The sequence below is a fragment of the Microbacterium sp. F2 genome, assembly GCF_052274505.1.
Taxonomy (GTDB): Bacteria; Actinomycetota; Actinomycetes; order Actinomycetales; family Microbacteriaceae; genus Microbacterium.
On record NZ_JBNVBV010000003.1, the window covers coordinates 111,997 to 168,562 of the forward strand.

Consider the following 56,566-nt stretch of genomic DNA (forward strand, 5'->3'; position numbering starts at 1 on the left):
GAGTGTCCGTGATTCGACGTCGAAGACGCGCACCCGCCGCCCGGGCGTGAACGGCTCCCATCCCGGGTTGCCGTCGCGGATCATCCGCACCCACGCCTCATGCATCTCGTGCGCGAGACCCTGCGGGGGAGCATCTCCGGCCATCCGGATGCTGTCGGGGTTGTCGAGGCCGTCGAAGACGAAGCCGAGTTCGAGCGCGTGTCCGGCACCGAGGCCGTCCACCGGGCTCTGCCAGGCGAACTCGTACACGAAGGTGGGGGGTGTGCGGCGATCGGCCACCTGCGTCATCGGCGCGCGCAGCATCGAGTCGGTGAGGGCCTGTCCGAGTCGGTCCCCGGCGCCGGCATCCGGGAAGGCGGCCCGGTACGCGCGCACGGCGCCGCGTGGGACTTTGAGCGCGAGGTAGCCGATCCTCGCCTGCCAGGTGGAGATCTTCGCGAGCGCGTCCGGGGTGAACCAGAGCCGGTACTCGTCGGTATTGGTGCCGATCAGAATGGGTGCCGCGACCGTGGCTAGCGCCGTGCGCGGGGACTCGGGGAGACTGCCGGGGTCGCGCGCAAGCAGGAATCCAGGTGCGCCCCGCAGCGGCGAGCTGCCGGCAGCCTGCGCCGTGCGGGCGGCGAGAAGCTCGGCCGGAGACAGGGCGGCGAATGCCTCGCGCGTCGCTGGTATGCCGAGCCGTTTGGCGAGTGCGCGGGAGACGCGTCCGGCTCGCTTCGGTTCGGCCGCATCCAGGGGGCCGGATTCGATGATCGCGCCGGCGATCAGCGGCGCGGTGTCGGGGCGCGAGAGGAGCGCCGCCACCAGCGCCCCGCCGGCCGACTCGCCCATGATCGTGATGCGTGACGGATCGCCGCCGAAGGCGGCGATCTCGACGTGGGTCCAGCGCAGCGCCGCTGCGACGTCTTCGAGGCCGAGATTGCGCGGGGCATCCTCGAGCACCGAGAAGCCCTCGGATCCGAGGCGATAGTTCGCCGAGACGAACACGACGCCGCTGCGGGCGAAGCTCGTGCCGTCATAACCGGCGAGGGAGCTGCCACCGCGCTCGAACGCGCCGCCGTGGATCCACAGCACGACCGGCAGCGGCTCGGATGCAGGCTCCGTCGCGCTCGCCGGGGTCCACACGTTGACGGTCAGGATGTCGTCGTCGGCGCCGTCGCTGTTCAGGCTCGGCAGGAGCTCGCCGATCCTGCCGCGGTAGGGGGTTTGCGGCGCTGCAGGACCGAACTGCGTCGCATCCCGCACTCCGGTCCAGCTATCGGGTGCTGACGGCAGCTGAAAGCGCCGCGAGCCGAACGGAGGCGCCGCGTACGGGATGCCGAGGAAGCGACGGATGCCTTCACTCACGCTCCCGCGCAGTGCTCCGGTGCTGATCGTCGCTTCGGGTGTTTCGGTACTCACGCCTTCAGGGTAGGCCTGGCTCACGACGCGCCGGCCCGCACGCTGCGGCGCGGCGATAGCGTGGAGCAATGGTCAACTATCGCTACCTCGGCAACAGTGGTTTCAAAGTCACGGAGATCACGTACGGCAACTGGATCACCCACGGCTCACAGGTCGAGAACGACGCGGCCATCGCGACGGTTCACCGGGCGCTGGATCTCGGCATCACGAGCTTCGACACCGCCGACGTGTACGCGAACACCGTCGCCGAGCAGGTGCTGGGCGAGGCGCTGAAGGGCCAGCGTCGGGAGTCGCTCGAGATCTTCACCAAGGTCTACTGGCCCGTCGGGCCGGGTGGCGCCAACGATTCGGGTCTGTCGCGCAAGCACATCATGGACGGCATCCACGGCTCGCTGCAGCGCCTGGGGACGGACTACGTCGACCTGTACCAGGCGCACCGGTACGACTACGAGACCCCGCTTGAGGAGACGATGCAGGCCTTTGCCGACATCGTCCGCCAGGGCAAGGCTCTCTACATCGGTGTGAGCGAGTGGACGGCCGAGCAGCTGCGCGCCGGGCACGCGCTGGCCAAGGATCTCGGCATCCAGCTCGTCTCGAACCAGCCGCAGTATTCCGCGCTCTGGCGCGTCATCGAGGGGAAGGTGATTCCGACCTCCGAGGAGCTCGGCATCTCGCAGATCGTCTGGTCGCCGATGGCGCAGGGCGTGCTCAGCGGCAAGTACCTGCCCGGTCAGCCGGCTCCCGCCGGTTCGCGGGCGACCGACGAGAAGAGCGGCGCCGGCTTCATCAAGCGGTTCATGACGGATGACGTGCTGAGCGCTGTGCAGAAGCTGCATCCCGTCGCCGAGCAGGCGGGGCTGACCTTGCCGCAGCTCGCTATCGCGTGGGTGCTGCAGAACCCGAACGTGTCGGCAGCGCTCGTCGGCGCCTCGCGTCCTGAGCAGCTCGATGACACCGTGAAGGCGTCGGGGATCACGCTGGATGCCGACACGATGGCGGCTATCGACGCCACCCTCGGATCGGTCGCCGAGACCGATCCGGCACTCACCGAAGAGTCATCGCCGCTGCGTCGTCCTTAGTCCTTCGGCTCAGGGGAAGGCGAGCACCTCGTCTCCCCAGCCGGTGCGCAGCTCGTGATCGAGGTCGGGGACCACGCGGTCCTCGGTCTCGATCACGAGCGTTGCGCGCGTGTCGGTGTCGAAAGCCGGCCAGTCCACCGCGGCCGCGGCGTTCGGGTCCTCGCCCTTGGCGAAGGCCGTCCACCGCTGCTGCATTCGCGCTGAGATCCGTTCGGCCTCGTGGCGGCCACCGAGCCGGAAGCTGATGTCGTGCGCTCGGGTCCCGAACGTGCCCCACACGTAGGGAAGCTCGGTGGCGTGGGTCGCCCCGATGCGCAGAAGATGCAGCATCGGAGTGGCGTGATCGAACCGGTAGAGCCACACCGGTGCAACCCGGGAGTGCCCCTCGACGGCCCAGAGTGTCGGCATCCGGAATCCGATGTCGCGGGCGATCCCAAGCCCCACCGCGTGGTGGCGCACCCCCTCGTATGCCGAGAGTACCTGGGCCATCGAGGGGAGGTCGATGCCGGGGCGCTCGGTGCCGAGCTCGGCGAGCATCTGCTCGATCTGCTCCTCACGGATCGGCATGAGCGGCGACTTCATCATGCGGAACAGGGAAGCTTCGTCCTTGTTTGTGCCGATCAGCAGCGGTACCGGCAGGCCACGCCCCTCGGCGAGGACTGTCGCCGGCGCCTCTGGCAGCAGGTCGCCGTCGATGACGGGACCGAACGCGATGGTTCCCGGATGCTGCGCCGGGACCTCCGCGAACACCGTCATCCCGGCCTCGACGATCGTGTCGACCGGCAGTGCGCGCAGGTCCGCGGGGGCGGGGTTGCCCACTGCCGCCAGGAACAGCCCGGTGACGGTCTCGGCACGCGCCGCGTCGTAGACGCTCGAGACGGGTGAGGACTCGGCGATCGCGCGGGAGAAGAGCCCCGCGGCGCTGGGGACTGCGAGCAGCGTCGTCACGAGGCCCGCGCCGGCCGATTCGCCGAAGACCGTCACGCGGTCGGGGTCGCCACCGAAGGCGGCGATGTTGTGCTGCACCCATCGCAGCGCGAGCAGCACGTCTTTGAGCGCGAGGTTTCCGTCGAACTGCTGCTCCGGGCCGGACAGACTCGACAGATCGAGGAAGCCGAGCGCGCCGATCCGGTAGTTGATCGTCACCACGACGACGTCGTGCCGCGCGAGGGCTTCACCGTCGTAGACCGGCTGGCTGCTGGAGCCGAACGTGTAAGCCCCGCCGTGCAGCCACACCATGACCGGCGCCGGGGTGTCAGCATCGGCCCCGCTCCAGACGTTCAAGAAGAGGCAGTCCTCGTCGAAGATCGGGTCCGGCCCGAGGTCCATCGCGGGGTTTGCCTTCTGCGGTGCAGCCGGGCCAAAGCTCGTAACCGTGGCGATGACCTCGGCATCGAGCGGCTCGGCAGGCATGGGGTCGCGCCAGCGGGAGTCGTCAGTGGGGGCCTGCGCGTACCGGATGCCGCGCCACACGCGGATGCCGCCTGACAGTTCCTCTCCGGCAAAGCGCCCGACGGGTGCAGCGGCAACGGGGGTCTGGTCCATGGGGGGCCTTCCAGTTCGGGTGAAGGGCGGCGTCGCGAGACAGCGTAGACGGTGAGCATATGCGGTCGGCTTTCGACGGAGCCCGTGCGTCGGATTCGTGCGGCTGACACAATCGGGTCATGCCGATCTGGCTTGCGGTCCTTCTGCTCACAGTCGCCTTCGCGGTGGTTTCCGCGTGGATCAGCCGGCGGCTCCTGGATGCGCAGATCGGATGGGTGCGCGCGCTCCTGACCTCTGCCGTGGTGTTTCTCGGCTCACTTCCGTTGACGGTGTGGGTGTTCGAACAGGCCGACATCGTCGACGGTGATCGTGTCGTCGTCGGAAGCCCGATCGTGCTGGCGTTCGTCGCCCTCGTGCTCGGCTGGATGTTCGCGGTCGTCGTCATCATCCTCGTCACCCTCGAGTTCCTCTGGCCGAGCCGCCCGCTCGGCAACCCTGTGACGATCGTGCGCGAGGCCTTCCGTCGCCGGGATCGAGCCCGCCGGTACGCGCAGATCGTCGCGATCGCCTCCCGTCATGGCCTGGGGATGTATCGCGGGCGATCGGATGCTGCGCGCGAGGCGTTGCCGCAGGCGCTCGTGGCTGCCCTCGCCGAGGCCGGCGTCACCTTCGTCAAGCTCGGCCAGGTGCTCTCCACGCGCGAAGACGTGCTCCCGCGAGACCTCATCGAAGCGCTGTCGACGCTCCAGATGGACTCGACCCCGATTCCCTGGCCGGAAGCCGAAGCGGCGATCCACGCAGAGCTCGGGCGGCCGATCGCCGACGTGTTCGCCGTGATTGAGCCGGAACCCATGGCTGCGGCATCCGTCGCCCAAGTGCACGCCGCGACGCTCGTGTCGGGCGAGAGCGTCGTCGTGAAGATCCAACGGCCATCTGCCCGCGCGCAGGTCACCACGGATCTCGACATCCTCGAGCGGCTCGCCCGGGATGCCGAGCGGCGCACCGCGTGGGCAGCCGACTACGGAGCGGTGGCGCTGGTTGCCGAGTTTTCTCGCGCGCTCACCGAAGAGCTCGACTACCGCGTCGAGGTGGCAAACGCCGAGATGCTGCGCGGTGCCATTGCCAAGACGCACGCGATGCCGTTGCGGGTTCCTCAGGTCTATCGCGATCTGTGCACGCAGCGGATGATCGTGCAGGAGCGGATCGAGGGGGTGCCCTTCGGCAAGCTTCCCGAGGGCGCGGTGGAACCGGATGCCGCGCGGGAACTCGCCGACGGCGTCCTGGATGCTGTGTTCGAGCAGATCGCGGTGCGCGGGGTGTTCCACGCCGACCTGCATCCGGGAAACCTGATCCTCTGTGAGGGCGGAGAGGTCGCGCTGATCGATTTCGGCGCTGTCGGGGTGTTGGAGGCCAGCATGCGGCGCCTTCTCGTACCGCTGTTGACGGCGATGGAGGCAGACGACGATCAAGCGGCGACGGACATCGTGCTGCTGCTGTGCGAGCCCGACCCCGACGGTGTCGACCAGGCCTCCCTCCAGCGTGATGTCGGCGCGATCATCACCCGGGTTCGAAACGCGCCCGCGGGGGAGGACGTGTTCCGGCTTCTGCTCGACACCCTTCGTCATCATCGGTTGGCGATGCCGCCGTCTCTGCTGCTGGTGTTCCGCACCCTCGGTTCACTCGAGGGGAGCCTGCGGCGGGTGTCGCCGGGCTATGACATGGTCGGTCAGGCACTCAGCCGGGCGCCGCACTTCGCCCGCAGCATGCTGTCGCTGCGCACCGCAGCTCTCTCGGCTCAAACCCAGCTCGTTCTGGCTCTCGAACAGGTACGTCGGGCGCCCCGGCGCCTGGAGAACATTTCGCGATCCCTCGAGCAGGGCACCTTCTCGGTGCGGCTCCGCTCGTTCGAGAGCACGGGAGAGCGGCGATGGATCGAGGGAATGCTCGGCCAACTCACGAGCACGCTCGTCGGGGTCACCCTTCTGGCCACGGGCATCGCCCTCGCGATCTCATCGGGCGGCCCGCAACTGACCGAGGATGTTCCGCTGTTCCCGTTCCTCGGCAGTGTCGTCGGCCTCGGCGGTCTCCTGCTGCTCGTGCGGAGCCTGCGCGCTGCGCTGCGTCGACGGGACGGCTCTACCTGATGTCAGTATTGAGCGCCGGGCTGCTGGCGTATCGCCCCGTCGTCTCGTCGTCGGATGGCTCGAGTGGTCTCGAGGTGCTCATCGCTCACATGGGCGGGCCGTTCTGGCAGCGCAAGGATGCCGGAGCGTGGACGATCCCCAAGGGCGAGTACGACCCGGCCGGGGAGTCACCACTGGAGGCAGCGCGGCGGGAGTTCCGCGAGGAGCTGGGGATCGATCCGCCGGGCGGCACCGTGATCGACCTCGGCTCGTTCGCCGCATCGCGCAAGTCGATCACTGTCTTTGCGGTCGACGGATCAGGCCTCGACATCTCGCATCCGGTGTTCGGGGAGTTCGAGCTTGAGTGGCCGCCACGGTCGGGGAAGGTGGCGAGCTTTCCCGAGATCGACCGCGTCGAGTGGATGCATCTGGCCTTCGCTGCTGAGAAGCTCACCGCGTCGCAGCGGCCCGCGCTCACCGCGCTTGCTGCCGCACTCGGCACCCGCGGCGTCAGTTGACCGGGTCCTCGGGTGCGGAGTCGACGAAGACGCCGACGCGGTCGCCCTCCAAGACGAACTGCAGCGCGGCACCGTCCCCGAAGCGTTCGAGAGCCGCTGCCGGCGAACCTGCATGGATCTGCACTGACGCGGTCGGCGGGAAAGCCCCGGCGCCGCATCCGTAGTACGTCGGCCCGTTCGGGAAGCCCGACTCGTCGTCAACGTCCTCAGTTCTGAAAACGACCAGGCACTCGCTGTCGACGCCGTCGCTCGAGTTGATGGCGGTTATCAGCGTGTAGCCCGCGAACTGAAACCCCACCGGGGGTGTATCTGTGCTCCCGAACGACGGGCTCGTGGTCGATGGATCCAGCTCGAGGGCCGCAATCTGGCGCGCTCCCGAGCCCTCGGAGATCACCGGAATCGAGGCGAGGCCCCAGGTGACGGATGCGGCAAGCGTCGCTACCGCCAACACCGAAACGAGCCAGAAGGCGCGCGCCAGGGGGGGAACCCTGGTGAGGGGCGACCAAGCCGCGCGGGCACCGGACTCGCTCGCCCGGTCGTCGCTGCTGGCGGCTGCCGCACTCGCGGATTCGGGGTCTTGGGTGCTGGCAGCCGCGGGCGCGTCCGGCGACGGCTGCTCAGTCCGCAGCTGCTCCTCAAGCTCGTGCAACCGGTCGTATGCCACCGGGTCGCGCAGGATGTCGGCGTCGGGGCCATAGGCCCGCTCGCGAAGCGCCTGCAACTCAGCAGCGGCATCCTCGTTCATCGCTTCATGGTTGCATGACGCCACTCTTCCGGCGGTAGTGAACGACGGGCGGATCTAGGCCGGGATTGCGCCGCCGTCCCAGAAGACGCCGATCCGGTCACCCTGCAGAACGAACTGCAGTGCACCGCCCTCCGGGAACTGCGCGCGTAAGCGCTCCGGCGCTGTGTCATCCAAGGGAACCTCGATCGCCGCGGGGAAAGCGCCGGCCCGGCATCCGTAGTAGAACGGCCCGTTCACGCCCTGACCATCGGCGGTCAGGTCGTCTTCGTCCAGCCCGATCAGACACTCGCTCTCCCCGTTCGGGCTCATGGCCGACGATTGCGCCATCAGAAGCCCGTAGTACTCGTAGGCAATGGCCTGCTCCGAGGTCGTGCCGAAGAATCCCTCGGGAATCGCAACGTCGTCGTTGATCTCGAGAGTGGCTACCTGCCGGCTCGCGGTTGTCTGCGAGATCACCGGAAGAGACGCGAGCCCCCAGACGATGGATGCCGTGAGCGCGACCGCCGCCGCGATCGCTACCGCAACCATCGCGGTAGCGACCGGCGGCAGCCGCGAGGTCAGCATGCGCAAAAGCGCCCAGACGCGGGACGCCGCCGCATCCTCTTCGTCTTCGGCTCCCACGTCTGTGGCGGAAGGGTCTCCCCCTGGCGTGACGGAGCGGGCACCGACACTGTCCGCTGGCGGCTCGGATGCCCGGCTCACCGCCGCGACCGAGGGGCGCTGTGCCTCGCGCTCTGCCCGCAGTTGCGCTTCGAGTTCCTCCAAGCGCGAGCGTGCCGCGGCGTCGTCGGCGAGGTCGGCGTCGGGGCCGTAGGCCCGGGCGCGGAGCCGACTGAGTTCGGCGGCCGATGTGTCGTCCACCGCCTCATCGTCGCACGGTCAGCTCCGAAGGCCCGGTGTGACCAACACCCTTGTCAGTGCCCCGCACGAAGATCAGACTTGCACCGCCGCGTTGGTGGGCGGTGATCAGTGACCCCGACGGAAACGTCATCGGTCTCTACGAACAGACGTCGAGCGACTGATCTGCTCTCGCGGCGCTTCTTTGTATACCTAGAGCCGCCCTCAATGCCCGTATTGATACATTCAGTGCTTTTGTGTATACATGAAGGGCGGCGAAGGGAGGACGGATGCGAGCGAGTGATCGCGCATACCGGGCGCTCCTGGGCGAGATCCAGGACGGGCAGCTCCCCGCCGGCGCTGTGCTCGGGGAGGTCGAGCAGGCAGCGCGTCTCGGTGTGAGCCGTACCCCGCTGCGTGAGGCGCTCGCGCGCCTGGCCGCCGACGGTCTGGTCGTTCAGCAATCGCCTCGCGTCACCGTGGTGTCGGATGTCGATGCCGACGACATCCGTGCGCTCTTCGAATTCCGCCGTGCTCTCGAAGAAGCTGCTGCGCGCCTCGCGGCGACCCGGGCCGACCCGGCCGAGTTCGCGGAACTCGCCGCGGAGTTCGACAGGACGTCGCTGCGCGGCGAGGGCCGCGAGCACTACTACGACCTGATCGCGCGGTTCGATGCCGCCCTCGACGACGCCGTCGACAACACCTACCTGAGTTCGGCGCTTCGCACGATCCGCACTCACCTCGTGCGCGTGCGTCGCCTTGCCCGCGAGAATCCCCAGCGACTGTCGGCCTCGGTCGGAGAGCACGCGCTGATCGCCCATGCGATAGCCGCGCAGGATGCCGACCTTGCCGCGCACGCGACCCACGTGCACCTGCACAACGCTTTGACCAGCATCCTCGCCTCCCTGGCCGAGGCCCGCACCGAACCCGGAGCAGCATGACCATCACGCACCACGTCCGTGTCCACCGCAGCGACGAGAACCTTGCCCGCGAGGGTCAGCTCGCCTGGCACATTGCCGAGGTCGCCGCCGACCCGATAGCGGTCGAGTCCGAGGTCGTCGACATGATCATCAACCGTGTCATCGACAATGCGTCAGTCGCTGCCGCATCCCTCACCCGGCGGCCGGTGAGCGCCGCCCGGCAGCAGGCGCTCGACCACGCCGTCTCGGTCAGCGGTGCCGGAGCGACAGTCTTCGGCTGCGCAAACGAGCGGCGGACGAGCCCCGAATGGGCGGCGTGGGCCAACGGTGTTGCGGTGCGCGAGCTCGACTACCACGACACGTTCCTGGCCGCCGAGTACTCGCACCCGGGCGACAACATTCCGCCGATCCTCGCCGTGGCCCAGCACGTCGGTGCCGACGGCGCGGCGCTCGTGCGAGGGATCGCGACCGGTTACGAGATCCAGATGGACCTCGTGCGCGCGATCTCCCTGCACAAGCACAAGATCGACCACGTCGCCCACCTCGGCCCGTCGGCAGCAGCCGGCATCGGGACGCTCCTGGGCCTGCCCGTCGAGACGATCTATCAGGCAGTCGGCCAGGCGCTGCACACGACCACCGCGACCCGCCAATCCCGCAAGGGTGAGATCTCGACGTGGAAAGCTCACGCCCCCGCCTTCGCCGGCAAGATGGCAGTCGAAGCCGTCGACCGGGCGATGCGCGGCGAGACGAGCCCCAGCCCGATCTACGAGGGTGAAGACGGCGTGATCGCGTGGATGCTCGACGGTAAGGATGCTGCCTACGACGTGCCGCTTCCCGCTCCAGGCGAACCCAAGCGGGCGATCCTCGACTCCTATACGAAGGAGCACTCTGCTGAGTACCAGGCGCAGGCCTGGATCGACCTTGCCCGCAAGCTCGGTACCGAGCGCCCTGAGCTGCGCGACCCCGCGAACATCGCGAGCATCGTGCTGCACACGAGCCACCACACGCATTATGTGATCGGGTCGGGTGCGAACGACCCGCAGAAGTACGACCCGCAGGCATCTCGTGAGACCCTTGATCACTCGATCCCCTACATCTTCGCGGTCGCGCTGCAAGACGGGGCCTGGCATCACGTCGACTCGTACCTCCCTGAGCGTGCTGCCCGGCCCGACACCGTGGAACTCTGGCGCAAGATCACCACGGCCGAAGATGCGGAGTGGACGCGCCGCTATCACTCCGAAGACCCCGACGAGAAGGCCTTCGGGGGGCGCGTGGAGATCGTCCTGACCGACGGGACCACGGTGGTCGACGAGATCGCCGTGGCCGACGCGCATCCGTTGGGGGCACGGCCGTTCGCTCGTGAGGACTACGTTCGCAAGTTCCGGTTGCTCGCCGAGCCCGTGCTCGCTCCCGAAGAGATCGAGCGGTTCCTCGACCTCGCGCAGCGCCTCCCGGAGCTCTCGGCAGGCGAGGTCGGGCAGCTCAACATCGTCGCTCGGATCGGCATCCTCGCGTCAGCTCCGGCCCCCAAGGGTCTGTTCTGATGCTCTATAGCCAGACATCCGCGGCCGAGAAGCGCAGGCTGTTTCGGGAGCGCCTTGCCTCGGGGGAGCTCCTGCGATTCCCGGGCGCCTTCAACCCGCTGTCGGCGCGCCTGATCGAGCGCAAAGGTTTCGAGGGCGTCTACATCTCTGGTGCGGTGCTGGCTGCCGACCTCGGGCTCCCCGACATCGGCCTGACAACCCTGACCGAGGTCGCCGGTCGCGGGCAGCAGATCGCGCGCATGACCGAGCTTCCGGCCATCATCGACGCCGACACGGGGTTCGGTGAGCCGATGAACGTAGCCCGCACCATCCAGACCCTCGAAGATGCGGGGCTGGCGGGCACCCACATCGAGGATCAGATCAACCCCAAGCGGTGCGGTCACCTCGACGGGAAAGCCGTCGTCGATGGGGACACGGCAGTCAAGCGCATCCGTGCCGCCGTCGATGCGCGCCGTGACGAGAACTTTCTCATCATGGCTCGCACCGACATCCGTGCCATCGAGGGGCTGGATGCCGCGATCGACCGGGCCAAAGCGCTCGTGGATGCCGGCGCCGACGCGATCTTCCCCGAGGCGATGCGTGATCTCGGCGAGTTCGAGAAGATGCGTGCGGCGCTGGATGTTCCGGTGCTCGCGAACATGACCGAGTTCGGCAAGAGCGAGCTGTTCTCAACCGAGCAGCTGCGCTCCGCCGGCATCAACATCGTCATCTGGCCGGTATCGCTGCTGCGGATCGCGATGGGTTCGGCGGGGCGCGCACTCGACGACCTGGATGCGAAGGGGCACCTCCGCGACAAGCTCGGGGAGATGCAGCACCGTTCAGACCTCTACGACCTGATCGACTACGAGCAGTACAACCACTTCGACACGAGCATCTTCAACTTCACGGTCGAAGCACCCATCACGAAGGAGTGAGCATGACCGACACCGACATCAAGAAGGGGCTTGCTGGCGTCGTCGTCGACTACACCGGTGTCAGCAAGGTCAACCCCGATACCAACAGCCTGCTCTATCGCGGCTATCCGGTGCAGGAACTCGCTGCCACCCAGTCGTGTGAAGCCGTCGCCCACCTGCTGTGGACGGGGGAGCTGCCCACAGACGAGCAGCTTGCGACCCTGCGCGAGACGGAGCGCGAGAACCGCGCGCTGCAGCCCGACGTCAAGGCCGCTATCGACCTCATCCCGCTGGACGCTCACCCGATGGATGAGGTGCGCACGGCCGTCAGCGTCATCGGGGCCCGCGAGACGCGCGGGACCCTCAACGTCATGGATGCTGTCGGCACGTCGCAGCAGAACCTCGAGCGCAGCATCCGTCTGTTCGGGGAACTGCCCGCGATCGTGGCCTACGGTCAGCGGCGCCGTCGCGGGCTCGAGCCGGTCGATGCGCGCGACGACCTCGACTATGCAGCGAACTTCCTCTGGCTGACCTTCGGTGAAGAAGCCGACGAGGTCGTCGTGGATGCGTTCAATCGCTCGATGATCCTCTACGCCGAGCACTCGTTCAACGCATCGACGTTCACGGCCCGTGTCATCACCTCGACCCTCAGCGACCTCTACTCCGCCGTGGTCGGTGCAATCGGCGCGTTGAAGGGACCCCTGCACGGCGGCGCGAACGAGGCAGTGCTGCACATCTTCGACGAGATCGGCTCGGCCGAGAACGTGTCAGCGTGGCTCGACACGGCTCTCGCCGAGAAGCGCAAGATCATGGGCTTCGGGCATCGCGTGTACAAGCGCGGTGACTCGCGCGTTCCCACGATGAAAGCGGCGCTCGACACCCTCGTCGCCCACTACGACCGCCCGGATGTCGCGGCGCTCTACGACGCGCTCGAATCGGAGTTCGTGGCACGCAAGGGCATCTACCCGAACCTCGACTACCCGTCGGGGCCGGCCTACAACCTCATCGGCTTCGACACGCTCACGTTCACGCCGCTGTTCGTCGCGGCGCGCGTCGTCGGCTGGACAGCGCACATCATGGAGCAGCAGGCCTCGAACGCGCTCATCAGGCCTCTCTCGGCCTATAACGGGGCCGACGAGCGCCACATCGAGGGCTACGTGCCCGACACCTCCGCGATCACCGTGCAAGAGCGCCCCGAGGAGGCCGCCGAGTGACCACTGCCGTCATCGTCGACGTCGTCCGGACGCCCTCCGGGCGGGGCAAGCCCGGAGGAGCGCTGTCGGGCGTGCATCCTGTCGACCTTGCCGCCACGACGCTGACGGCGCTCCTGGAGCGCAACGGACTCGAGTCGCGCCAGATCGATGACGTCCTGATGGGGTGTGTGAGTCAGATCGGCGATCAGGCCACCAACATCGCTCGTCAGGCAGTGCTCGCAGCGGGGTTCGACGAGTCGGTGCCCGCCACGACGATCGATCGGCAGTGCGGCTCTAGTCAGCAGGCCGTGCACTTCGCTGCGCAGGGAGTCATCGCCGGTGCGTACGACATCGTGATCGCGGCGGGCGTCGAGTCCATGAGCCGCGTTCCGCTGGGCTCGGCGGGCGAGGGTGGGGCGGATGCCGACGGCATCCGTCGCCGCTACCCCGAGGGCTTGGTGAATCAGGGTGTTTCGGCCGAGCTGATCGCCGCGCGCTGGGGATTCGAGCGCGACGAACTGGATGCCTACGCTGCGCAGTCCCACCAGCGGGCAGCTCACGCGGCGGCAGCGGGCCGGTTCGCGGACGCGATGCTCCCGGTCGCGACGCCGGATGGGGTCGTGGACACCGACGAGACGATTCGCCCAGCCACAACAGCCGAGCAGCTGGCTGGCCTTGCGCCGGCCTTCCGCACTCCGGAACTCACCGAACGCTTCCCGGGCCTGGAGTGGCGGATCACCGCGGGCACCTCGTCGCCGCTGACGGATGCCGCCTCCGCGGCGCTGATCATGAGTGAAGAGCGGGCCAACGCGCTGGGTCTCACACCTCGCGCCCGTTTCCACGCCTTCGCCGTCGTCGGTGACGACCCGATCATGATGCTGACCGCGCCGATCCCGGCAACGCGCCGCATCCTGGATCGCGCAGGGTTGTCGATCGATGACCTCGACGCCTATGAGGTCAACGAGGCCTTCGCGTCAGTACCGCTGGCGTGGCAGCAGGAGCTCGGCGCCGATCCCGACAAGCTCAACCCGTGGGGTGGTGCGATCGCGCTCGGGCACGCCGTCGGCGCATCCGGAACGCGGCTGCTCGGCACTCTCCTGGGCTATCTCGAACACACCGGCGGGCGCTACGGACTGCAGACGATGTGTGAGGGCGGCGGGATGGCTAACGCCACCATCATCGAGCGGCTGTAGGCCACCTACAACCGGTTGGCAGGAGCGCCGGTGCATTCGACAGGATCGACGCGGGTGTGGCTGCCTCCCAGCGGCGTGAGAGGAAAACGAGCATGACGGAATCAACCTCGTTCCAGACCATCGTGGTCGAGACCCGGGGGCGCGTCGGCTGGATCCAGCTGAACCGCCCCGAGGCGCTCAACGCGCTGAACTCGACACTCGCGACCGAGCTCGGTGCCGCCGTTGTCGCGTTCGATGCCGATGAGCAGATCGGATGCATCGTGCTGACCGGCTCGGAGCGGGCCTTCGCCGCGGGCGCGGACATCAAGGAGATGGCCGACAAATCAGTGCGGGACATGACCGTCGACAGCCCCTTTGCCGGACTCGAAGCCCTCGGCCGAGCCCGCACGCCGATCGTCGCCGCTGTCGCGGGCTTCGCGCTCGGTGGCGGATGCGAACTCGCGATGAGCTGCGACATCATCCTGGCCGCCGACACCGCGACGTTCGGGCAACCCGAGATCAACCTCGGCGTCATTCCGGGACTCGGTGGGACGCAGCGGCTCACGCGCGCTATCGGGTATTACAAGGCTGCCGAGCTCGTCCTGACAGGCCGCATGATGGATGCCGTCGAGGCCGAGCGCGCGGGCCTGGTGTCCCGGGTGGTTCCGGCAGCTGACCTCACCACCGAGGCGATGGCGGTGGCCGAGTCGATCGCTGCGAAGTCCCTGCCCGTCGCTTACGCGGCCAAGGACGCTTTGCGAGCGTCGCAGGAAAGCGGACTGGCCGAGGGCCTGCGGTTCGAACGGCAGGCGTTCGCCGCTCTGTTCGCCCTGGATGACCAGAAAGAAGGGATGGCGGCTTTCCGTGAGAAGCGTGCCCCCCGATTCAGCGGTCGGTGACCGAAATCGCGGTGAGCCGGCGACCATAGACTCGATGCAAGAAGGAGGAGCGCGATGAGGATTCTCGTCCTGGTGAAAGAAGTCCCCGACACGTGGGGGGATCGAGTGCTCAATCTCGAGACGGGACTGGCCGACCGAGGTGCCAGCGAAGCTGTCATCGACGAGATCGGTGAGCGCTCTCTCGAGGTCGCGCTGTCGTACGCGGATGCCAACCCGGGCACCGAGGTCGTCGTGGTGACGATGGCGCCGGAGTCGGCATCCGGATCGGTGCGCAAGGCCCTCGCGATGGGGGCGGCATCCGCTGTGCACGTCGTCGATGACGCGCTGTTGGGCGCCGATCTGGGGCTCAGCGCCCAGGCGCTGTCGGCCGCGATCTCCCGCGCCGGCTTCGACCTCGTCATCACGGGAAACCAGTCCACGGACGGCTCTGGCGGTGTCATGGCGTCGATGATCGCGGAGCTGCTCGATGTCCCGAGCATCACGAGCATGAACTCCGTGACGATCACCGAGTCCGAGGTCTCGGGTGAGCGGTCGGTCGATGGCGGATCGATGACGGCATCCGCTGCTCTTCCGGCGGTGATCTCGATCACCGAACGGCTTCCTGACGCGCGGTTCCCCAACTTCAAGGGCATCATGGCGGCCAAGAAGAAGCCGGTCGACACGGTGTCGCTCGCGGACCTCGGGGTCGTCGCCGATGACCCGGATGCGGCGCGCTCGATCATGATCGCAGTGGCGCAGAAGCCGCCGCGCGCGGCAGGTGTGAAGGTTGTCGACGAGGGCGACGCTGGCGTACAGCTTGCGGAGTTCCTGATCTCGAACCGGTTGGTCTAAGGGGCAGATGATGGTGGATATCGCAGCTGATGCTGTTCTTGTCGTACTCGATGTCACCCCCGGTGGCGCGCTCGCGCCGAGCGCCGCTGGCCTGTTGGGGGCTGCGGCAGGCGTCGGAACCCCGGTCGCGCTGATCGTCGGAGACAGCGCCGAGGCCCTCGCACCCGCGGCGGCGGAGCTCGGGGCGGCGCTCGTGCTCACCGCGACGCCCGCGGGGCTCGGCGAGGCACTGGGCGTACCAGCAACGGATGCCGTTGCCGCAGCTGCCGCGCTCGTGAACCCGGATGCCGTGCTGCTGTCGCACTCGATCGAGTCGCGTGAGACCGCAGGTCGGTACGCTGCGCGGTCGCGTTCGGCGCTGTGCGTGGATGCCGTCGGCGTGACGCGTGACGACGAAGGAATCGTGGCGCACCACTCCGTCTACGGCGGTGCCTACAACGTCGAGGCTGCCGCCACATTCGGTGCTCCCGTGATCACGGTTCGCCAGGGGTCGATCGATTCGCGTGCGCAGGCTCAGCCTCTTGTCGCAGAGAAGCTCGACGTTGCCACGTCCGGCCGCAAGGCGGCGACCATCGGGTCGGTCGACGAGGTCGTCGTGACCTCCGCCCGCCCTGAGCTGCGCGGCGCGGCGAAGGTCGTCTCGGGTGGCCGTGGCCTGGGCTCGGAGGAGAAGTTCGCGCTGGTCGGTGAGCTCGCCGATGTGCTCGGCGCCGCCGTTGGCGCGTCGCGGGCCGCCGTGGACGCCGGCTACATTGCGCAGTCTGCTCAGGTCGGGCAGACCGGCGTGTCGGTTGCGCCGCAGTTGTATGTGGCACTGGGCATCTCCGGCGCGATCCAGCACAAGGCCGGAATGCAGACTGCCAAGACGATTGTCGCGATCAACAAGGATGCCGACGCTCCGATTTTCGAGATCGCGGACTTCGGTGTCGTCGGGGACCTCTTCACCGTCGTGCCGCAGCTGATCGAGACGCTGCAGGCGAAGAAGGCCTGACGCGATGGCGACCTACGCGCGCACCCTGCGTCGCGGCCTTCCCCGCACGCCCGGCGGCGACCCCTGGCCGCCAGCCGGTGAGATCCCCGGTGCGCTGAGTTCGGCATCCGTACCGCCGGCCGAGGCGCCGGTTGCGGCATCCGTGTCTGCCGGCGTCGCCTCACACGAGAGCGGCAGTTCTGCGCAGGAGCTGCGGGAAGATGCGCCGCAGTCGCACCAAACTGCCGCACCCGCGGGAGTGGCCGCGGTGACGGCTGCCGCCACAGTCGCGCTGGCTGCGCGGGCTGTGCGCCGGGGGTTGCCCCGCGTCCCCGGCGGCGAGCCGTGGCCGCCGGCATCCGTGGTCGCCGTCGCCGGCGTCCCCACCCCCGCGACCGCACCGTCGCCCGACAGCGGCACGTCTGTGCAGGAGCTGCGGGAAGATACGCAGCCGTCGCATGAAACTGCAGCACACGCGGGAGTGGTCGTCTCCACCGAAGCCTCCTTGCGCGCAGTGCGTCGGGGGCTACCTCGCGTTCCCGGCGGAGAGCCGTGGCCGACGTCCGAGATGGTCGCCGCGATCTCGACATCCGGCGCCGCGGTTCGTTTGCCCCAAAGCGTCGGCTCCGACGACGATGCACGGCGTGTTGCGGCGCACGAAGCGCAGACGGATGCCGGTTCCGTGGTTTCCACCGCAGCGGTCGCCGAGCGCCCGGCGTTCGACGTAAGCGTGCCGCTGCCGTTCACGCGGACGGTGTGGGAGGGTGCGTCAGCCCGCATGCGCCCCGCGCCGCGGCCAGAGCCCACCCGCGTCGGCCCGTTCACGCGGGCGCAGTGGGCAGGCACCGTCATCGTGGGCGGCCTCGGGCTGCTCTTCGCTGCAGGCATGGCAGTGCTGGCCGTGCGTTGGCTGCTCTCCCTCGACGGGATGCAGGACTTCCTCGCGACCTACCCCGGCGAATACCACCTGCCCGAGGGTGCGCCGGTGGGCTTCCCGGCGTGGCTCGGCTGGCAGCACTTCTTCAACGTGTTCCTGATGGTGCTGATCATCCGGTCCGGCCTCACCATCCGCACCGAGAAGCGCCCGAGCGTGTTCTGGGCGCCGCGGAACAAGCCCAAGGGCAAGGTCAGCCTGACGATCTGGTTCCACCAAGCCCTCGACATCCTCTGGATCGTCAACGGCCTCATCTTCGTGGTGCTGCTGTTCGTCACGGGGCAGTGGATGCGGATCGTGCCGACGTCGTGGGAGGTCTTCCCGAACGCCCTGTCGGCGGCGCTGCAGTACGTGTCACTGGACTGGCCGACCGAGAACGGCTGGGTCAACTACAACTCCCTGCAGCAGCTCGCCTACTTCACGACGGTGTTCGTTGCTGCACCGCTGGCGATCATCACCGGCGTGCGGATGAGCGGCATCTGGCCCAAGAACGCCAAGGCGTTGAACAAGGCGTATCCGGTCGAGTGGGCACGCAAGGTCCACTTCCCGGTGATGCTGTACTTCGTGGTGTTCATCGTCATCCACGTCATCTTGGTGTTCGCGACCGGGGCCCTGCGCAACCTCAACCACATGTACGCGGCGACCGACGCCGACAACTGGGTCGGGTTCTGGCTGTTCGTGCTGTCGCTGGTCGTGATCGCGGCAGCGTGGGTCGCTGCCCGTCCCCTCGTGCTGGCACCGATCGCGCGTCTGTTTGGGACGGTCTCGAGCCGCTGACACCGTGCGTTCGCCGAGGCATCCGTGACGGGGCTTCGGCGAACCCGGCCGGATGCCGGGGGTTATCCCCCCGGGATTCGACCGGCTGGCAGGGACGCGCAAAGCGGATGCCGGAACCTACCGTGGAGGCATGACGACAACGTATTCGCCGCCTCGGCCGGTCGCGACACCTGCGCGCGTGGCGGGAGCGATCGCTCAGCTCGCGGCCCTCGGTGTGATCGGCCCCGGGGTCTTCGCGATTCTCATGACACTTCTGGGGCTCGGCCTCGGGCTTCTGCCCGTGATCGGGATCGGACTCCTCTTCCTGCTCGCCTTCGTCTATGTTCTGTTCGCGCTGAGCTGGCTCGAGAACGCGCGCATCGACGGGCTCTACCGGTTCGGGCTTCCCGCCCGTCGCCCGCGGCGCAGCGCCAAGCCCGGATTCGGCGGCTTCCTCCACACCATCTGGCTGCAGTTCATCGACCCGGGCATGTGGCGCGCGGTAGCAAATGGTGCGATCGCGACGATCCTCGGCTGGATCGTGCTGAGTCTGGTCGGCGTCACAGCATCCGGTGTCGCGCTCGCCTTCTCACCGCTGTACGCGGGAACCGCGGATGCCGTGCGCCTGGGCAGCACGTGGATCGACGTGTCCACAGCCTGGGCAGTCCCGGTCGGCATCGTCGTGTCTCTGCTGGCGCTGGCAACCATCGTCGGTCTCGCCATCTTGCACGGCGTTCTCGCCCGCGCGATCGTGATCCCCTCACAAGAGGCAGTCCTGGCAGAGCAGGCCCGGCAATCGCAGGCTCAGCGTGCCGGCGCGGTGCGCGCGGCAGACGTCGAGCGCACCCGGATCGAACGTGACCTGCATGACGGTGTGCAACCGCGGCTCGTCTCAGTAGGGATGACGCTGGGTCTCGCGCAGCAGAAGATCGACTCCGATCCCGCAGCCGCGAAGGAGCTCATCGCCGAGGCACACACCTCGACGAAGGCGGCGATCACCGAGCTGCGGCAGCTGGCGCGCGGCATCCACACATCGGTGCTCGACGACCGGGGGCTGGATGCGGCCCTGTCGGCCCTGGCGGCGCGATCGCCCGTGCCCGTCGTGCTCGATGTTCGGATCACGGAGCGCTGCGCACCGACAGCGGAGGCCGCCGCGTACTTCGTCATCGCCGAAGCTCTCACCAACGCGGCAAAGCACTCGCGCGCGACCGAAGCGCGGGTGCTGGTGCGCCAGCGCGAGGGTGGCGTGCTCTGGGCCCGCATCGAAGACAACGGCATCGGCGGTGCTCAGATCATTCCCGGCGGGGGACTGGACGGCATCTCGAACCGAGCGATCGGCGCGGGCGGCACCTTCTCCGTCGACAGTCCCGTCGGCGGTCCGACGACAGTGGAAGTGAGCCTGCCATGCGCATCGTGATCTGCGAAGACTCGGTCCTGTTGCGGGAGGGCCTGGTTCGCCTGCTCGAGGATGCCGGCCACGAGGTGGTCGCGGCCCTCGGCGACACCGACGGCCTGACCGATGCTGTCGCCGACCTCGACCCTCAGCTGTGCATCCTGGATGTTCGCCTACCCCCGACCCGCACCGACGAAGGCATCCGCGCTGCCGTCAGTCTGCGCGCCTCGCGGCCCGAGCTTCCCGTGCTGGTGCTGTCGCAGTACGTGGAGGAGCGCTACGCGAGTGAGCTCATCGCCGGACGCGGCGGGGCCCTCGGCTACCTGCTGAAGGACCGGGTGGCCGACGTCGCCGAGTTCCTCGAGTCCGTCGATGCCATCGCGGCCGGCGGCACGGTCTTCGACCCCGAGGTCGTGGCGCAGCTGCTCGGCAGACGAGCACGCGACGAACGGATGCGGCGACTCACCGACCGGGAAGCCACGGTGCTCGCGCTGATCGCAGAAGGCAAGTCGAATCAGGCCATCGGGCGGACCCTCCACATCAGTGAGGGCAGCGTCGAAAAACACATCACCGCGGTCTTCCAGAAGCTCGACCTCGAGCAGGACGACTCCGGCAACCGGCGGGTGCTCGCCGCCCTCGCCCACATCGCTCACGGCGGGATGCCGCCCCAGACGGGAGAACTCTCATGACCACGAATCTCACTCCGCCAGCCGCTCCCGTATCGCCGGCCGGGCCGGATCTGCCAGCGGCTGACCCCGGACCCACCCCTTCGGGGCCGCGCGGATCGTCCACCGTCGTCGCCATCCTGATCATCGTCCTCGGTGCCCTGATCGTGCTCGGCACCATCGTCGGGGCGGTCTTCAGCACAATCCGGGCGGCCGCCGTGTCGACAGCATCATCGACGGTGGCGGTGCCCGGTGTCGATGCGCTCGCGATCGAACTGAACGCCGGGTCACTGGCCGTGGAGTATGCCGATGTCGACGAGGCAGAGCTCGAGGTCACCGCGCCCTTCGGTGGGGATCGGTGGACTCTCGAGCGCAACGGTGACACCCTCACCGTTGCTTCCCCCAGCTGGGAATGGGGGATGGGATGGATCTTCGGGGGCAGCGGCCGGGCTGTGCTCACGCTGCCCGAAGACCTCGAAGGCCTGGATGCCGAGCTTCAGATGGGCGCGGGGTCGTTCCACGCCGAGGGCGAGTTCGGTGTCGTCGACCTCACTGTCGGTGCGGGGGAGCTCACGCTCGACGGATCCGCCGAGGACGTGTCGGTCGACCTGTCTGCGGGGCGCGCAGTGCTCAACCTCGCGGATGTTGACACCGCGGACCTGACGGTCAGCGCCGGGTCGATGGATGCCGCGTTCAGTGGGGCTCAGCCCAGCGACATCCGTGCCGGAGTGAGCGCTGGTTCGCTCACCCTCGTCGTTCCCGACGGGGCGTACGACGTCACCTCTGATGTCTCAGCCGGCAACTTCCGCAATCAGCTCGGCAGCGACCCGGGCGCTGACAGCACGATCTCAGTGGAGGTCTCGGCCGGACAAGTGATGCTGCGCGCCGCACGCTGATGCGAAAAGCGACGGAGGGGGAAGCTCAGAGCTTCGCGCCTCCGTCGCCGCCGCTGGCCTCCCGAGCCGCAACGAGCCCCGCGGCGCGGCCGGCGGCGTAGGACTCGGCGGCGCCGGTGTGGAACATGTCGTGCTCGCGTGCTCGGATGATCGAATGGGCACCGGGCAGCTCGAGCGAACCCACGAGGTCGCTTCGTCCCCGAATGACCGCAACCGGCGTGCGTCCGGTCTTTCCCTTCACAAGGTCGGCAGCTGCAGCGAGCTCGTCGGCCACACACGGCATCGTCACCACGAGCGGCCGCCCCTCGGCGTCCGTCGCCCCGCGGAGGTCATCGAACACCCGGATGCCGGCCGCGCCGATCGCGGTGTCGGTCTGGCCCTCGCGCCATGCTCGCCCGAGGGTGTCGCTGATGATGACGCCGACTTCGGCGCCCGTTGCTTCGCGCACCCCCGCGGCGAGGGCGCGGGCTGAGGCATCCGGATCAACGGGAAGGAGCAGCACCGTGCCGTCGGGTGTGTTGGACGCGTCGACTCCCGCAGCCGCGGCGATGATTCCGAGGCGATTCTCGACGATCCGGGTGGTGTGCCCGGATGCCGCCATCCGCGTCGCGACGACGCGCACGGTCTCGGCGGTGATGGCATCCTCACGGTCGGCTGCGGCGACGAAACGCCCCTCTGCCTTCGAGACGATCTTGGAGGTGACCACCAGGATGTCGCCGTCGGCGAGCGAGCCGCCGACCGCACTCGCGATCACGGTGACGAGGTCGTCACCGGTGACGATCTCGGGGATGCCGTCGAGTGCCCAGATCTGCAGCGATGTCACCGACGGTCCGTTCGAGCAGACCCGTCACGCCCCGCTGTCACCGGACGAAACGGACCTCGGTGAGCGTCTCGCCGAGGAAGGCCTCGTCGTGCGTGGCGCCATCGAGGGCGAAGCCGTTGCGCGCATAGAACCGATGAGCCCGCGGGTTGTCGGCGGCTACCCAGAGGTACAGGCCCTCGCCCTCATCGACCGCGGCATCGAAGAGCTGCTGTCCGACACCGGTGCCGTGGAAGCGGTGCAGCAGGTAGATGAAATAGAGCTCGCGCTCACGCGGAGCATCGTCGTCTCGGGCAGGTCCCGACCCGACGAATCCGACGATCTCGCCGTCAACGAGCGCCGCGCTCATGCGGTACTCATCGCCCTGGGCGGCCCAGTGCGTCCACAGCTCGGCGAGTCTCTTCGGCGAGACGTTCTCGAGTGCTGCCTTGCTGATGAGGTGGTCGTAGGTCTCGTGCCAGCACGTCGCGTGGACGCGACCGAGTTCCTGTGCGTCGACATCACGCACGGGCCTAACGACGACATCCGTCTGCGTTTCGGCGTTCATGGCCAGACTCTACGCGGGCGATCACGGGGAGAGAAATCGGCGCAAAAGACGAGCGGATGCGGCGGGCCCGCGCTGTGGGAATCCCACAACCGCGTGCCCCCGCGACGCGTTCTCCCCTAGCATCGCCCCTCGTGAACGTGATGTGGCGAACGATGCTCGTGATGTGGCGAGCGCGGCGGCGAAAGCGCCGCGAGGGGCTAGCGTCGCCCACCGGCGTCGCGCGGATTCGGCTCACGACGCTGCCGACTGACATCGACATCCTGCGGCACATGAACAATGGTCGATACCTGTCGCTGTTCGATCTCGGGCGCTGGGACCTGCTGATCAGGTCGGGTTTGCTTGACGCAATGCGTGAGCAGGGCTGGTACGCCGTGGTCTCGAGCGAGACGATCTCGTTTCGCAAGTCGCTCCAGCTCTGGCAGCGCTTCGATGTTGAGTCGCGCTTTATTGGTCACGACGACAAGGCGCTGTACCTCGAGCATCGCGCCGTCGTGAACGGCGAGATCTTCGCCCGTGCGATCATCCGCTCGCGCATGCTCAAGCGCGCTGGCGGAACGGTCACCCACGACGAGTTCTTCGCCGCCGTCGGCCGCCCCGACGACACCCCGGATGTCTCGTCCTGGATCCACGACTGGGCAGCGGCATCCGCCCTCCCTCCCACGAAGGCCGAGGCGCCGAGCGTCTGGAGCTGAACCCGGCCGCTGCAACCTCTTCTGCGGGTCGCCCGGACGTAGGCTGATCGCATGCAGGAGACCCCCGACGCGGCGCCATCCGCGCCGTCGGGCGACCTGGCGCAGCGCGCGATCGACCTCGCCGCGCGCTGGGTCGCCGAAGCCGCCGAGTTCCCCGCGGATGCCTCGGCCCAGCGCCTCGCCGGAGTCCTGAAGGATCCGAACGGCCTGCCGTTCACGATCGGCTTCGTCGACGGTGTCATGCGGCCCGAGAGCCTCACCGCCGCAGCATCCACGCTCTCGCGCATCGCGCCGCTCGCGCCGGAGTTTCTGCCGTGGTACCTGCGCGGTGCCGTGAAGGTCGGCGGGGCAGTCGCGCCCGTGCTTCCGACGCCTGTCGTGCCGATCGCCCGGCGCGCGCTGCGCGAGATGGTCTCGCACCTGGTCGTCGACGCCCGACCCGACAAGCTCGGCCCCGCTATCGCGGCGCTGCGTGAGGGCGGCGCGAAACTGAACCTGAACCTGCTGGGCGAAGCCGTTCTCGGTGAACGTGAGGCGCTGCGCCGGCTCGAGGGCATCCACGACCTCATCCGTCGCCCCGATGTCGACTACGTCTCGGTGAAGGTCTCGGCGATCGCGAGCCATATCTCGATGTGGGCTTTCGATGAGATCGTGGATGCCGTCGTCGAGCGCCTCACGCCGCTGTACCTCACCGCCGCGGCGGGGCTGCCGGAGAACGGCGGCCGCACCTTCATCAATCTCGACATGGAGGAGTACCGCGACCTCGACCTGACGATCGCGGTCTTCACCCGCATCCTCGAGGACGAGCGGCTGCGCGACCTCGAGGCGGGGATCGTCCTGCAGGCCTACCTGCCCGATGCGCTTCCCGCGCTGCGGGAGCTCACGGCGTGGGCGCGCCAGCGGGTCGTGGGCGGCGGTGCCCGCATCAAGGTCCGCCTCGTCAAGGGCGCCAACCTTGCGATGGAGCGGGTTGACGCGATCGTGCACGACTGGCCCCTGGCTACCTACGACCGCAAGCTGGACACCGACGCCAACTACCTGCGCTGCCTCGACGAGGCGCTGCAGCCGAAGAACACGGCTGCTGTGCGACTGGGCGTCGCCGGTCACAACCTCTTCGACATCGCCTACGCGTGGCTACTCGCCGGCGAGCGGGGCGTGCGCGAGGACATCGAGATCGAGATGCTCCTCGGAATGGCGCAAGGCCAGGTCGCCGCTATCTCACGCGAGGTCGGACACGTCCTCCTTTATGTCCCCGTCGTGCACCCGCAGGAGTTCGACGTTGCGATCAGCTATCTCGTGCGGCGGCTGGAAGAGAACGCGTCGAGCGAGAACTTCCTGTCGGTCGCGTTCGATCTCGCCGACGATCCTGCGCTGTTCGAGCGCGAACGGGATCGGTTCGTGGCATCCCTCGAACGAGCCGCCGATGCCGGGCTTGCGACCGGCCCCAACCGTCGGCAGAACCGGGCGCAGGAAGAAGCTGCCGACGGGGTCGGCGGGCCGCGCATTCTTCGAGATGCCCCGCCGCCCCATGTCGGTGGTCTGACGCAGGCCGTGCTCGGAATCGCCAGCTCCGCGGCATCCGACGATGGAATCGCCCGCTTCGGGGGCGTTGAGTACGTCGAGACGGCGATCTACTCCGCGACCGAGTCCGACGGCGTTGCAGCCGGCGCGCCGGGGTTCCGCAACGCTCGCGACACCGACCCGGCTCTGCCGGCGAACCGTGAGTGGGCCCGGCAGGTGCTCGAGCGCATGGCGGTTTCGACGGCAGGGGATGCCACGATCGAGGCATCCCGGGTCGCGGACGCCGATCGGCTTGAGGAAATCATCGCCGGAGTCCGCGACGCGGCACCTCGGTGGGGCGCGATGCCGGCAGCCGACCGGTCGGCGGTGCTGCAGGCTGCAGCCCGGGCGCTCGAGGCTCGGCGCGGCGAACTGATCGAGGTCGCCGGATCCGAAACGGGCAAGGTCTTCGCCGAGGCGGATATCGAGGTGAGCGAGGCCGTCGACTTCGCCAATTACTACGCCGCGACCGCGCGGGAGCTCGATCGGGTCAGCGGCGCGGTGTTCGTTCCCGCGCGCCTCACGGTCATCACGCCGCCGTGGAACTTCCCCATCGCGATTCCCGCGGGCGGTGTGCTGGCCGCGCTCGCCGCGGGGTCGGGTGTCATCTTCAAGCCCGCACCACAGGCAAGGCGCTGCGCTGCGGTTGTCGCCGAGGCCCTCTGGGAGGCCGGAGTCCCGCGCGACGTGCTCGCCCTCGTCGACATCGACGAAGGCGGCCTCGGACAGCAGCTGATCTCGCATCCGGATGTCGATCGCGTCATTTTGACCGGGTCGTTCGAGACGGCAGCCCTGTTCCGCTCCTGGCGGCCGGATCTGCCGCTGCTGGCCGAGACGAGCGGCAAGAACGCGATGGTCATCATGCCGTCTGCAGACCTCGACCTCGCGGCATCCGATCTCATGAAGAGCGCCTTCGGGCACGCGGGACAGAAGTGCTCTGCGGCGTCGCTCGCGATCCTCGTCGGCCCGGTCGGGCGCTCGGAGCGTTTCGCGCGTCAGCTCGTGGATGCCGCGACCGCGCTGCGGGTGGGGCCGCCGACTGATCCTCGGTCCGAAATGGGCCCCGTGATTGAACCGCCCCGCGGCAAGCTGCAGTGGGCGCTGACCACCCTCGACGAGGGCGAGCAGTGGCTCGTCACCCCCGAGCCGCTGGATTACGGACCCGAGTATTCCGGCAGGTTCTTCCGTCCAGGCATCCGTGTCGGGGTTGAGCCGGGTTCGCGCGTGCACCTCGAGGAGTTCTTCGGACCCGTGCTCGGGGTCATGCACGCGAACTCCCTCTCCCACGCGATCGAGCTGCAGAACGCCGTCGCTTACGGTCTCACGGCGGGCCTGTACACCCAGAACCCCGACGACCTCGCGCTCTGGCTCGACACCGTCGAGGCCGGCAACCTCTACGTGAACCGCGGGATCACCGGGGCGATCGTGCAACGTCAGCCGTTCGGTGGCTGGAAGCGCTCGTCGGTCGGGCCCGGCACGAAGGCCGGCGGCCCGAACTACCTCGTCGGCCTCGGCAGGTGGCGCGGGACGGATGCCGGTGCCCCCTCGTCAACGCTGCACCTGCGCGGTCTCGATTCGCGCATCACGACAGTCATCGAGGCTGCCCAGGCATCGCTCGACTACCCGGCGTTCGAGTGGCTCCGCCGCGCCGCGCTCTCGGATGCTGTCGCTTGGAACGAAGAGTTCGGACGGGTGACGGATGTCTCGCGGCTGGGCGTCGAGCGAAACCTCTTCCGCTACCGACCGGTCGAGGTCGCCATCCGGGCAACGGGGGATGCGACGTGGCAGGCGTTGCTGCGCGTCATCCTTGCCGGCATCCGTACCGGGTCGGTGACCACCGTCAGTGCCCCCGTCGGCCTGCCCGCTGCCGTCCGCCGTGCGCTGAGCGATCAGGACGTCAACGTCTTCGTCGAGACCGAGGACGAGTGGCTCGACCGCGTCGCCCGCCCCGAGCAGGGTGTCGCGGATGCCGTCGCCGGTGAGCCGCGGCCGACCCGCCCGCCCCGGGTGCGGCTGGTCGGCGGTGCCGACGCGGTGGCGGCGCTGCATTCCGCGCTCGCCGAGGCCGTCGGCGGGGACCCGGATGTCGCGATCTACGACAACGAGGTGACCACAGCGGGCCGCATCGAGCTGCTCCCGTTCCTGCACGAGCAGTCGATCACCATCACCGCCCACCGCTTCGGCAACCCCGACTCCTGGTCGGCCGAGGTGATCTAGCCGCGAGAACCCCACGCGGGCGGTGCGGTTGCTTGGTCGCAACGGCGCAGATCTTGCCCGACACGCCGGCTACGGCATCCGTGTGCCGGCGTGGCGGTCACGCCGTGCGCCGTTGCGGCCCCGGCATCACTCGAGCGGGTAGATCCGTCGCAGGATCCAGCGCTGGCCGAGAGTCCAGGTAACGGTGACGGCGAGGTAGATCGCGGCGGCCAGCGGCACGAACGCCGCGAGCACGAGGGTCAGGTAGGGCAGGAACCCCAGTGCGCGCTGCACGCCGGCGGATGCCAGGGGCGATGCATCCGGGTCCGGGGGAAGCGGTGGGTGAAAGGCGCGCCGCGTAACCTCGGCGACGGCCGCCATCAGCGCGAGAAGGATGCCGAATACGAGCGCCGTCTCGGCCGAGAACTGACCCAGGGAGTGGACGAAGCTGGTACCCAGCGGTACGCCGAAGAGGTGCTCGCTCAGCAGGTCGTTCGGGTGACCGGCGACGGTCGTGCGCAGAAACACCGCATAGATCAGGCCGACGATCGGAGCCTGGATCAGTGCGGGCAGGATGCCGGCGAGCGGTGAGGTGTTCTCATCGCGGTAGAGCTGCATCATCTCGCGCTGCATCCGTTCGGGGTTTTTGCGGAACCGCTTCTGGATCTCCCGCAGTCGCGGTGCCAGACGAGCGCGTACCTGCTCCGAGCGGGCCTGGGCGATGCCGGCGGGAATGAGCGCGGCGCGCACGAACAGGGTGATGATGACGATGGCGAGGGCGGCTGATGCGGCGCCCGCGAGAGGTGCGAGCAGGTCAGATAGGCCCATGAGCGTTTGGTAGGCGGTGTCGAGAAGGAAGGCGAGCGGAGGGAAGGCGAACAGGTCCATGGCGGACTCCCGGTGGGTCGATGACGGATGCGGGTGCGTCTGGCCGCAGGGTCATCGAACGTCCGGGCGCGCCCCATGACGGATGCGGGCGGGAGCTCCGGAGGAGCGGGACGAACGGGTGGCGGCCTAGGCCGCGAGTCCCGGTGCCCTCGGGCGGGCGTGGCCCTCGGCATCCGGGTCGCTCTGTTCCACGAGCGCGGAAGGGTCGATCTGTCCGCCGGCGCGGGCGAGGCGTTGCCGCGTTGATCCCGGCCGCGTGATCGCGTGGAGCGCGCCGACGGCGAGCGCGATTGTCGTGACGACGACCACCGCGAACGTCACGGTGTTCGCATCCGCGAGGGCCAGGAGGCCGAGCGTCGAGAGGATGAGGGCGAGCAGCGCACCGGTCGCGTTACGCATCCGTCGGCCTCCTCTCGCCAGTCACACGGTAACACCGGGCCCCCGCGCGGCGCCGTGGCGAGCCGCAACGGCGCAGATCATCCTCGACACGCCGGGTGCGGCATCCGTGTGCCGGCGTGTCGGCTAAACCGTGCGCCGTTGCGACCAGCCGACCCCGCGTTGCGCGCCGGCCCGGACATGCTGGAATGGGGGGCATGGTCGAGACGAACTGGGCGGGGAACCTCACATACCGAGCCGAGGGGGTGCGGGAGCCTGCGAGCCTCGGCGAGCTCGCCGACATCGTCGCCCAGACTCCGCGGGTGCGGGCGCTCGGAAGCCGTCACTCGTTCAGCCCGATCGCCGACACGGATGGCGTGCTCGTGTCGCTCGCGAGCATGCCGCGCGAGATCGAGATCGACACGGATGCCGCCACGGCTCGCGTCTCGGCGGGTCTTCGCCACGGCGATCTGGTGCCCGCCCTGGATGCCGCCGGGTTCGCGCTCGCCAACCTCGCCTCGCTGCCGCACATCTCCGTCGCTGGTGCCGTGGCGACCGGGACTCACGGGTCGGGAGATCGGATCGGCTCGCTTGCCACACAGGTGCTCGGCGTCGAGCTGATGACCGCCGACGGCGAGGCGCTGACGCTGCGACGCGGCGATCCTGACTTCGACGGCGCCGTCGTGGGGCTGGGAGCGCTCGGCATCGTCACGCATCTGACGCTCGAGCTCGGACCGGCTTACGAGATTGCGCAGACGGTCTATGACAGCGCCCGGTGGGACGACGTGCTCGCCCGGTTCGACGCGGTCACGGGCGCGGGAGACAGCGTCAGCCTGTTCACGACGTGGCAGGATGCCGACACGATCGACCAGGTCTGGGTGAAGGCGCGTCCGGGGCGAGCGAATGCCGACGCCGTGCTGGCAGCCGGCGGGCGCGAGGCAGACGGCCCGCGGCATCCGGTACCCGGCGTCGGGCCCGAGCCCTGCACGGTGCAGGGCGGGGTTCCCGGTCCGTGGCACTCGCGGCTGCCGCACTTCCGGCTCGAGTTCACGCCGTCAGCCGGCGCGGAACTGCAGAGCGAGTACCTCGTCGACCGGCGCGATGTTCCCGGCGCGGTCGAGGCGCTGAGAGCGCTCGCGCCGGCGATCGCCCCGCTGCTTTACGTGTGCGAGGTGCGCACGATGGCAGCCGATGACCTGTGGCTGAGCCCCGCGTTCGGGCGTGAGACCGTCGGTCTTCATTTCACGTGGCGACCCGACCCGGCCGGTGTTGAAGCGCTGCTGCCGCGCATCGAAGACGCCCTGCCCGCGTCGGCACGGCCCCACTGGGGCAAGGTCTTCGCGATGGATGCCGACCGCATCCGCAGCAGGTACCCGAGATGGGACGAGTTCGCGGTTCTCCGCTCGCGAATGGACCCCGGCGGCCGGTTCACCAACGCCTACCTCGCGCGCCTCGGCCTGGCCTGACACCCAGGGCGACCGAGTATATGTAAAGAAAACTTGACATAGTGAGCGCCGGAGCCGTACGCTCGGCAATGTCAAAGATTCTATACATCGGACGGGGATGATCGACATGGGGTACGTCGAGAGAAACACCTGGTCGCAACTGATCGCGAGCGCCGTCGGGACCATCGTGTACCTGGCGCTGGTGCTGCCACAGGTGTGGTCACTGCCCGTGGGTGAGATCGCCTGGCAGTGGCCGATGATCTGGACGATCGTCGGGGCCATCGTGGTTTCGATTGTGATCAGCATCCTGTGGGGAATCGGCGCGGGCATGCGTGACCCCGACGAGGAACACCGTGCCGATCAGCGCGACCGGGAGATCGAGCATCTCGGCGACCGGGTCGGACAGGCGTTCATGGTTATCGGCGGGCTGGCAGCCCTCATCCTCGCGATGGTGCAGGCCGAGTGGTTCTGGATCGGCAACGCGGTCTTCGCCGGCTTCTTCCTTTCCGCCTTCATCGGCGGCATCGCCCGCATCGTCGTGTATCGCCGGGGGATGCCGTAATGGTCAAGCCGACGAGAATCACCAACACCATTCGCGCGACCCGTGAGGCTGCCGGGATGACGCAGGCCGAGGTGGCGCGGCGCATCGGGGTCACCCGCCAAACGCTTATCGCGATCGAGCAGGGCAAGTATTCGCCCTCCCTCGAACTCGCCTTTCAACTCTCGCGACTGTTCGGAGTCGCGATCGACGACCTCTTCCAGTACCCGACGGATGCCGCAGACGGAGCGACAGCATGACCGAGAACGTATCCGCCCCGGGCTCTTCGACGCCCGCGACCACGATGCCCGCGTGGCTCCAGCACAGCTATGGCGGACCCGAGGTTGTCGTGTCCGATCAGCTCCCCGTGCCCACACCGGGCGCCACTGACCTTCTCGTCCGCGTACGAGCGTGCGGCATCCACGCCGGAGACGTGCGCCTGATGCGCGGCGACCCGTACCTCGTGCGGCTCGCGTTCGGCATCCGTCGCCCCCGGGCTCGCACGCGAGGAATGGATGTCGCGGGCACGGTGGTCGCGGTCGGACCCGGGGTGACGGGCTTTCGGATCGGCGACGAGCTGGTGGCCGAGATCGGCGTCGGCGGGGGTCTAGCCGAGTACGCGATCATGCCTGCCGCCAGAGCGGTAGCCCGGCCCGCCGACGTTTCGGCGCAGCTCGCCGCCGCGCTGCCCGTATCAGGCGGAACAGCAGTGCAGGCCCTGGATGCCGCGCACGTCGCTTCCGGCAGCCGCGTGCTCGTGATCGGTGCGGCGGGAGGGGTCGGCACCTTCACCGTGCAGCTTGCCGCCCAGCGCGGCGCCGAGGTGTGGGCACTGGCCGGCGAGCGGGCGCTCGATCTCGTGGCAGACCTCGGGGCCGGCCACGCGTTCGATTACACGCGGGTGCAGCCGGGATCTCCCGAGCTTCCCGCGGGATCCTTCGACGCGGTGATCGACATCGCCGGCACCGCCCCGCTCACCGAACTCCAGGGGCTGCTGCGAGACGGCGGCACCGTCGTGCTCGTCTCGGGCGCTGGAGGAAAGATCCTCGGCCCGATGGGACGGATGCTGGCAGCCGTCTTCCTGTCGCGGCGCCGCCGCCGCATCCGTCCCCTCGCTGCCGCCGCGAAGACCGAGATCCTGACGCAGCTGGTGGAACTGACCGCTCAGAGCAGCATCCGACCCGTGATCGAACAGACGTACCCGTTTGACGCAGCCCGCGACGCACTGGCCCATGTGGATGCGGGGCACGCCGTGGGCAAGGTCGTCGTGACGGTTGAGTAGCGCTCGCGCGCCGTGGCTAACTCCTCAACTCCACGTTGGATTTGCCGGGTCGAGCTCCCGAACTACCTCGCGGGAGTCAACGTTGAGGAGTTAGCCGCACCGCGCGGGGCCGGATGCCAGCGCCGCGCGGGGCGATCGTGCGACAATGGATGCCGGCGTGCCCGTGTCGTCGGCATCTTTCTGCTCCGTCGGGCCTCTGGACAGCGTCCGCCAGCCGCACTCTCCTGGAGAACGACGTGACGACCACGACGCCCGCACACAATGCCCCGACGACCCGCACGGCTCAGCGCCGCCGCTACCTGATGTGCCGACCCGAGCACTTCACGGTCAGCTACACGATCAATCCGTGGATGGAGCCCGCGAAGCCCACCGACACCGCCAAGGCTGTCGCGCAGTGGCAGGTGCTCTACGACACCTACCTGCAGCTCGGTCACCAGGTCGAACTGATTGACCCCGCCGAGGGGCTGCCCGACATGGTCTACACCGCCAACGGTGGTTTCATCATCGACGGCATCGCGTACGCGCCGAAGTTCCGCTTCGCCGAGCGCGCCGGCGAGGAGCGCCACTTCATCGACTGGTTCCGTGCCGCAGGGTTCGAGACCGTCATCCCCGAGGAAGTCAACGAGGGCGAGGGCGACTTCCTGCTTGCGGGCGACGTCATCCTCGCCGGCACCGGTTTCCGCTCCACCGGCGACAGCCACCGCGAGGTCGGCGATGTCTTTGGCAGGGAGGTCGTGTCACTGACCCTCACCGACCCGCGGTTCTACCACCTCGACACCGCGATCTCGGTGCTCGATCCCGTCGTCGGTGCCGCCCAGGGCGGGCCCGATGCCGCGAACATCGCCTACCTTCCGGGCGCCTTCGACGAGGCAAGCCAGCAGATTCTCGCCGAGCGCTTCCCCGACGCCATCCGCGTCTCGGATGCCGACGGCGCCGTGTTCGGCCTGAATTCCGCCAGCGACGGATACAACGTGTTCATCTCCCCACGCGCGACCGGGTTCGAGGCGCAGCTGCGCGAGCGCGGCTACAACCCGGTGCTCATCGACCTGTCCGAGCTCCTGCTCGGTGGCGGCGGCATCAAGTGCTGCACGCTGGAGCTGCGCGCGAAGCGGGAATCGGTATGAGCGCCGACCAGATCTCCGTCGATACGACCACACTCGAGATCATCCGGGCAGAAGACGAGCACCTCGCTCACAACTATCACCCGCTGCCGGTCGTGATTTCCCGCGGCGAGGGAGTGTGGGTGACGGATGTCGAGGGCAAGCGCTACCTCGACCTGCTGTCGGCCTACTCGGCGCTGAACTTCGGCCACGGGCATCCGGCTCTGTTGGCGGTGGCGCGGGAGCAGCTGGAACGGCTGACACTCACGAGCCGGGCCTACCACAACGACAAGCTCGGAACGTTTGCTGCGGCGCTTGCGAAGCTCGCCGGCAAAGACATGGTGCTGCCCATGAACACCGGCGCCGAGGCCGTCGAGACCGGCATCAAGGTCGCGCGCGCGTGGGGGTATCGGGTCAAGGGCATCCCCACGGATGCCGCGCGCGTGATCGTCGCGGGAGGGAACTTCCACGGCCGCACCATCACGATCGTCGGCTTCTCCGACGATCCAGCCGCGCGCGACGCTTTCGGCCCCTACAGCGGCGGCTTCGCGCAGGTTCCGTTCGGGGATGCTGCGGCCATCGAGGCAGCCATCGACGAGAACACGGCGGCGGTTCTTCTCGAGCCGATCCAGGGTGAGGCCGGCGTCATCGTGCCGCCGGAGGGCTACCTGCGGGAGGTTCGCGAGATCTGCGATCGCCACAACGTGCTGCTCATCGCCGACGAGATCCAGTCAGGGCTCGGCCGCGTGGGCGAGACCTTCGCGTGCGACCGCGAACAGGTCGTCCCCGACATCTACCTGCTCGGAAAGGCGCTCGGTGGCGGCATCCTGCCCCTGTCGGCTGTCGTGGCAAACGCCGACGTACTGGGCGTCATCCGTTCCGGCGAACACGGGTCGACCTTCGGGGGGAACCCGCTGGCCGCGGCCATCGGTGAGCGCGTCGTCGAGATGCTTTCGACCGGTGAGTTCCAGGAGCGGGCGCGCGCGCTCGGGGAGCACCTCGCATCGCGCCTCGCGGACCTCGTCGGCCACGGGGTCACCGCCGTTCGGGTCGCCGGCCTCTGGGCTGGCATCGACATCGATCCGCGGGTCGGAACCGGCCGTGAGGTTGCCGAGCGACTCCTGGCCCGCGGCGTGCTCGTCAAGGACACGCACGGCCAGACCATCCGGATCGCGCCACCACTGGTCATCCGCGCCACCGAGATCGACTGGGCAGTCGAGCAGCTGCGATTCGTCCTCGCGGCCTGACCGCCCCCGCCCGCCGCTGCAACGCGAGACTGCAACGTGCCCGCGAAACCGTTCGCTCCGAGCGCGGTTTCGCGGGCAGAGTGCAGTCTCGCGCGATGAGGATGCCGATTAGGCGACGTTGGCGATGATGGTGTGCCAGCCGGTTGCGCCGTCGGGAGCGGGCGGGGCCTGGTCGGACGTCTGGGTCTCGCCGTCTGCGTTCGTGGCGCGGCAGCGAATGGTGTGCTGACCGGCATCCGTCGCGTTCCACGGGATGCTCCACTGCACCCAGGTGTCATCCGAGACCGCGGTAGCAAGCTCGGCCTGCTGCCACGGGCCGTCATCGATCTTCACCTCGACGCCGGCGACCCCGACGTGCTGCTGCCACGCCACGCCGGCGATGACGGTCTGGCCTGCCGGCACGGTCACGCCCGACCGCGGGACGTCGATGCGGGACTGCAGTTTGACGGGGCCGAGCTCCGACCAGCCGCGCGGCGTCCAGTACCCCTCGGCCTGATCGAACCGGGTGACCTCGAGATCGACGACCCACTTCGTGGCCGACACGTAGCCGTAGAGGCCTGGCACGACCATCCGCACCGGAAATCCATGCTCGGGAGGAAGAGGTTCTCCGTTCATGCCGATCGCGAGGATCGCATTGCGGTCATCGGTCAGCGCTTCCAGCGGCGTCCCGGCGGTGAACCCATCGACCGAGGTCGACAGCACCATGTCGGCATCCGCCGTCGGGCGCGCCCTGGCGAGCAGTTCGCGGATCGGATAGCCGAGCCACACGGCATTGCCGATGAGGTCGCCGCCGATGTTGTTGGAGACGCACGTCAGGGTCGTCGTGCTCTCCTCCAGCGGGAGCGCGAGCAGCTCGTCCCAGGTGAGTTCGACCTCTTCCTCGACCATGCCGTGAATGCGCAGACTCCAGGTCGCGGGGTCAACCTGGGGAACGACGAGCGCCGTGTCGATGCGGTAGAAGTCGGCGTTCGAAGTGATGAGGGGCGAGATCCCCTGGATGTCGAGCTCGGCGCCCGCGGGTATCGGTGGGGCGGTCGTCGCGGGGGCCGGTAGCTTCAGCGCCTCGCGGACCGTCGTCACGGCGCGGGCGCCACCGCGGGCGAGGTTCCCGGCTACACCCGCGATGACGCCCACAGCTGTTGCGCCTCCCATCCAGACGAGTGCCTGGCGGCGACTTGGCCGGGTGTCGGCATCCGTGTCGGCAGCGTCGTCATCGCGAACCCCGCTGCGTCGCACCAGACCGATGAGGTACCGCAGTGCCATGACCGAGATGATGCCCGCAATGACGGAGGGGAGCCATGCGATGCCGCTGGCGTCGCTGCGCGTGAGGGCGACGACAGCGCCCACGACGCCGAACGCACCGAGGATGACCAGACCCCACGGGGGCTTGCGCAGCTGCAGGATGCCGGCGACACCGGCCAGCAGCACGAGCACGATCCCGATGCCCGTGAGCAGCGCGATCTTGTCATTCGTGCCGAACAGGGCGATCGCAAGATCCTTGCCCCACGGGGGCGCTGCATCGATGATCGCTCCGCCGATGACGGCGAAGGGGCTCGACGACGGAGCGAGGAGGGCCGCTGACAGTTCCCCGAGGCCCGCGCCCAGGATCGCCGCGGCGGCTCCTGCGAGAGCGGCGACGGCGGTGTCTTGCCTGTGTCGGGTGTCACCCACGTCCCCGAGGCTAACCGCGTTCGGAGGGGGTGCGGCCCGTTCGTAAGGAATCCGAAAGAAGGAAACATCCGTGCAACACGGCCCCGACTAGGCTCAACCCATGGGTGACCTGTTCGACGGATACGGCTCCACCGCATCGACGCGGAAGACCTCGTCGGGCGTCCCGCCGTTCGATGAGATGTTCGCGTCTGCGCCGGCCAAGGACGGCTCCGCCGAGTCGAGACGGGCGTATCGCGAGCTCTACCAGGCGCTCGCGCAGATGACCCAGGAGGAGCTGCGCGGCCGCACCGAGTCGCTGGCAAGTTCCTACCTCGCACAGGGCGTCACGTTCGACTTCGCGGGTGAGGAGCGCCCGTTCCCGCTGGATGCCGTGCCCCGTGTCATCCCCTACGACGAGTGGTCGCGCGTGGAGGCTGGAGTCTCGCAGCGCGTCCGCGCGCTCGAAGCGTTCCTCGACGACGCCTACGGTCGCCAGCACTGCGTGCGCGACGGTGTGCTGCCGGCGGCGCTGATCGCGTCCTCGCAGTACTACTACCGCCAAGCGGCCGGGATCCACAGTGCCAACGGTGTCCGCATCCAGGTGTCGGGGATCGACCTCATCCGCGACGAACACGGCGAGATGCGGGTGCTCGAAGACAACGTCCGTGTGCCATCCGGTGTGAGCTACGTCATCTCGAACCGGCGAGTGATGGCCCAGACTCTCCCCGAGCTGTTCGTGTCCATGCGCGTGCGCCCGGTCGGCGACTACCCCAACAAACTGCTCGGGGCGCTGCGCGCTTCGGCACCCCCCGGCATCGAGGACCCCAACGTCGTCGTCCTCACTCCCGGCGTCTACAACTCGGCGTACTTCGAGCACACACTGCTGGCCCGGCTCATGGGCGTCGAGCTCGTCGAGGGTCGGGATCTCGTCTGCATCGGCGGCAAGGTCTTCATGCGCACCACCCGCGGACCGCAGCGCGTCGACGTCATCTACCGGCGGGTCGACGACGACTTCCTTGACCCGCTGCAGTTCCGCGCCGACTCGATGCTCGGAGCTCCGGGCCTGCTGCTGGCGGCTCGCCTGGGCAACGTCACGATCGCCAACGCCGTGGGCAACGGCGTCGCCGACGACAAACTGCTCTACACCTACGTGCCCGACCTCATCCGCTACTACCTCGCGGAAGAGCCGATCCTCAAAAACGTCGACACCTGGCGCCTCGAGGACCCGAACGCTCTTGAGGAGGTTCTCGACCGGCTGGACGAGCTCGTCGTCAAGCCGGTCGACGGCTCCGGCGGCAAGGGTCTGGTGGTCGGCCCGGATGCCTCGCCTGCCGAGCTTGAGAAGCTCCGCAAGCGCCTGCTTGCCGACCCCCGCGGCTGGATCGCGCAGCCGGTCGTCATGCTCTCGACCATCCCGACTCTCGTTGAGGACGGTGTGCGGCCACGGCACGCAGACCTGCGTCCGTTCGCCGTCAACAACGGCGACGAGGTGTGGGTGCTCCCGGGCGGTCTCACCCGCGTGGCGCTTCCCGAAGGACAGCTTGTCGTCAACTCGAGCCAGGGCGGCGGATCGAAGGACACCTGGATCGTCGGAGGCGACGCGCCGACCCACGTCGAGTATGGGCAGGGTCACGGGCTTGCCGGGCTCGTCGCCGATCAGGCGTCCGTCACCGAGGCGATCCCGATCATCTACCCCGAACAGACCGAGCCGACGCACTCGCCGCAGGATCGTCCCCGGACGCACACCGAACAGCAGGAGCAACAGCAGCAGCAGGCTGAGGGCGGTGCGTCATGCTGAGCCGCATTGCCGAGAGCCTCTTCTGGATCGGTCGCTACATCGAGCGCTCCGACGGCACCGCCCGGATCCTGGACGTGCATCTGCAGCTGCTGCTGGAAGATCCGTGGATCGACGAAGACACTGCGTGTCGGTCGCTCTTGAGTGTCATGGGATCCGTTCCACCGGATGGACTGGAGTTCGTCGGGCGTGACGATGTCCTGCAGCGGCTCGCCGTCGACCGGATGAACCCGTCGAGCATCGCCTACTCGGTGGCATCCGCCCGCGAAAACGCACGTCGGGCGCGTGAGATCGTCTCGACCGAACTCTGGGAGTGCCTGAACACCACCAACTCCCGGATGCCGCGGCGCCTGCAGACCGACAAGGTGCACGACTTCTTCCAGTGGGCGCGCGAACGCGCAGCGCTCGCGGTGGGAATCGTCGACTCCTCGACGAGCCGTGACGAGTCGTGGCAGTTCTTCACGCTCGGCCGCAGCATCGAGCGCGCAGACATGACCGCGCGGCTCCTCGCCACGCGATCCCTGACCGAGGCATCCGGCCCGTCGTGGACGACGATTCTGCGCTCGTGCGGCGCATACGAGGCGTACCTGCGCACCTACCGGGGCATCCCGAGTGCGCGTAACGCCGCCGAGTTCCTGCTCTTGGACCGCCTCTTCCCGCGCTCGATCATCTACTCGATCCAGCAGGCGGAGGCGTGCATGTCGGCCATCGACCCGCGGGCCGACAGGGTCGGACACTCCAACAGTGTGCTGCGCGCGCTCGGACGGATTCGCAACGAGCTCGAGTACAAGCCCGTGGCCGACATCCTCAGCGACCTTCCCGAAGAGATGGAGCGCGTGCAGGTCGTCACCCGCGAGGCATCGGAGGCGATCCGCCAGCGCTTCTTCCCGACGCAGGCCGAGCCGAGCTGGATCGGAGAGATCTCATGAAGCGCCTGCGCATCGAACACCAGACGGCCTTCGCCTACCAGGGCGACGTCTCGGCGTCCTACAACGAGGCGCGGATGCTGCCAGGTTCCACCGACAGCCAGTTCGTGCTGAGTGCATCGCTCGACATCGAACCGTCGACCTCGGTCAATCAGTACGTCGACTACTTCGGTACGCGCGTGACCTCGTTCGACATCCTCTCCCCTCACGCCTCACTGACCCTCACCGCGCGGTCCCTCGTGGAGGTGCGCCCGCGTCCGATCGAGCACACCGACATCACCTGGGATCAGCTCCGCCGGGAGGCGGCGCGTTCGGTCGAGGTCGTCGAGCAGCTCGGCCAGACCTCACGCACCAAGCCTCATCCGGAGGTGGCCGAGATCGCCCGGGCGATTGCCGCGCAACACGATCAGCCCGGCCAGGCCGCCCACGCCATCGCGATGGCGATCGGGGATGCCGTCGAGTACGTCCACGGTGTGACCGGCGTGCATTCCACCGGGGCAGAAGCCTGGGAGGCGCGCAAGGGGGTCTGTCAGGACATCGCGCACATCGTGCTGGGCGCGCTTCGAGAGGTGGGCATTCCCGCGCGCTATGTCTCGGGTTATCTGCACCCCAGTGTGAATGCCGAGGTCGGCGTTCCGGTCGAGGGGGAGTCGCACGCCTGGGTCGAATGGTTCGCGGGATCGTGGGAGGGCTTCGACCCCACGAACAACACCGAGATCGGAGACCGCCACGTCCTGGTTGGACGCGGCCGCGACTACAACGACGTGCCGCCGGTTCGGGGCGTCTATGCCGGGCCGTTCAAGAGCGACATGTCGGTGAAGGTGACGATCACCCGCGAGGCGTGAACCCCGCGGGTGATCTGGCCCGCATCAGTGGGCGAGAGCCGGTGCCTTGGTCGAGTCGGTGTGGAAAGCGCTCGCCACCGAGAAGCGCTTCCGTCGGAACAGGAACGCCGCGATGATCGCGCCGCCCGCGAAGAAGGCCGCGCTCCACCAATACGCGACGGTGTAGCTGTGCACAGCTGCGTCAGCGAGCACGGCATCGGATGCCGGCTGGTTGGCGGCGACATAGTCGGCCAAGGCCGTCGCGGCGAGGGTGTTCAGCAGCGCGGTTCCGATGGAGCCGCCGACCTGCTGGCTGGTGTTGACCATGGCGGAGGACACGCCGGCGTATCGGCGGTCGACCCCGAGGGTTGCCGTCTGGATCGCAGCGGGCATGATCGTTCCCATACCGAAGCCGAGCGTGAGCAAGGCTGGGAGGGCGTCGAGGTACGCGCTGTCGACATCGAGCCGCGTGAACAGCACCATCGCGATGGCAGCCAGCAGCATCCCCGCGGGCACGAGGATCTTCGGCCCCAGCCGCGGCAGCAACAGGTTCGTGCTGAGCTGCGCGGCGATGACGAGCATCACGATCATCGGGAGGAAGGCGACGCCGGTCTGCATCGGGGTGTACGCAAGCGACAGCTGGAAGTAGTAGGTCACGAACAGGAAGACCCCGAACATCCCTGCGCCGGTGATCATGACCGACAGGAAGGATGCGCCGCGGTTGCGGTCGACGACCACGGGAAGCGGGAGCAGCGGATGCGTCGTGACGCGTTGCCAGATCACGAACGCGACCAGGAGCACTGCCGAGGCGACCAGCGAGCCCCAGGTCAGCGGGGCATCCCACCCGTCCGACTCGGCGTGGGAGAAGCCGAAGACGAGGGCGAACAGTCCTGCAGATGCCAGGAGGGTGCCGGGGATGTCGAGGTGGGGGCGCGGACCCTGCCGTGATGCGGCGGGAACGAACACCAGGGCCAGGACGAAGGCGATCGCCGCGAAGAAGACGTTGATCGTGAGGTTCCACCGCCAGTCGAACTGTTCGGTGAGGAAGCCGCCGAGGAGCAGGCCCACAGCGCCTCCCGCGCCGGCGATCGCGCCGAAGACGCCGAACGCGCGGGATCGCTCCCGCGGGATCGTGAAGGTCGTCGTCAACACGGCAAGGGCGGTGGGTGCCAGGAGGGCCGCGAACACACCCTGCAGCGCGCGGGCGGCGACGACCATCTCGAACGACACGGCAAGACCACCCAGCAACGAGGCGGCCGCGAATCCGACCAGGCCGATGAGGAAGGCGAGTTTGCGGCCGATGAGGTCTGAGAGGCGGCCGCCCAGCAGCAGGAGGCTGCCGAAGGCGAGGGAGTAAGCGGTCACGACCCATTGGCGGTCACCGTCGGAGAACCCGAGGTCGGCTTGCGCGGCGGGCAACGCGATGTTCACGACCGTCGCGTCGAGCACGACCATGAGCTGGGCGATGGCCACGGTGCCGAGCGTCCACCAGCGGCAGGTGGCGGGGGTCGTCGGTGAAGAGATGTCGGGAGTCGTCACGGCGTTAGCGTATACGAAACTCTAGAGTATCGGAAATGAACAGTTCCTGAAGTAGACTGGGGGTGTTCGAAAACGAGGGAGTGCGATGGATCCGCAGGCGACGCAGCCGGCCGGCGCCAGGGCGCGACTGGGACGCCCCCGCGACGCGTCTCGGGATGCTGACATCCTCGAGGCGACGATCGAGGTCCTTGCTGAGCAGGGCTTCGACGGGATGACAATCGACATGGTCGCGGCGCGGGCGGGGGCGGGCAAAGCGACGGTCTACCGACGGTGGCCGTCGAAGGCTGACCTCGTCATCGACGCCGTGGCATGCATGAAGAAACGCGATCTCGACCCCGCGCAGCTGCCCGATACAGGGACGCTGCGCGGTGACCTCATCGCGCTCGTACGAGCGCCGTCGGCTGCCGATTCCGATCGGAAGATGCATGTCATGGGCGGGATCCTCTCCCTCATGTCCCGGGAGCCCGAGCTGGCGCGCACAGCGTATGCGGCAATTTTGCAACCGCGCATCGCGGCGAACCGCATTCTGCTGGAGCGCGCGCGCGGCCGTGGAGAGACTCGCCCCGACATCGACGTCGATCGCCTCGCGGCACTCATGCCAGCGATGTCGTCGTTTCGCACGCTCGCGCAGCGCGAGCCGATTACGCGGGAGTTTCTCATCTCGCTCATCGACGACGTGCTGCTCCCCGCAGCCGGCGTCGTCAGGGCAGTGGTGTGACGATATCTGACACTGCACGACCGTCCGTGACGGTGGATGTCGGTCCGTGACGGTGGATGTCGGTTCGTGACGGTGCATGACGGTGCGTGTCGTGCTGAGTTTTCCGGATTGTGTCGAGGATCTAGCGTCGCGGCATGACAACTCTCACCCCGACCTCTGATGACCTTGCTACCGAGCGTGCGTCGCGCCTTGATGCTGCGGCATCCGCGTGGGGAGCGCGGATCGACGCCGACCGCACTGCGTCGCACCTCACCTATCGCGTCCGCGGCACTGGCGAGGGAGCGGTTGCGACCCGCATCCGTGCCGGCGGACACGAGTTCGTGATCGACGAACCTGCCGCGCTCGCCGGCGACGATGCCGCCGCCAGCCCGGTCGAGTACGCGCTCGGCGCGATCGCCGCCTGTCAGGTCGTCGTGTTCCGCCTCTACGCTCACGCGCTCGGAATTCCGCTGGATCACATCGAGGTCACTGCCGAAGGGGACCTTGACGCTGCTCGACTGTTCGGCAAGGACGAGACGGTGCGCCCTGGCTTCTCTGCGGTTCGGGTCGCGATCGACGTGAGCGGCACGGCGAGCGCCGCCGACTACGAGCGCCTGCGCGAGGTCGTCGATGCGCACTGTCCTGTGCTCGACCTCTTCGCCAATCCGACGCCGGTCACGACATCCGTGAGCGTGCGCTGATCGACCTCCTCAGGACTCGGCCCGGTCGACCTGTTCGCGCAGGTCTTCCGGGTCGAGGTTTGCCTGGGCGAACTCGGGGGTGCGGGGGAGCTCGAGATGCAGATCCGTGCCCACGCACACCTGCACCCGGCCGTGCAGCATGACGTGATCGAGCACGTGTCCGCCGCTGCGGCGCTCATCGAGCAGCACGTGGGCGTGGTAGCCAGGAACTGACAGGCCTTCCTCGAACGCCGGCGTTCGAAATCCCACGACAGTGCCCGATACGTCGGTGAACTCCGTCACCTTCTGCTCGGCAGTCGCCTGCACGAGTGGGCGGTAGGGCTGCTGCTGGACATGAACGGCACGCACCGTCATCCGCTCATAGACGCCGTCGACCCGCACCGCGTACATGTAGTTCGCCGAGCCGAGCTTCTCGTCGATGAGCGCGGTGACTTCTGCCCGGGTGTGCCGCCCGGTGATCTCGAAACTCAGGTGTGGCTCGAAGCGCGTCACGACGGCGTACGGCACCCCTTCGCCATCGGCGGCCACCGTCGCCGTACCGTCGTCGCGGATGCGGTAGCAGGTGTCGTCGAGAAGGATGAGCTCGCCGTCGAGGCCTTCGAAGGTGCCGATTCCGAAGTCACCGCGGCGGCGAAGGCTGCCGACGGTGGTTTCGCCATCGTAGACACCGTCGAGCAGCGCCGCGATGACGCTCGTCTGGTGGATCGTGTGGCGTGAGGTCATCACTGTTCGAGGGTAGCCGGGACTGGTTGCTCGATCGCAACGTGCTCGATAGGGGGATGCCCTGCATGAGTGTCTTGAGTCGATCGCCGACCTCAGTTCCGTGCGGGAGCCTGCGCTATCGGCTGAGTGACGATCGAGAGCGGGCGTGTCTCGTCAAGTCGCAGACGGAGCCTGCCACCGCGGTGCACTCGCCCCGACCAGACGAGCCAGGTGATCGCTATCGCAGCGGCGATGAGCGCCGCGAGGGTCCCCAGCTGGATGGCGGCGCGCGGACCGAGCTCGTCGGCGACCCATCCGACGATCGGCGCTCCCACCGGGGTGCCTCCGAGCAGGATGGCGACGTAGATCGCGAGTACCCTGCCGCGCAGGTGGGCATCAGTCGTGGCCTGCACATACCCGTTGGCCGTCGAGAGGATAGTGACGACGGTGAACCCGGTGAACACCAGTGTCACCGCGTACAGGGCGTAGGTCGGCATGACTGACGAGACTGCTGATGCCACCGCGAATCCAAGAACTCCGGCGATCACAACGCGAACTCGAGCGCGGTCGCGGCGGGCGGCGAGCAGGGCGCCCGTCAGTGATCCGATCGCAAGGACCGAGTTCAGCAGACCGAAGCCGTCGGCTCCCGCACCGAACTCGAGCGCCATCGTGGAGGCGTAGATCGGGAAGTTCATGCCGAACGCACCGACGAGGAACACGACGATGAAGACCACGATTAGATCGGGTCGGGTGGCGACGTATCGGAACCCGTCTGAGAGGCGGGAGCGGCCGTGGGTGACAGCGCGGGGCGTGAGTTCGTGTCGGCGCATCGCCAGGAGTGCGCCGATGGTGGCAAGGAACGTGAGCGCATTGACGAGGAACATCCAGCCGGTACCGACCAGAACGATGAACAGGCCCGCGACGGCGGGGCCGATCATCCGGGCCGCGTTGAAGGATGCCGAGTTCAGTGCGACTGCGTTGCTGGTGTTCTCTTTCGTGACCAGGTCGGACACGAACGCCTGGCGTGCCGGGTTGTCGAAGGCGGCGACAAGTCCGAGCCCCAGCGCGAAGGCATACATGAGCGGGAGGGTCATGGCGCCGGTGAGGATGAGGATGCCGATCGCCGTGGCAAGAAGGAGCGACACGCCCTGTGTTGCAAGAAGGATGTGGCGTCTCTCGAACCGGTCGGTTGCCCAGCCCGTGAGTCCGACCAGCACGAGGGGCGGACCGAACTGGAGGGCCATCGTGACTCCGACCGCACCCGCGTCGCCGGGGGTCAGCTCCGTGAGCACCACCCAGTTCTGTGCGGTCGACTGCATCCACGCCCCGATGTTGGAGACGAGCGCGCCGATGAACCAGACGCGGTAATTGAAGACTCCGAGGGATCGGAACATGGTACTCATTGCGCCGCCAGGCGCTGCAGGATCTCGGCGGCAGCGGCCAGTGTCATCCGGTCGTGCTCGCTGACGTCCGCGAGCACAGTCTCGACCCATGCGTCGCGTCGACGGGTCGTCTCATCGACGACGGCGCGGCCGTTATCCGTGATCGTGATGACGACCTTGCGGCCGTCGCTGTCATCGGCGGACCGCTGGACGTATCCGGCATCCTGCAGGCAATTGACCGTGCGGTTCATCGATGGGGGTGAGACCCGCTCGCGCTCCGCGAGCTGACCGAGGGTGCGCGGTCCGTGGAGATAGAGGCCGGCCAGAACGGCGAACTGGCCGTCGCTCATCGAGTCGACCGAACGCTCGGTGCGCATCCGCCGCGCGAACCGGAACACACCGATCCGCAACTGCGATGCGTCGCCGGCAAGGGGGTGCGAGTCCGGAGGCGAGGCGGGAGCGGGCATGAGATCTTTAGCATAGCTCATTAGTCATGCTAAGGAAATGACGACGTTCCCCCACCGTTCACCGCGACGTCTCCCTGTGGGAAGCGGGCCTGGCCACAATGGGGGCCATGTCAGCGCGCGGGATGGCCCGACACCTTGATCGCCTCCGCTTCGGCGCCACCCACCGAAAGGTGTGGATCCTCTCGGCCCTCGGCATCATGCTCGATGGCTTCGACTTCTTCATCATGGGAGTCGCGATCCCGCTCATCGTTGCGGAGTGGAACATCTCGCCGCTGCAGACCGGCATGGTCTCCAGCGCGGCGATCATGGGGGCGATCGTCGGGGCATCCGTCATGGGAAGGATCTCGGACCGCATCGGACGAAAGCTCGCCTTTCGCATCGACCTCGGGATGTTCGTGGTCTTCGCACTGGCCTCGGCTCTTGCCCCCGACATCTGGTGGCTCATCCTCTTCCGGTTCCTCCTGGGCATCGGGGTGGGTGCGGACTATCCGATTGCCTCGAGCTACGTCGCCGAGATCTCACCGAACCGCCTGCGGTCGAGACTGCTCATCGGGGCCTTCAGCTTTCAGGCAGTGGGCCAGCTTCTGGGCGCTCTGGTCGGTCTGCTGGTACTCACCCTCAACCCCGTACCGGATGCCTGGCGATGGATGCTGGCGTTCGGCGTCGTTCCGGCGCTGATCATCGTCATCCTGCGGCGCGGCGTCCCCGAGAGTCCGATGTGGCTCGCATCGGTGCGCAGGTACGACGAGGCCATCGACTCGGTCACGCAGTTCACCGGGCGCGCGCTGACGATCGACGAAGTCCGCGAGATCTCAGAAGAAGGCGCCGTCGCCGGGGTGGTCCGACCCACTGAGGCGCGCGTGACCAGGGCCGAGCAGAAGCAGCTCTTCTCGAAGGGTGTGCGGGGCACGACGGCGCTGACGGCGGTCCCCTGGTTCTTCATGGACATCGCGACCTACGGCGTCGGAGTCTTCACGCCGACGATCCTAGCGGCGCTGGCGCTCTCGTCGTCGGCGAACACGCAGTTCATCGCCGACGACATCACCTCGACTGAGGGTGCGGCCTTCCTCGACATCTTCCTGATCGTCGGATTCGCCGCCGCGATCCTGCTGGTTCGCAGGCTCGGGCTCATCGTGATGCAGACGACGGGCTTTATCGTCATGGCTGCGGGGCTCGTCGTGCTCGGACTCACCGACTTCCTGCCTCAGGATTCGCCGATACAGCTTGCGCTGGTCTTCTCTGCGTTTGCCGCGTTCAACCTCTTCATGAATGCGGGTCCGAACTCCACGACGTTCGCGCTTCCCGCGGTTGCTTTCCGAATCGAGAACCGCGGTGCTGGTGCAGGTTTCGCCGCTGCCGCGGGCAAGACGGGAGCGGCGGTCGGGACATTCTTCTTCCCGATCCTGCAGGCAGGCCTCGGGTTGTTCCCGACTCTGCTGATCATCGCCGCAGGCTGCGTCGTGGCAGCTGCCGTCACCCTTGCCTTCCGTGCACGCGCCCATGCGAGCGTTGACGCTGAGGAGCGGACGATCCCGATCGACCCCGAGGATCACTGAGGATCGCCCGTGGCCCGTGGCCCGCGGGTCGTGTGGGCCTGACCTGCGGTCTATCCCGCTGCGTTCTGCGGGGCGTGCTCGCTCTGGTCGGTATCGGGTCGACGGGATGGCAGCGCGAGGGTTGCCACGAGCCCGATGGCGAGGAACCCGGCAGCGGTGAACGCTGCGTACCGCGTGCCGTCCGAGAAGGCGGTCTTTGCGGCATCCGCGGCAGCCGACGTCGCCGGTGACTGCTCGAGCTGCGCGATCGCGCCGCCCGCGCTCTGGACGACCGCCGTCACGATCTGATCGGCCTGGTCGCTCGGTACACCCTTATCGGCCAGGCTCGAGGTGAGGATGCCGGCGGTGCTGGTGAACAGGACGGTGCCGAGGATCGCGATGCCCAACGCAGAGCCGATCTGGCGGGCAGTCGACTGCGTGCCCGAACCCTGGCCGCTGCGTTCGACGGGGACGTCCACGAGAATCACGCCGGTGAGCTGGGCCGTGGCAAGACCCACCCCGAACCCGTAGACGAACAGTGCTGGGATGAGCCATCCCCACGCGGCATCCGGGGCGATGACGAGCCCGACCCACACGACGCCGATGATCTCGGCGGCCAGGCCCACGCGCACGACCCACACCGCCGGAATGCGCGAGCTCGCGGCGGCGGCAGCGCCGCTGGCGACGAACGACCCACCCGCCAGTGCCAGCAGGACCAGGCCTGTTTGCAGCGCGTCGAATCCGAGCACGAACTGCAGCCAGAGCGGCAACGAGAGGATGATGCCGAACTCGCCGAGCGAGACGAGCATCGCCGCGATGTTGCCGTTTCGGAAGGTGCCGATCCGGAACAGGCTGAACGAGAGGAGTGAGACCCGGCCCGTGCGCTCGCGGTGGATGCCCCACGCGATGAAGGCGACGGCGCCGAGGATCGCGATGAGGAACGCGACCGGGACCGGAGATAGCGCCCACGGCCATGTCCAGGACCCGATCGTGAAGTCGCCGTCGGTGGCCCACCATCCCAGGGTCCGGCCCTCGATGAGGCCGAAGACGAGGGCACCGAACGTGATGAACGAGAGCGCGCCGCCGATGAGGTCGATCGAGCGCGTGTTCTCGTCGCGCGACTCGGCGACCGTCAGCAGCACGCCGATGATGATCAGGATGCCGAGCGGGATGTTGATGCCGAACGCCCAGCGCCACGAGAACGCGGTGGTCAGCCATCCGCCCAGCAGCGGCCCGACTGCTGCCATTCCACCGATCGTCGATCCCCAGACAGCGAAGGCGATCCCGCGCTCGCGGCCGCGGAACGTGGCGTTGATCAGCGACAGGGTGGTCGGGAGGATCATCGCACCGCCGATGCCCTGGACCAGGCGCGCGAGGATCAGCAGGTCTCCGGTGGGCGCGAAGGCTGCGGCGATCGACGAGAGGACGAAGATCACGACGCCGAGCAGCATGATGCGGCGGCGACCGAAGCGGTCTGCCAGTGATCCGAACACGAGCAGGAGCGACGCGAAGACCAGCGTGTAGGCCTCCTGCACCCACTGCACCTGTGTCGAGGTGATCCCGAGGTCGTCGACGATCGCCGGGATAGCGACGTTGACGATCGTCGAGTCGACGATGATCAGCGAGACGGCGATGCTGATGAACACGAGGCCGAGCCAGCGACGATTCTGCATGTAGCTAGCTTATCTAGCTACATCCTCGGCGCAAGAGGCGTCGCGCATCAGCCTCCGTCCGGCTCGCTAAGCTTCCGGCATGCCCGAGTACACCGACGTGCACGGTGTCGAGATCGTCTACGACCTCGCCACCCCTGTCACCACCCCCCGCGGCGTCATCCATCTCTTGCACGGCGTGGGCGAGCACGCCGGCCGCTATAGCGCGCTGATCGGTGCCCTGACGGATGCCGGGTTCATCGTCTACGCCGACGATCATCGCGGTCATGGCCGCACGGGCATGCGTCAGCACGGCGGCAGCGAGCGCCTCGGTCGGCTCGGCCCCGGTGGCTTGCGCGCGACGATCGACGCGGTCTGGCAGTTGAGCGAGATGGCCAGGGCGGAGCATCCGGATCTTCCCTTCATCCTGCTCGGTCACTCGTGGGGCTCGTTCCTCGCGCAGACCCTGGTGAACCGTCATGCCGCGGCGATCGACGGGCTCATCCTGAGCGGGTCAGCGCTGCGCTGGCCAGGATCGCTGAACTCGGGTGACCTGAATGCGCCGTGGCAGGGGCCGGACGCGGGCGGCATGGAATGGCTCTCGACCGATCCGGCAGTGGCCGAACAGTTCCTCACCGATCCGCTGACGACCTCGACTCCGCTGGCAAAGCTCTTCGGTCCCCTCGACACGCTCCGCCTGATCGGGAAGCCGGGTCGTCACCTCGAGCGCGATGTGCCGACCCTGATCATGGTCGGTCGCGAGGACACCGTCGGCGGCCCGCGCAGCAACCACCGGCTCGCCGATGCCTACCGCACCCGCTCGGGGTTCACCGATGTCACCACGCTCGTCTACCCGGGAGCGCGGCACGAGATCTTCAACGAGCCTCAGCAAGCCGAGGTTCGCGCCGATCTTCTGGCGTGGCTGGATGCCCGCTTCCCCGTCCGCGACTGACGGTGCGCGGCTCCTCCTAGGCTGGTGCCATGCACGCTGAGTACAAGGTCCCGGGTGGGAAGCTCGTCGTCGTCGACCTGGATGTCGAAGCTGGGCGCTTGACAAACGTGCGCCTCGCGGGCGACTTCTTCCTCGAGCCGGACGATGCCCTCGTCGCGATCAACGAGGCGGTGTCGGGTCTTCCCGCCGAAGCCGATGTCCCCACGATCGCCGCGGCGGTCCGCTCGGCTCTCCCCGAAGGTGCGCAGCTTCTCGGGTTCACGCCCGAGTCCGTTGGCACCGTCGTGCGCCGGGCGCTCGTGACGGCATCCGGGTGGAAAGACTTCTCGTGGCAGATCGTCCACGACCGCCCCGTCTCGCCGCGCATGAACCTCGCGCTGGACGAAGTGCTCACGACCCGCGTTGGAGACGGGCGACGGATGCCGACGCTGCGCCTCTGGGAATGGAACCAGTCAGCTGTCGTCATCGGGTCGTTCCAGTCGTACCGGAACGAGGTGGATCCGGAGGGCGCGCGCCGTCATGGCTATGACGTCGTGCGCCGGATCTCGGGCGGCGGTGCGATGCTCATGGGTGCCGACGCGATCATCACCTACTCGCTCTCGGTTCCCGCCTCGCTGGTGGCGGGGATGACCTTCGCCGATTCGTACGCGTTCCTCGACGACTGGGTCTTGCAGGCGCTGCGGTCCCTCGGGATCGATGCGACATACCAGCCGCTCAACGACATCGCGAGTCCGGAGGGCAAGATCGGCGGCGCCGCGCAGAAGCGCCTCGCGAACGGTGGGGTGTTGCATCACGCGACCCTCAGCTACGACGTGGACGGCAAGGTACTCACCGACGTGCTGCGCATCGGCCGCGAGAAGCTCAGCGACAAAGGCACGACATCGGCTGCCAAGCGCGTCGACCCGCTGCGACGCCAGACGGGGCTGCCGCGTGAGGCGATCATCCAGGCGCTCGCCGACACGTTCACCACGCTCTACGGCGCCGAGGTCGGGCATATCGCCGAAGAGGAATACGCCGAAGCGGAGGCTCTTGTCGCCTCTAAGTTCGCCACCGAGGCGTGGCTGCATCGGGTTCCGTGACCGTCACGATCCATCACGGCGACAATCTGTCGGTGATGCGCGGACTGCCGGATGCGTCATTCGGTCTGGTCTACCTCGACCCTCCGTTCAACACCGGTCGCGTGCGTGAGCGGGCAGTCGAATCGGCCAGCACGCCGCGCGATGCGCCCCTTCCCGGATCCGTGACCCGGCGCGGCTTCCATGGCCGCGACTACGAGCGGTTGCGGGGAGACCTGCGCGTGTACGACGACCGGTTCGACGACTACTGGGGCTTTCTCGAACCGCGGGTGCTCGAAGCGTGGCGTCTGCTTGCCGACGACGGCACCCTGTACCTCCATCTGGATTATCGGGAGGCGCACTATGCGAAGGTGCTGCTGGATGCGGTGTTCGGCCGCGACCACTTCCTCAACGAGATCATCTGGTCGTACGACTACGGAGCGAAGACACGCAAGCGCTGGCCGACCAAGCACGACACGATCCTTGTCTATGTGAAAGATCCGGCGCGCTACTGGTTCGATTCCGAGGCCGTGGATCGCGAGCCGTACATGGCCCCGGGGCTCGTGACGCCCGAGAAAGCAGCCCGCGGCAAGCTCCCCACCGACGTGTGGTGGCACACGATCGTTCCCACGACCGGACGCGAGAAGACCGGATACCCCACCCAGAAGCCCGAGGGTGTGTTGCGACGAATCGTGCAGGCATCCCTGCGCCCGGGCGGAGCCGTTCTCGACCCGTTCGCCGGATCGGGAACGACGGGCGCTGTCGCCCAGGGGCTCGGACGGGACGCGGTGCTCATCGACGCCAACCCCGAGGCGATCGCGATCATGCGAGAACGGATGCCGCTCGCGACGATCATCGAAAGCTGACCGGCCCCCACGGAGGCGACCTAGGCTGGCGCTATGCGATTCGGAATCTTCATCCCACAGGGCTGGCGTCTCGACCTCGTCGGGATCGATCCCGCGCAGCAGTGGGAAGCGATGAACGGACTGGCGCAGCGGGCCGATACCGGCCCCTGGGAGTCCCTCTGGGTCTACGACCACTTCCACACCGTGCCCGTTGCGACCCAGGAGGCGACGCACGACGCCTGGACGCTGATGTCAGCCTTCGCCGCGTCGACCACCCGCATCCGTCTTGGCCAGATGTGCACCTGCATGGGCTACCGGAACCCGGCCTACCTCGCGAAAGTTGCCGCGACAGTCGACATCATCTCGGGCGGCCGCGCCGAGATGGGAATCGGCGGCGGCTGGTACGAGCACGAGTGGCGCGCCTACGGGTATGGCTTTCCGGAGGTTCGCGATCGCCTCGCGATGCTGCGGGAGGGAGTCGAGATCATGCACCAGGCCTGGACGACGGGGTCGGCAACCCTCGACGGGAAGTACTACCAGGTCGACGGCGCGATTGTGCAGCCCCAGCCGCTACAAGCAACACAGCCGCTGCAAGCAACACAGCCGCTGCAAGCAACACAGCCGCAGCAGCCCGCCGGCATCCCCTTCTGGATCGCCGGTGGCGGCGAGAAGGTCACCCTCAAGGTCGCCGCAAAGTACGCGTCGTACACGAACTTCGCGGGCAGCATCGAGGAATTCGACCACAAGCGCTCGGTGCTGCACGAGCACTGCGCTGCGCTCGGTCGTGACCCCGGCGAGATTACCCAGTCCTCGAACGTCAACACCATCGTCGGCGCCACCGAAGCCGAGGCCGAGGAGCGACTCCGGGCGGTCCTGGATCGCCTTGCGCCGTTCGTCGGTGACGAGCGTCGTGCCGGGATCGAGGCCGAGTACCGCGGATCGCTTGGATTCGGAACTCCCGAACAGGTGGCTGAACGGCTGCAGGAACGCGCGAGCCATGGACTCGGGTACGCCATCCACTACTTTCCCGAGGCGGCATATGACACGACCGGCATCGAGCTGTTCGAGACCCAGGTCGTGCCGGCCCTCTCGTAGGCCGGCCGGCGCCGGTCAGAGCAGGGCTCGGACGCTGGCGTAGCCGTCAGCGATCGTCTCCGGCCCGGTGATGTCGAAGACGCGGGTGCGTCCGGGTTCCTCCGACCAGCTCGCCCATCCCGGGTCGCCGGCCCGCACGAAGGATGACGCGGCGCCGTGCAAGGCATACGCCAGAGACGGGGGCGGGCTCTCGCCGGTGAGTGCATCGACGCGATCCCTGTCGAGGACGTCGAACCAGAATGGAACGTCGATGCAATGGCAGGCCCACCCGATGCGGGTTGAGGCCCACGAGAAGCGGTACGCCCACGTCGGCGCCGCGGCACGGGCTGCCGCGATCCGAGCCACGCCGCGACGAAAGACGGTGTCGGAGACGTAGCGGCCGAGCAGGGCCGCCGTGCCGAGCCGGTGCTGCTCGGCGTTGTCGGCGAGGTAGCCGCGCCGGGTGTGGCGATCCATGCCGAGGGCACCGAGCGCTACCGCAGCAGGAACGAACCGGAGTTTGGTGCGCGCGTCATCCGTGATCATCGTGAACTCGTCATCAGTTGATCCGATGACCAGCGCCTTATCGGCGCCAACACCCGATGCGATCGATTCCGGTGTCGTGGTCAGCAGCAGATCGCCGTCGATCATCGGCCCCCACGGAAGTCCGTCGGCAAGCAGACCACGGATGCTGGACAGTCGCGTGCCGCCTCGCTCACTGACCTCTTGTTGTAGCCCGATCAGCACATCCGGATCCAGGGATGCGAATCCGTCGCGCGTGGCAGGCACCCCGGCGAGCTCGGCGAGCTGCGCCGCAACGTTCTCGGCCCGCGCGAGCGACACATCGCCGAGCGCGGGGGAGAGTGCCCAGACCCGCTGGAAGAGGTGCTGGGCGGCCGGCATCCCGAGCAGCGTCAGCACGGCGCCACCGCCAGCCGACTGCCCGGCGATCGTGACAGCATCCGGGTCTCCACCGAACGCGGTGATCTCGCGCTGGACCCATTCGAGTGCCGCGAGCCAGTCGCGCACACCGCGATTGCTCGGTGCGCCGTCGATGAGGCCGAATCCGTCGAAACCGAGCCGATACGACACCACGACAGTCACGACCCCGTCGCGCGCGAAGGACTCGCCGTCATACCAGGGGCTCGCCGGTGATCCCGAGACGTAGCCGCCCCCGTGGATGTAGACGAGTACCGGCAGACGCGCCGCGGTGTCGCCGGGCCGCGGGGTGAAGACGTTGACGTTCAGGGTCGAGTCTCCGGGCACTGACGGCTCGGGGATCAGGGTGACCTCGGCGACGGGACCGCGCTGTGGCGTCGCCCCGAAACTCGTCGCATCCCGGATAGCGGTCCACGGCTCGACCGGAACCGGTGCTGCGAACCTCAACTCGCCAGTGGGTGGCTGCGCGAAGGGAATGCCGAGGAAGGCGGCAGAGGGTGCCTCGGGGTTATCGCCCCACAGGCCCCTGACTGCTCCGGCGGTGGTGTCGACGACGGGTGCCTCGCGGGCCGGTCGGGATGCGGGATTGGTCACGATGCTGACGCGGGCTTCTGCTGCAGGGTGGCGAGGAGCTGGTCGACGATGCCCGCCATGTCGACGGTGGGGTCGACGAGCCACTGGAGCTGAAGACCGTCAGCGACTGCCTGGAGTATCCGGGAATAGACATCGGGGGGCATGGTGCCTGGCGGGGCCGTCAGCGCGAAGCCATCACGCACCGCCTCGCCTCGCTCGAGAAAGTAGTCGTGGGCGGGATGCTCGGGGTTCGCGGCCTCGACGGCGAGGCGGGAGAAGAGCTCGACGAGCCCTGGAACCTCTGTGTTGTGACGGATGACGCGCAGGAAGCTTTCGCGGATCACGGCGACATCGATCGCAGTGGCGTCACCGGATCTGCCATCCGGAAGACCGAACTGTTCGCCGTCGTGTTCATCACGCTTGCGCAGGACCTCAGTGAACAGCTCCTCCTTGCTGTCGAAGTAGTGCAGCAACCCCGCCTGACTGAGCCCGACAGCCTCCGCGATGCGCTTGACGCTTGCGCCGTCGTAGCCTTCCGTCGCGATCACGTCGAGGGCGCGTTCGAGGATCTCTTCGCGCTTGGCCACGCCCTTGGCGTATGAACCTCGCTGTGCCATGAGATGAGTGTGCCCAATGATGCTTGTTTTTCAAAACCTAGTGTCATATGGTTTTCGTCGGGTCCATCGTCGGACTCCGTCCTCGCCCGAAGGGTCTGTGCCATGACATCGCCGTCTGATTCCCCGCTGAGCCCCGCCGATCCTGCGCTCGTCGCAGCATCCGCGCCCATGACCGAGAACACGTTCATGGTGTCGGCATCCGGTACCGATGACCCGCCGCCGCCGGTCAAGGGCCTGCGCCGCCTGATGTGGTGGATCATCCCCGCCAACCTCGGCATCTTCATGCTCTGGGGTGCAATTCCCGGCATCCTGCTGCCGCAGCAGATCACGGTGCTCTTCGGTGAGGCGGACAAGGTTGCCAACCTCGCGATCGCCTCGACGATCGGCGCTTTCGCCGCAATGGTGGCCCAGCCGATCGCTGGTCAGATCTCGGACCGAACCCGCACGCGGTTCGGCCGCCGGGCGCCGTGGATGGTTATCGGCGCTCTCGCAGGCTCGCTCGCCCTCGTCGGGCTCGCTTTCGCGAACTCGTTCCTCGGTGTCGTCATCGCGTGGACGCTCGTGCAGATCAGCTTCAACTTCGCACAGGGGCCGCTATCAGCGGTCATGCCCGACCGGGTGCCGGTCGCTCGTCGCGGGACCTTCGCCGCGCTCACCGGCATCGGGCTCATGGTGGGTGCCCTGGGTGGCTCAATCCTCGGCGCGTTCTTCTACAACAGCGTCACCGTCGGGTACATCGCTTTCGCCGTGTTCGCCCTCGTAATGCTGATCCTGTTCGTGGTGTTCAACCCGGACTACTCCAGCCGCGACATCCGACCCGAGCCGTTCAAGCTCGGCGACTTCCTCCGCACGTTTTGGGTCAACCCGATCGCCCATCCCGACTTCTTCTGGGCGTTCACCGGCCGCCTCCTGCTTTACACGGGTTACTTCGCGGTAACCGGGTATCAGCTGTTCCTTCTAACCGACTATTTCGGGGTTGAGTCGCCCGAGACCGTCATTCCACTTCTTGGTCTCCTGAGCCTCGTGGGCATTCTGATTTCCACCGTGGTATCCGGGCCGCTTTCGGACCGAATCGGACGCCGCAAGCCTTTCGTGTTCGCTTCCGCTGCGGTCGTGAGTCTCGCCTTCCTTCTCCCGTGGTTCTGGCAGGACCTCACGGCGTGGTTCATCATGACCTTCATCGCTGGCTTTGGCTTCGGAATGTTCCAGGCCGTCGATACGGCGCTCATCAGCCAGGTGCTCCCCTCCGCGAAGTCGTTCGCGAAGGACCTGGGTGTCGTGAACATCGCCGCGACGCTGCCGCAGACTCTCGCGCCCGCGGTCGCCGGCGCAATCGTGTTGACAGTCGGATACCAAGGCCTGTTCCCCGTGGCGATCGTTCTCGGCGTCCTGGGCGCGCTCGCCGTCTGGCCGATCCGGTCCGTCAAGTAGCCGTTCGCCCCGGGGCAGGATCATCGCGCCCCGGGGCTCCGTCCCTCCCCTCGAAAGGAATCTCATGACCGACACCAACCGCATCGCCGCCGACGCAACCGTCGCCGATCTGACACTGGAAGAGAAGGCGTCGCTGACCAGCGGCCTGAACTTCTGGCACACCAAGCCGGTCGAGCGGGTCGGGATTCCCTCGATCATGGTCACCGACGGACCCCACGGCCTGCGCAAGCAAGGGGGAAGCGGTGACCACCTCGGCCTCGGCTCGTCGGTTCCGGCGACGTGCTTCCCGCCGGCGGTGGGGCTGGGCTCCTCGTGGGATGTCGAGCTTCTGGATCGGGTCGGTCAGGCCCTCGGCGCCGAGACCTCCATCGAAGATGTCGCCGTCCTGCTCGGCCCCGGCATCAACATCAAGCGCTCGCCGCTGTGCGGTCGCAACTTCGAGTACTTCTCCGAAGACCCGCTGATCTCGGGAGTGCTGGGCGCCGCCTTCGTGAAGGGCGTCCAGTCGCAGGGGGTGGGCACCTCGCTCAAGCACTTCGCGGCGAACAACCAAGAGACGGATCGGATGCGGGCAAGCTCCGACGTCGACCCGCGTCCGCTGCGCGAGATCTACCTGCGCGGGTTCGAGCGGGTCGTGCGCGATGCCCAGCCGTGGACTGTCATGTGCTCGTACAACAAGATCAACGGGGTCTACGCCTCGGAGGACCCCTGGCTGCTCACGCGCGTGCTGCGTGACGAGTGGGGCTTCGAGGGTCTCGTCGTGTCGGACTGGGGTGCGGTCAATGAGCGGGTGAAGGGCCTTCCCGCCGGACTCGACCTCGAGATGCCCTCCTCGAACGGGCGGACGGATGCCGAGCTCGTCGCCGCCGTCAGCTCCGGCGAGCTCGATGAGTCGGCGCTGGATATCGCTGCGGGCCGTGTCATCGACCTTGTTCGCAAGGCCCAGGCCGGGGCCGGCGCGGTGGCAGGACCCCTCGACGTCGATGCACACCATGCCCTCGCCCGCGAGGCTGCTGGCCGCTCGATCGTGCTCCTGAAGAACGAGGGCGGCATCCTGCCCCTGGCCAAGGATGCGAACATTGCCGTCGTCGGCGCGTTCGCCGAGAAGCCCCGCTACCAGGGGGCCGGCTCATCGCTGATCAACCCGACCCGCCTGGACACGGCGATCGAGCAGATCCGCGCGCTCGCGACCGGTGAGGTCGCCTACGCTCCCGGGTTCTCGCTTGCTGCCGAGGTCGAGGATGCCGAGGCGGTGCGCCTGCGCGACGA

Annotated in this window: 51 protein-coding genes (2 of these 51 running past the window's edge); 35 read left to right on the plus strand and 16 right to left on the minus strand. The window is 67.9% G+C overall.

Annotated features, from left to right (window positions below):
• Positions 1–1,401 carry the 5' portion of a carboxylesterase/lipase family protein gene (locus ACQVDU_RS08265; protein WP_443476834.1) on the minus strand. Its footprint begins 48 nt before the window's first position, so the window shows 1,401 of its 1,449 coding nt (coding positions 1–1,401); the start codon lies at positions 1,399–1,401; its stop codon lies off the left edge, out of view.
• 68 nt (positions 1,402–1,469) lie between these two features.
• Between ACQVDU_RS08265 and ACQVDU_RS08270 the strand changes: the two genes are divergently transcribed.
• Positions 1,470–2,480 (plus strand): aldo/keto reductase family protein, encoded by a 1,011-nt coding sequence (locus ACQVDU_RS08270; RefSeq protein WP_443476835.1) that lies wholly within the window; start codon positions 1,470–1,472, stop codon positions 2,478–2,480.
• 9 nt (positions 2,481–2,489) lie between these two features.
• Here the strand turns inward: ACQVDU_RS08270 and ACQVDU_RS08275 are convergent, their stop codons facing one another.
• A complete protein-coding gene (locus tag ACQVDU_RS08275) occupies positions 2,490–4,025 on the minus strand; it encodes a carboxylesterase/lipase family protein (protein ID WP_443476836.1) in 1,536 nt (511 codons plus the stop codon).
• Between the two features lie 119 nt (positions 4,026–4,144).
• Between ACQVDU_RS08275 and ACQVDU_RS08280 the strand changes: the two genes are divergently transcribed.
• Together ACQVDU_RS08280 and ACQVDU_RS08285 are read left to right on the plus strand one after the other, a co-directional pair.
• Positions 4,145–6,109 carry an ABC1 kinase family protein gene (locus tag ACQVDU_RS08280; protein ID WP_443476837.1) on the plus strand — a complete coding sequence of 655 codons (1,965 nt, stop codon included), beginning with the start codon at positions 4,145–4,147 and terminating at the stop codon, positions 6,107–6,109.
• On the plus strand, positions 6,109–6,606 hold the full coding sequence (locus tag ACQVDU_RS08285; RefSeq protein WP_292707494.1) for an NUDIX domain-containing protein: 498 nt from the start codon (positions 6,109–6,111) through the stop codon (positions 6,604–6,606). Before ACQVDU_RS08280 ends, ACQVDU_RS08285 begins: the two co-directional genes overlap by 1 nt.
• Here ACQVDU_RS08285 and ACQVDU_RS08290 read toward each other — a convergent pair.
• Positions 6,599–7,351, minus strand: a complete 753-nt coding sequence (locus ACQVDU_RS08290) for a hypothetical protein (protein WP_443476838.1) — start codon at positions 7,349–7,351, stop codon at positions 6,599–6,601. The genes ACQVDU_RS08285 and ACQVDU_RS08290 overlap by 8 nt on opposite strands.
• A 54-nt stretch (positions 7,352–7,405) precedes the next feature.
• On the minus strand, positions 7,406–8,212 hold the full coding sequence (locus ACQVDU_RS08295; RefSeq protein ID WP_292707499.1) for a hypothetical protein: 807 nt from the start codon (positions 8,210–8,212) through the stop codon (positions 7,406–7,408).
• A gap of 266 nt (positions 8,213–8,478) precedes the next feature.
• On the opposite strand from ACQVDU_RS08295, the gene ACQVDU_RS08300 reads away from it, so the two are divergent.
• The 12 genes from ACQVDU_RS08300 (at position 8,479) to ACQVDU_RS08355 (ending at position 21,254) form a co-directional block, all read left to right on the plus strand.
• The gene (locus ACQVDU_RS08300; RefSeq protein ID WP_443476839.1) at positions 8,479–9,129 is read left to right on the plus strand and encodes a GntR family transcriptional regulator; all 651 of its coding nucleotides are present in this window, start codon (positions 8,479–8,481) and stop codon (positions 9,127–9,129) included.
• Positions 9,126–10,652, plus strand: a complete 1,527-nt coding sequence (locus tag ACQVDU_RS08305; protein ID WP_443476840.1) for an MmgE/PrpD family protein — start codon at positions 9,126–9,128, stop codon at positions 10,650–10,652. Before ACQVDU_RS08300 ends, ACQVDU_RS08305 begins: the two co-directional genes overlap by 4 nt.
• A complete protein-coding gene (prpB, locus tag ACQVDU_RS08310; protein ID WP_300590697.1) occupies positions 10,652–11,566 on the plus strand; it encodes a methylisocitrate lyase in 915 nt (304 codons plus the stop codon). The genes ACQVDU_RS08305 and prpB overlap by 1 nt, the downstream gene beginning before the upstream one ends.
• A 2-nt stretch (positions 11,567–11,568) precedes the next feature.
• Complete coding sequence (locus ACQVDU_RS08315) at positions 11,569–12,759, plus strand: bifunctional 2-methylcitrate synthase/citrate synthase (protein WP_300590696.1); 1,191 nt, start codon at positions 11,569–11,571, stop codon at positions 12,757–12,759.
• On the plus strand, positions 12,756–13,931 hold the full coding sequence (locus tag ACQVDU_RS08320) for a thiolase family protein (protein ID WP_443476841.1): 1,176 nt from the start codon (positions 12,756–12,758) through the stop codon (positions 13,929–13,931). The genes ACQVDU_RS08315 and ACQVDU_RS08320 overlap by 4 nt, the downstream gene beginning before the upstream one ends.
• Before the next feature lie 92 nt (positions 13,932–14,023).
• Entirely contained in the window at positions 14,024–14,809 is a 786-nt protein-coding gene (locus tag ACQVDU_RS08325; RefSeq protein ID WP_443476842.1) for an enoyl-CoA hydratase-related protein, read from the plus strand.
• Between the two features lie 54 nt (positions 14,810–14,863).
• Positions 14,864–15,640 carry an electron transfer flavoprotein subunit beta/FixA family protein gene (locus tag ACQVDU_RS08330; RefSeq protein WP_292707515.1) on the plus strand — a complete coding sequence of 259 codons (777 nt, stop codon included), beginning with the start codon at positions 14,864–14,866 and terminating at the stop codon, positions 15,638–15,640.
• Between the two features lie 10 nt (positions 15,641–15,650).
• Positions 15,651–16,631 carry an electron transfer flavoprotein subunit alpha/FixB family protein gene (locus ACQVDU_RS08335; RefSeq protein WP_292707517.1) on the plus strand — a complete coding sequence of 327 codons (981 nt, stop codon included), beginning with the start codon at positions 15,651–15,653 and terminating at the stop codon, positions 16,629–16,631.
• Between the two features lie 4 nt (positions 16,632–16,635).
• Complete coding sequence (locus ACQVDU_RS08340) at positions 16,636–18,321, plus strand: cytochrome b/b6 domain-containing protein (RefSeq protein ID WP_443476843.1); 1,686 nt, start codon at positions 16,636–16,638, stop codon at positions 18,319–18,321.
• Between the two features lie 130 nt (positions 18,322–18,451).
• A complete protein-coding gene (locus ACQVDU_RS08345) occupies positions 18,452–19,717 on the plus strand; it encodes a histidine kinase (protein WP_443476844.1) in 1,266 nt (421 codons plus the stop codon).
• Positions 19,705–20,382, plus strand: coding sequence for a response regulator transcription factor (locus ACQVDU_RS08350; RefSeq protein ID WP_292707526.1), 678 nt, complete (start codon positions 19,705–19,707; stop codon positions 20,380–20,382). The genes ACQVDU_RS08345 and ACQVDU_RS08350 overlap by 13 nt, the downstream gene beginning before the upstream one ends.
• Entirely contained in the window at positions 20,379–21,254 is an 876-nt protein-coding gene (locus ACQVDU_RS08355) for a hypothetical protein (RefSeq protein WP_292707529.1), read from the plus strand. Before ACQVDU_RS08350 ends, ACQVDU_RS08355 begins: the two co-directional genes overlap by 4 nt.
• 25 nt (positions 21,255–21,279) lie before the next feature.
• Here the strand turns inward: ACQVDU_RS08355 and cofE are convergent, their stop codons facing one another.
• The gene (gene cofE, locus ACQVDU_RS08360; RefSeq protein ID WP_443476932.1) at positions 21,280–22,068 is read right to left on the minus strand and encodes a coenzyme F420-0:L-glutamate ligase; all 789 of its coding nucleotides are present in this window, start codon (positions 22,066–22,068) and stop codon (positions 21,280–21,282) included.
• A 46-nt stretch (positions 22,069–22,114) separates the two neighbouring features.
• Positions 22,115–22,621 carry a GNAT family N-acetyltransferase gene (locus ACQVDU_RS08365; RefSeq protein ID WP_363493917.1) on the minus strand — a complete coding sequence of 169 codons (507 nt, stop codon included), beginning with the start codon at positions 22,619–22,621 and terminating at the stop codon, positions 22,115–22,117.
• 131 nt (positions 22,622–22,752) lie between these two features.
• Between ACQVDU_RS08365 and ACQVDU_RS08370 the strand changes: the two genes are divergently transcribed.
• On the plus strand, positions 22,753–23,313 hold the full coding sequence (locus ACQVDU_RS08370; protein WP_443476845.1) for an acyl-CoA thioesterase: 561 nt from the start codon (positions 22,753–22,755) through the stop codon (positions 23,311–23,313).
• Between the two features lie 51 nt (positions 23,314–23,364).
• Positions 23,365–27,090 carry a proline dehydrogenase family protein gene (locus ACQVDU_RS08375; protein WP_443476846.1) on the plus strand — a complete coding sequence of 1,242 codons (3,726 nt, stop codon included), beginning with the start codon at positions 23,365–23,367 and terminating at the stop codon, positions 27,088–27,090.
• Positions 27,091–27,216: 126 nt separating this feature from the next.
• On the opposite strand, the gene ACQVDU_RS08380 is transcribed toward ACQVDU_RS08375, so the two are convergent.
• Both ACQVDU_RS08380 and ACQVDU_RS08385 read right to left on the minus strand, forming a co-directional pair.
• Positions 27,217–27,957, minus strand: a complete 741-nt coding sequence (locus tag ACQVDU_RS08380; protein ID WP_443476847.1) for a YidC/Oxa1 family membrane protein insertase — start codon at positions 27,955–27,957, stop codon at positions 27,217–27,219.
• 126 nt (positions 27,958–28,083) lie between these two features.
• A complete protein-coding gene (locus ACQVDU_RS08385) occupies positions 28,084–28,356 on the minus strand; it encodes a DUF6412 domain-containing protein (RefSeq protein WP_300590893.1) in 273 nt (90 codons plus the stop codon).
• A gap of 194 nt (positions 28,357–28,550) precedes the next feature.
• Here ACQVDU_RS08385 and ACQVDU_RS08390 point away from each other — a divergent pair, with 194 nt between their 5' ends.
• The 6 genes from ACQVDU_RS08390 (at position 28,551) to rocD (ending at position 33,944) form a co-directional block, all read left to right on the plus strand.
• Positions 28,551–29,798: an FAD-binding protein gene (locus ACQVDU_RS08390; RefSeq protein WP_443476848.1), complete on the plus strand. Its 1,248-nt coding sequence runs from the start codon at positions 28,551–28,553 to the stop codon at positions 29,796–29,798.
• Between the two features lie 106 nt (positions 29,799–29,904).
• Positions 29,905–30,339 carry a hypothetical protein gene (locus ACQVDU_RS08395; RefSeq protein WP_300590891.1) on the plus strand — a complete coding sequence of 145 codons (435 nt, stop codon included), beginning with the start codon at positions 29,905–29,907 and terminating at the stop codon, positions 30,337–30,339.
• Complete coding sequence (locus ACQVDU_RS08400) at positions 30,339–30,575, plus strand: helix-turn-helix transcriptional regulator (protein WP_292707549.1); 237 nt, start codon at positions 30,339–30,341, stop codon at positions 30,573–30,575. Before ACQVDU_RS08395 ends, ACQVDU_RS08400 begins: the two co-directional genes overlap by 1 nt.
• Entirely contained in the window at positions 30,572–31,597 is a 1,026-nt protein-coding gene (locus ACQVDU_RS08405; RefSeq protein ID WP_443476849.1) for an NAD(P)-dependent alcohol dehydrogenase, read from the plus strand. Before ACQVDU_RS08400 ends, ACQVDU_RS08405 begins: the two co-directional genes overlap by 4 nt.
• A 236-nt stretch (positions 31,598–31,833) precedes the next feature.
• Positions 31,834–32,721: a dimethylargininase gene (gene ddaH / locus ACQVDU_RS08410; RefSeq protein WP_344677933.1), complete on the plus strand. Its 888-nt coding sequence runs from the start codon at positions 31,834–31,836 to the stop codon at positions 32,719–32,721.
• Positions 32,718–33,944 carry an ornithine--oxo-acid transaminase gene (gene rocD / locus ACQVDU_RS08415; protein WP_331791916.1) on the plus strand — a complete coding sequence of 409 codons (1,227 nt, stop codon included), beginning with the start codon at positions 32,718–32,720 and terminating at the stop codon, positions 33,942–33,944. Before ddaH ends, rocD begins: the two co-directional genes overlap by 4 nt.
• 108 nt (positions 33,945–34,052) lie before the next feature.
• Here the strand turns inward: rocD and ACQVDU_RS08420 are convergent, their stop codons facing one another.
• Positions 34,053–35,615: a molybdopterin-dependent oxidoreductase gene (locus ACQVDU_RS08420; RefSeq protein WP_443476850.1), complete on the minus strand. Its 1,563-nt coding sequence runs from the start codon at positions 35,613–35,615 to the stop codon at positions 34,053–34,055.
• A 100-nt stretch (positions 35,616–35,715) separates the two neighbouring features.
• Between ACQVDU_RS08420 and ACQVDU_RS08425 the strand changes: the two genes are divergently transcribed.
• The 3 genes from ACQVDU_RS08425 to ACQVDU_RS08435 are packed head-to-tail and all read left to right on the plus strand — an operon-like array spanning position 35,716 to position 39,160.
• Positions 35,716–37,392: a circularly permuted type 2 ATP-grasp protein gene (locus ACQVDU_RS08425; protein WP_443476851.1), complete on the plus strand. Its 1,677-nt coding sequence runs from the start codon at positions 35,716–35,718 to the stop codon at positions 37,390–37,392.
• Positions 37,386–38,318 carry an alpha-E domain-containing protein gene (locus tag ACQVDU_RS08430; RefSeq protein ID WP_292707575.1) on the plus strand — a complete coding sequence of 311 codons (933 nt, stop codon included), beginning with the start codon at positions 37,386–37,388 and terminating at the stop codon, positions 38,316–38,318. The genes ACQVDU_RS08425 and ACQVDU_RS08430 overlap by 7 nt, the downstream gene beginning before the upstream one ends.
• Positions 38,315–39,160 (plus strand): transglutaminase family protein, encoded by an 846-nt coding sequence (locus ACQVDU_RS08435; protein WP_443476852.1) that lies wholly within the window; start codon positions 38,315–38,317, stop codon positions 39,158–39,160. Before ACQVDU_RS08430 ends, ACQVDU_RS08435 begins: the two co-directional genes overlap by 4 nt.
• Before the next feature lie 24 nt (positions 39,161–39,184).
• Here the strand turns inward: ACQVDU_RS08435 and ACQVDU_RS08440 are convergent, their stop codons facing one another.
• Positions 39,185–40,678, minus strand: coding sequence for an MFS transporter (locus ACQVDU_RS08440; RefSeq protein ID WP_443476853.1), 1,494 nt, complete (start codon positions 40,676–40,678; stop codon positions 39,185–39,187).
• Positions 40,679–40,763: 85 nt separating this feature from the next.
• On the opposite strand from ACQVDU_RS08440, the gene ACQVDU_RS08445 reads away from it, so the two are divergent.
• Together ACQVDU_RS08445 and ACQVDU_RS08450 are read left to right on the plus strand one after the other, a co-directional pair.
• Positions 40,764–41,396 (plus strand): TetR/AcrR family transcriptional regulator, encoded by a 633-nt coding sequence (locus ACQVDU_RS08445; protein ID WP_331791913.1) that lies wholly within the window; start codon positions 40,764–40,766, stop codon positions 41,394–41,396.
• Between the two features lie 134 nt (positions 41,397–41,530).
• Positions 41,531–42,076: an OsmC family protein gene (locus ACQVDU_RS08450; RefSeq protein WP_443476854.1), complete on the plus strand. Its 546-nt coding sequence runs from the start codon at positions 41,531–41,533 to the stop codon at positions 42,074–42,076.
• Positions 42,077–42,085: 9 nt separating this feature from the next.
• On the opposite strand, the gene budA is transcribed toward ACQVDU_RS08450, so the two are convergent.
• From budA to ACQVDU_RS08465, 3 genes are all read right to left on the minus strand, one after another.
• Positions 42,086–42,799, minus strand: coding sequence for an acetolactate decarboxylase (budA, locus tag ACQVDU_RS08455; RefSeq protein ID WP_292707826.1), 714 nt, complete (start codon positions 42,797–42,799; stop codon positions 42,086–42,088).
• 92 nt (positions 42,800–42,891) lie between these two features.
• Complete coding sequence (locus ACQVDU_RS08460) at positions 42,892–44,172, minus strand: MFS transporter (protein WP_331791912.1); 1,281 nt, start codon at positions 44,170–44,172, stop codon at positions 42,892–42,894.
• A 5-nt stretch (positions 44,173–44,177) separates the two neighbouring features.
• The gene (locus tag ACQVDU_RS08465) at positions 44,178–44,627 is read right to left on the minus strand and encodes a MarR family winged helix-turn-helix transcriptional regulator (RefSeq protein ID WP_443476855.1); all 450 of its coding nucleotides are present in this window, start codon (positions 44,625–44,627) and stop codon (positions 44,178–44,180) included.
• 107 nt (positions 44,628–44,734) lie between these two features.
• On the opposite strand from ACQVDU_RS08465, the gene ACQVDU_RS08470 reads away from it, so the two are divergent.
• Positions 44,735–46,183 (plus strand): MFS transporter, encoded by a 1,449-nt coding sequence (locus tag ACQVDU_RS08470; RefSeq protein ID WP_443476856.1) that lies wholly within the window; start codon positions 44,735–44,737, stop codon positions 46,181–46,183.
• 50 nt (positions 46,184–46,233) lie between these two features.
• Here ACQVDU_RS08470 and ACQVDU_RS08475 read toward each other — a convergent pair whose 3' ends face one another.
• On the minus strand, positions 46,234–47,835 hold the full coding sequence (locus ACQVDU_RS08475) for an MFS transporter (protein WP_443476857.1): 1,602 nt from the start codon (positions 47,833–47,835) through the stop codon (positions 46,234–46,236).
• A gap of 79 nt (positions 47,836–47,914) precedes the next feature.
• On the opposite strand from ACQVDU_RS08475, the gene ACQVDU_RS08480 reads away from it, so the two are divergent.
• From ACQVDU_RS08480 to ACQVDU_RS08495, 4 genes are read left to right on the plus strand one after another with little or no spacing between them, the layout of a single operon-like run.
• On the plus strand, positions 47,915–48,763 hold the full coding sequence (locus ACQVDU_RS08480; RefSeq protein ID WP_443476858.1) for an alpha/beta fold hydrolase: 849 nt from the start codon (positions 47,915–47,917) through the stop codon (positions 48,761–48,763).
• A 29-nt stretch (positions 48,764–48,792) separates the two neighbouring features.
• A complete protein-coding gene (locus ACQVDU_RS08485) occupies positions 48,793–49,842 on the plus strand; it encodes a lipoate--protein ligase family protein (RefSeq protein WP_443476859.1) in 1,050 nt (349 codons plus the stop codon).
• A gap of 35 nt (positions 49,843–49,877) precedes the next feature.
• Positions 49,878–50,684 carry a DNA-methyltransferase gene (locus tag ACQVDU_RS08490; RefSeq protein WP_363494139.1) on the plus strand — a complete coding sequence of 269 codons (807 nt, stop codon included), beginning with the start codon at positions 49,878–49,880 and terminating at the stop codon, positions 50,682–50,684.
• Between the two features lie 33 nt (positions 50,685–50,717).
• Positions 50,718–51,758, plus strand: a complete 1,041-nt coding sequence (locus ACQVDU_RS08495) for an LLM class F420-dependent oxidoreductase (RefSeq protein WP_443476860.1) — start codon at positions 50,718–50,720, stop codon at positions 51,756–51,758.
• A 15-nt stretch (positions 51,759–51,773) separates the two neighbouring features.
• On the opposite strand, the gene ACQVDU_RS08500 is transcribed toward ACQVDU_RS08495, so the two are convergent.
• Complete coding sequence (locus tag ACQVDU_RS08500; RefSeq protein WP_443476861.1) at positions 51,774–53,270, minus strand: carboxylesterase/lipase family protein; 1,497 nt, start codon at positions 53,268–53,270, stop codon at positions 51,774–51,776.
• Positions 53,267–53,866, minus strand: a complete 600-nt coding sequence (locus tag ACQVDU_RS08505; protein ID WP_443476862.1) for a TetR/AcrR family transcriptional regulator — start codon at positions 53,864–53,866, stop codon at positions 53,267–53,269. The genes ACQVDU_RS08500 and ACQVDU_RS08505 overlap by 4 nt, the downstream gene beginning before the upstream one ends.
• Positions 53,867–53,968: 102 nt before the next feature.
• Here ACQVDU_RS08505 and ACQVDU_RS08510 point away from each other — a divergent pair, with 102 nt between their 5' ends.
• Entirely contained in the window at positions 53,969–55,297 is a 1,329-nt protein-coding gene (locus ACQVDU_RS08510) for an MFS transporter (protein WP_363493866.1), read from the plus strand.
• Between the two features lie 64 nt (positions 55,298–55,361).
• Positions 55,362–56,566, plus strand: partial view of a glycoside hydrolase family 3 C-terminal domain-containing protein gene (locus ACQVDU_RS08515; RefSeq protein WP_443476863.1) — the 5' portion only. It continues 1,078 nt past the right edge of the window; 1,205 of the gene's 2,283 nt are visible here — the first part of the coding sequence; its start codon is at positions 55,362–55,364; its stop codon lies beyond the right edge, outside the window.

Bases quoted from the DNA above. Each gene is read 5' to 3' on its own strand.
- ACQVDU_RS08290 (WP_443476838.1), bottom strand. From the start codon at position 7,351: ATGAACGAGGATGCCGCTGCTGAGTTGCAGGCGCTTCGCGAGCGGGCC.
- ACQVDU_RS08280 (WP_443476837.1), top strand. From the start codon at position 4,145: ATGCCGATCTGGCTTGCGGTCCTTCTGCTCACAGTCGCCTTCGCGGTG.
- ACQVDU_RS08405 (WP_443476849.1), top strand. From the start codon at position 30,572: ATGACCGAGAACGTATCCGCCCCGGGCTCTTCGACGCCCGCGACCACG.
- ACQVDU_RS08345 (WP_443476844.1), top strand. From the start codon at position 18,452: ATGACGACAACGTATTCGCCGCCTCGGCCGGTCGCGACACCTGCGCGC.
- ACQVDU_RS08385 (WP_300590893.1), bottom strand. From the start codon at position 28,356: ATGCGTAACGCGACCGGTGCGCTGCTCGCCCTCATCCTCTCGACGCTC.
- ACQVDU_RS08475 (WP_443476857.1), bottom strand. From the start codon at position 47,835: ATGCAGAATCGTCGCTGGCTCGGCCTCGTGTTCATCAGCATCGCCGTC.
- ACQVDU_RS08325 (WP_443476842.1), top strand. From the start codon at position 14,024: ATGACGGAATCAACCTCGTTCCAGACCATCGTGGTCGAGACCCGGGGG.
- ACQVDU_RS08375 (WP_443476846.1), top strand. From the start codon at position 23,365: ATGCAGGAGACCCCCGACGCGGCGCCATCCGCGCCGTCGGGCGACCTG.
- ACQVDU_RS08480 (WP_443476858.1), top strand. From the start codon at position 47,915: ATGCCCGAGTACACCGACGTGCACGGTGTCGAGATCGTCTACGACCTC.
- ACQVDU_RS08315 (WP_300590696.1), top strand. From the start codon at position 11,569: ATGACCGACACCGACATCAAGAAGGGGCTTGCTGGCGTCGTCGTCGAC.
- ACQVDU_RS08495 (WP_443476860.1), top strand. From the start codon at position 50,718: ATGCGATTCGGAATCTTCATCCCACAGGGCTGGCGTCTCGACCTCGTC.
- ACQVDU_RS08430 (WP_292707575.1), top strand. From the start codon at position 37,386: ATGCTGAGCCGCATTGCCGAGAGCCTCTTCTGGATCGGTCGCTACATC.
- budA (WP_292707826.1), bottom strand. From the start codon at position 42,799: ATGACCTCACGCCACACGATCCACCAGACGAGCGTCATCGCGGCGCTG.
- ACQVDU_RS08390 (WP_443476848.1), top strand. From the start codon at position 28,551: ATGGTCGAGACGAACTGGGCGGGGAACCTCACATACCGAGCCGAGGGG.
- ACQVDU_RS08350 (WP_292707526.1), top strand. From the start codon at position 19,705: ATGCGCATCGTGATCTGCGAAGACTCGGTCCTGTTGCGGGAGGGCCTG.
- ACQVDU_RS08400 (WP_292707549.1), top strand. From the start codon at position 30,339: ATGGTCAAGCCGACGAGAATCACCAACACCATTCGCGCGACCCGTGAG.
- ACQVDU_RS08425 (WP_443476851.1), top strand. From the start codon at position 35,716: ATGGGTGACCTGTTCGACGGATACGGCTCCACCGCATCGACGCGGAAG.
- ACQVDU_RS08465 (WP_443476855.1), bottom strand. From the start codon at position 44,627: ATGCCCGCTCCCGCCTCGCCTCCGGACTCGCACCCCCTTGCCGGCGAC.
- ACQVDU_RS08460 (WP_331791912.1), bottom strand. From the start codon at position 44,172: ATGTTCCGATCCCTCGGAGTCTTCAATTACCGCGTCTGGTTCATCGGC.
- ACQVDU_RS08355 (WP_292707529.1), top strand. From the start codon at position 20,379: ATGACCACGAATCTCACTCCGCCAGCCGCTCCCGTATCGCCGGCCGGG.
- ACQVDU_RS08305 (WP_443476840.1), top strand. From the start codon at position 9,126: ATGACCATCACGCACCACGTCCGTGTCCACCGCAGCGACGAGAACCTT.
- ACQVDU_RS08445 (WP_331791913.1), top strand. From the start codon at position 40,764: ATGGATCCGCAGGCGACGCAGCCGGCCGGCGCCAGGGCGCGACTGGGA.
- rocD (WP_331791916.1), top strand. From the start codon at position 32,718: ATGAGCGCCGACCAGATCTCCGTCGATACGACCACACTCGAGATCATC.
- ACQVDU_RS08380 (WP_443476847.1), bottom strand. From the start codon at position 27,957: ATGGACCTGTTCGCCTTCCCTCCGCTCGCCTTCCTTCTCGACACCGCC.
- ACQVDU_RS08285 (WP_292707494.1), top strand. From the start codon at position 6,109: ATGTCAGTATTGAGCGCCGGGCTGCTGGCGTATCGCCCCGTCGTCTCG.
- ACQVDU_RS08470 (WP_443476856.1), top strand. From the start codon at position 44,735: ATGTCAGCGCGCGGGATGGCCCGACACCTTGATCGCCTCCGCTTCGGC.
- ACQVDU_RS08395 (WP_300590891.1), top strand. From the start codon at position 29,905: ATGGGGTACGTCGAGAGAAACACCTGGTCGCAACTGATCGCGAGCGCC.
- ACQVDU_RS08510 (WP_363493866.1), top strand. From the start codon at position 53,969: ATGACATCGCCGTCTGATTCCCCGCTGAGCCCCGCCGATCCTGCGCTC.
- ACQVDU_RS08330 (WP_292707515.1), top strand. From the start codon at position 14,864: ATGAGGATTCTCGTCCTGGTGAAAGAAGTCCCCGACACGTGGGGGGAT.
- ACQVDU_RS08450 (WP_443476854.1), top strand. From the start codon at position 41,531: ATGACAACTCTCACCCCGACCTCTGATGACCTTGCTACCGAGCGTGCG.
- ACQVDU_RS08490 (WP_363494139.1), top strand. From the start codon at position 49,878: ATGCGCGGACTGCCGGATGCGTCATTCGGTCTGGTCTACCTCGACCCT.
- ACQVDU_RS08485 (WP_443476859.1), top strand. From the start codon at position 48,793: ATGCACGCTGAGTACAAGGTCCCGGGTGGGAAGCTCGTCGTCGTCGAC.
- ACQVDU_RS08335 (WP_292707517.1), top strand. From the start codon at position 15,651: ATGGTGGATATCGCAGCTGATGCTGTTCTTGTCGTACTCGATGTCACC.
- ACQVDU_RS08365 (WP_363493917.1), bottom strand. From the start codon at position 22,621: ATGAACGCCGAAACGCAGACGGATGTCGTCGTTAGGCCCGTGCGTGAT.
- ACQVDU_RS08505 (WP_443476862.1), bottom strand. From the start codon at position 53,866: ATGGCACAGCGAGGTTCATACGCCAAGGGCGTGGCCAAGCGCGAAGAG.
- ACQVDU_RS08300 (WP_443476839.1), top strand. From the start codon at position 8,479: ATGCGAGCGAGTGATCGCGCATACCGGGCGCTCCTGGGCGAGATCCAG.
- ACQVDU_RS08275 (WP_443476836.1), bottom strand. From the start codon at position 4,025: ATGGACCAGACCCCCGTTGCCGCTGCACCCGTCGGGCGCTTTGCCGGA.
- ACQVDU_RS08340 (WP_443476843.1), top strand. From the start codon at position 16,636: ATGGCGACCTACGCGCGCACCCTGCGTCGCGGCCTTCCCCGCACGCCC.
- ACQVDU_RS08435 (WP_443476852.1), top strand. From the start codon at position 38,315: ATGAAGCGCCTGCGCATCGAACACCAGACGGCCTTCGCCTACCAGGGC.
- prpB (WP_300590697.1), top strand. From the start codon at position 10,652: ATGCTCTATAGCCAGACATCCGCGGCCGAGAAGCGCAGGCTGTTTCGG.
- ACQVDU_RS08270 (WP_443476835.1), top strand. From the start codon at position 1,470: ATGGTCAACTATCGCTACCTCGGCAACAGTGGTTTCAAAGTCACGGAG.